Annotated in this window: 56 protein-coding genes; 8 read left to right on the plus strand and 48 right to left on the minus strand. The window is 51.2% G+C overall.

What is annotated here, in order from left to right:
* Window positions 1-771: 771 nt before the first annotated feature.
* Window positions 772-2403, minus strand: a complete 1632-nt coding sequence (groL, locus tag DEP07_RS22405) for a chaperonin GroEL (protein ID WP_063229481.1) — start codon at window positions 2401-2403, stop codon at window positions 772-774.
* Window positions 2404-2458: 55 nt separating this feature from the next.
* Entirely contained in the window at window positions 2459-2743 is a 285-nt protein-coding gene (groES, locus tag DEP07_RS22410) for a co-chaperone GroES (RefSeq protein ID WP_007721023.1), read from the minus strand.
* A 263-nt stretch (window positions 2744-3006) separates the two neighbouring features.
* Here groES and DEP07_RS22415 point away from each other — a divergent pair, with 263 nt between their 5' ends.
* Entirely contained in the window at window positions 3007-4350 is a 1344-nt protein-coding gene (locus DEP07_RS22415) for a CAP domain-containing protein (protein WP_173599854.1), read from the plus strand.
* Between the two features lie 7 nt (window positions 4351-4357).
* Here the strand turns inward: DEP07_RS22415 and DEP07_RS22420 are convergent, their stop codons facing one another.
* The 6 genes from DEP07_RS22420 to DEP07_RS22445 form a co-directional block, all read right to left on the minus strand.
* On the minus strand, window positions 4358-4768 hold the full coding sequence (locus DEP07_RS22420; protein WP_122966558.1) for a hypothetical protein: 411 nt from the start codon (window positions 4766-4768) through the stop codon (window positions 4358-4360).
* A 129-nt stretch (window positions 4769-4897) separates the two neighbouring features.
* Entirely contained in the window at window positions 4898-5674 is a 777-nt protein-coding gene (gene tatC, locus DEP07_RS22425; protein ID WP_173598110.1) for a twin-arginine translocase subunit TatC, read from the minus strand.
* 18 nt (window positions 5675-5692) lie between these two features.
* Window positions 5693-6052, minus strand: coding sequence for a twin-arginine translocase TatA/TatE family subunit (gene tatA, locus DEP07_RS22430; RefSeq protein ID WP_063229477.1), 360 nt, complete (start codon window positions 6050-6052; stop codon window positions 5693-5695).
* Between the two features lie 41 nt (window positions 6053-6093).
* Window positions 6094-7095: a molybdopterin-binding protein gene (locus tag DEP07_RS22435; RefSeq protein ID WP_274874796.1), complete on the minus strand. Its 1002-nt coding sequence runs from the start codon at window positions 7093-7095 to the stop codon at window positions 6094-6096.
* Window positions 7089-7604 (minus strand): MogA/MoaB family molybdenum cofactor biosynthesis protein, encoded by a 516-nt coding sequence (locus DEP07_RS22440; protein ID WP_122966561.1) that lies wholly within the window; start codon window positions 7602-7604, stop codon window positions 7089-7091. Before DEP07_RS22440 ends, DEP07_RS22435 begins: the two co-directional genes overlap by 7 nt.
* Window positions 7605-7703: 99 nt before the next feature.
* Complete coding sequence (locus DEP07_RS22445) at window positions 7704-8282, minus strand: 5-formyltetrahydrofolate cyclo-ligase (RefSeq protein WP_173599856.1); 579 nt, start codon at window positions 8280-8282, stop codon at window positions 7704-7706.
* A 105-nt stretch (window positions 8283-8387) separates the two neighbouring features.
* On the opposite strand from DEP07_RS22445, the gene DEP07_RS22450 reads away from it, so the two are divergent.
* Window positions 8388-10322 (plus strand): ABC-F family ATP-binding cassette domain-containing protein, encoded by a 1935-nt coding sequence (locus DEP07_RS22450; RefSeq protein ID WP_122966563.1) that lies wholly within the window; start codon window positions 8388-8390, stop codon window positions 10320-10322.
* Window positions 10323-10340: 18 nt separating this feature from the next.
* On the opposite strand, the gene DEP07_RS22455 is transcribed toward DEP07_RS22450, so the two are convergent.
* The 7 genes from DEP07_RS22455 to DEP07_RS22485 form a co-directional block, all read right to left on the minus strand.
* A complete protein-coding gene (locus tag DEP07_RS22455) occupies window positions 10341-12575 on the minus strand; it encodes a hypothetical protein (RefSeq protein ID WP_287103030.1) in 2235 nt (744 codons plus the stop codon).
* Between the two features lie 239 nt (window positions 12576-12814).
* Entirely contained in the window at window positions 12815-13903 is a 1089-nt protein-coding gene (tsaD, locus tag DEP07_RS22460; protein WP_122966565.1) for a tRNA (adenosine(37)-N6)-threonylcarbamoyltransferase complex transferase subunit TsaD, read from the minus strand.
* Entirely contained in the window at window positions 13903-14358 is a 456-nt protein-coding gene (gene rimI, locus DEP07_RS22465) for a ribosomal protein S18-alanine N-acetyltransferase (RefSeq protein WP_122966566.1), read from the minus strand. The genes tsaD and rimI overlap by 1 nt, the downstream gene beginning before the upstream one ends.
* A gap of 4 nt (window positions 14359-14362) precedes the next feature.
* On the minus strand, window positions 14363-15085 hold the full coding sequence (gene tsaB, locus DEP07_RS22470) for a tRNA (adenosine(37)-N6)-threonylcarbamoyltransferase complex dimerization subunit type 1 TsaB (protein WP_122966567.1): 723 nt from the start codon (window positions 15083-15085) through the stop codon (window positions 14363-14365).
* A complete protein-coding gene (gene tsaE, locus DEP07_RS22475) occupies window positions 15066-15536 on the minus strand; it encodes a tRNA (adenosine(37)-N6)-threonylcarbamoyltransferase complex ATPase subunit type 1 TsaE (RefSeq protein WP_122966568.1) in 471 nt (156 codons plus the stop codon). The genes tsaB and tsaE overlap by 20 nt, the downstream gene beginning before the upstream one ends.
* Before the next feature lie 16 nt (window positions 15537-15552).
* Window positions 15553-16584: a thiamine-phosphate kinase gene (thiL, locus tag DEP07_RS22480; protein ID WP_173598106.1), complete on the minus strand. Its 1032-nt coding sequence runs from the start codon at window positions 16582-16584 to the stop codon at window positions 15553-15555.
* Between the two features lie 80 nt (window positions 16585-16664).
* Complete coding sequence (locus tag DEP07_RS22485) at window positions 16665-17123, minus strand: SprT family protein (protein WP_122966570.1); 459 nt, start codon at window positions 17121-17123, stop codon at window positions 16665-16667.
* A gap of 110 nt (window positions 17124-17233) precedes the next feature.
* On the opposite strand from DEP07_RS22485, the gene DEP07_RS22490 reads away from it, so the two are divergent.
* Window positions 17234-17569, plus strand: coding sequence for a hydrolase/acyltransferase (locus tag DEP07_RS22490; protein WP_122966571.1), 336 nt, complete (start codon window positions 17234-17236; stop codon window positions 17567-17569).
* Window positions 17570-17648: 79 nt separating this feature from the next.
* Complete coding sequence (gene cmpA, locus DEP07_RS22495) at window positions 17649-17771, plus strand: cortex morphogenetic protein CmpA (RefSeq protein ID WP_122966572.1); 123 nt, start codon at window positions 17649-17651, stop codon at window positions 17769-17771.
* A 21-nt stretch (window positions 17772-17792) separates the two neighbouring features.
* On the opposite strand, the gene DEP07_RS22500 is transcribed toward cmpA, so the two are convergent.
* From DEP07_RS22500 to DEP07_RS22565, 14 genes are all read right to left on the minus strand, one after another.
* The gene (locus tag DEP07_RS22500) at window positions 17793-19955 is read right to left on the minus strand and encodes a Tex family protein (protein WP_122966573.1); all 2163 of its coding nucleotides are present in this window, start codon (window positions 19953-19955) and stop codon (window positions 17793-17795) included.
* A gap of 111 nt (window positions 19956-20066) precedes the next feature.
* Window positions 20067-20864, minus strand: coding sequence for an RNA polymerase sigma factor SigB (gene sigB, locus DEP07_RS22505; RefSeq protein WP_122966574.1), 798 nt, complete (start codon window positions 20862-20864; stop codon window positions 20067-20069).
* Window positions 20833-21327: an anti-sigma B factor RsbW gene (gene rsbW / locus DEP07_RS22510; protein WP_122966575.1), complete on the minus strand. Its 495-nt coding sequence runs from the start codon at window positions 21325-21327 to the stop codon at window positions 20833-20835. Before rsbW ends, sigB begins: the two co-directional genes overlap by 32 nt.
* Window positions 21327-21653, minus strand: coding sequence for an anti-sigma factor antagonist (locus DEP07_RS22515; protein ID WP_063229461.1), 327 nt, complete (start codon window positions 21651-21653; stop codon window positions 21327-21329). Before DEP07_RS22515 ends, rsbW begins: the two co-directional genes overlap by 1 nt.
* 25 nt (window positions 21654-21678) lie before the next feature.
* Window positions 21679-22680 carry a PP2C family protein-serine/threonine phosphatase gene (locus tag DEP07_RS22520; RefSeq protein WP_122966576.1) on the minus strand — a complete coding sequence of 334 codons (1002 nt, stop codon included), beginning with the start codon at window positions 22678-22680 and terminating at the stop codon, window positions 21679-21681.
* Window positions 22674-23111, minus strand: coding sequence for an anti-sigma regulatory factor (locus DEP07_RS22525; RefSeq protein ID WP_122966577.1), 438 nt, complete (start codon window positions 23109-23111; stop codon window positions 22674-22676). The genes DEP07_RS22520 and DEP07_RS22525 overlap by 7 nt, the downstream gene beginning before the upstream one ends.
* Window positions 23112-23335: 224 nt before the next feature.
* Window positions 23336-23686 carry a type II toxin-antitoxin system PemK/MazF family toxin gene (locus DEP07_RS22530; RefSeq protein ID WP_005830205.1) on the minus strand — a complete coding sequence of 117 codons (351 nt, stop codon included), beginning with the start codon at window positions 23684-23686 and terminating at the stop codon, window positions 23336-23338.
* A gap of 3 nt (window positions 23687-23689) precedes the next feature.
* On the minus strand, window positions 23690-23989 hold the full coding sequence (locus DEP07_RS22535; RefSeq protein WP_025845698.1) for a CopG family ribbon-helix-helix protein: 300 nt from the start codon (window positions 23987-23989) through the stop codon (window positions 23690-23692).
* 178 nt (window positions 23990-24167) lie between these two features.
* On the minus strand, window positions 24168-25370 hold the full coding sequence (alr, locus tag DEP07_RS22540; RefSeq protein ID WP_287103031.1) for an alanine racemase: 1203 nt from the start codon (window positions 25368-25370) through the stop codon (window positions 24168-24170).
* Window positions 25371-25372: 2 nt separating this feature from the next.
* The gene (locus tag DEP07_RS22545; RefSeq protein WP_122966579.1) at window positions 25373-25813 is read right to left on the minus strand and encodes a hypothetical protein; all 441 of its coding nucleotides are present in this window, start codon (window positions 25811-25813) and stop codon (window positions 25373-25375) included.
* 221 nt (window positions 25814-26034) lie between these two features.
* Window positions 26035-26424: a hypothetical protein gene (locus DEP07_RS22550; RefSeq protein WP_287103032.1), complete on the minus strand. Its 390-nt coding sequence runs from the start codon at window positions 26422-26424 to the stop codon at window positions 26035-26037.
* Window positions 26425-27040: 616 nt separating this feature from the next.
* The gene (locus tag DEP07_RS22555) at window positions 27041-28078 is read right to left on the minus strand and encodes an outer membrane lipoprotein-sorting protein (protein ID WP_122966581.1); all 1038 of its coding nucleotides are present in this window, start codon (window positions 28076-28078) and stop codon (window positions 27041-27043) included.
* A 242-nt stretch (window positions 28079-28320) separates the two neighbouring features.
* Window positions 28321-28707 (minus strand): holo-ACP synthase, encoded by a 387-nt coding sequence (gene acpS, locus DEP07_RS22560; RefSeq protein WP_173599861.1) that lies wholly within the window; start codon window positions 28705-28707, stop codon window positions 28321-28323.
* A gap of 116 nt (window positions 28708-28823) precedes the next feature.
* Complete coding sequence (locus DEP07_RS22565) at window positions 28824-28991, minus strand: gamma-type small acid-soluble spore protein (RefSeq protein ID WP_063229453.1); 168 nt, start codon at window positions 28989-28991, stop codon at window positions 28824-28826.
* A gap of 217 nt (window positions 28992-29208) precedes the next feature.
* On the opposite strand from DEP07_RS22565, the gene DEP07_RS22570 reads away from it, so the two are divergent.
* Window positions 29209-29460, plus strand: coding sequence for a glutaredoxin family protein (locus DEP07_RS22570; protein ID WP_122966583.1), 252 nt, complete (start codon window positions 29209-29211; stop codon window positions 29458-29460).
* A 21-nt stretch (window positions 29461-29481) separates the two neighbouring features.
* Here DEP07_RS22570 and DEP07_RS22575 read toward each other — a convergent pair whose 3' ends face one another.
* The 6 genes from DEP07_RS22575 to pstB (DEP07_RS22600) form a co-directional block, all read right to left on the minus strand.
* The gene (locus DEP07_RS22575) at window positions 29482-29814 is read right to left on the minus strand and encodes an ArsR/SmtB family transcription factor (RefSeq protein WP_063229451.1); all 333 of its coding nucleotides are present in this window, start codon (window positions 29812-29814) and stop codon (window positions 29482-29484) included.
* Between the two features lie 95 nt (window positions 29815-29909).
* On the minus strand, window positions 29910-31547 hold the full coding sequence (locus DEP07_RS22580) for a GMC family oxidoreductase (RefSeq protein WP_287103033.1): 1638 nt from the start codon (window positions 31545-31547) through the stop codon (window positions 29910-29912).
* A complete protein-coding gene (locus DEP07_RS22585) occupies window positions 31537-32136 on the minus strand; it encodes a gluconate 2-dehydrogenase subunit 3 family protein (protein ID WP_287103034.1) in 600 nt (199 codons plus the stop codon). The genes DEP07_RS22580 and DEP07_RS22585 overlap by 11 nt, the downstream gene beginning before the upstream one ends.
* A 6-nt stretch (window positions 32137-32142) precedes the next feature.
* A complete protein-coding gene (locus DEP07_RS22590) occupies window positions 32143-32535 on the minus strand; it encodes a hypothetical protein (RefSeq protein WP_063229449.1) in 393 nt (130 codons plus the stop codon).
* Window positions 32536-32696: 161 nt separating this feature from the next.
* Window positions 32697-33983: an arsenic transporter gene (locus tag DEP07_RS22595; protein WP_287103036.1), complete on the minus strand. Its 1287-nt coding sequence runs from the start codon at window positions 33981-33983 to the stop codon at window positions 32697-32699.
* Window positions 33984-34059: 76 nt separating this feature from the next.
* Entirely contained in the window at window positions 34060-34812 is a 753-nt protein-coding gene (gene pstB / locus DEP07_RS22600) for a phosphate ABC transporter ATP-binding protein PstB (protein WP_122966586.1), read from the minus strand.
* A gap of 211 nt (window positions 34813-35023) precedes the next feature.
* Between pstB (DEP07_RS22600) and DEP07_RS22605 the strand changes: the two genes are divergently transcribed.
* Window positions 35024-37051, plus strand: coding sequence for a methyl-accepting chemotaxis protein (locus DEP07_RS22605; RefSeq protein WP_122966587.1), 2028 nt, complete (start codon window positions 35024-35026; stop codon window positions 37049-37051).
* A gap of 230 nt (window positions 37052-37281) precedes the next feature.
* Here DEP07_RS22605 and pstB (DEP07_RS22610) read toward each other — a convergent pair whose 3' ends face one another.
* The 13 genes from pstB (DEP07_RS22610) to DEP07_RS22670 form a co-directional block, all read right to left on the minus strand.
* On the minus strand, window positions 37282-38055 hold the full coding sequence (pstB, locus tag DEP07_RS22610; protein ID WP_063229446.1) for a phosphate ABC transporter ATP-binding protein PstB: 774 nt from the start codon (window positions 38053-38055) through the stop codon (window positions 37282-37284).
* Between the two features lie 15 nt (window positions 38056-38070).
* Window positions 38071-38961: a phosphate ABC transporter permease PstA gene (gene pstA / locus DEP07_RS22615; RefSeq protein WP_122966588.1), complete on the minus strand. Its 891-nt coding sequence runs from the start codon at window positions 38959-38961 to the stop codon at window positions 38071-38073.
* On the minus strand, window positions 38962-39909 hold the full coding sequence (gene pstC, locus DEP07_RS22620; RefSeq protein WP_122966589.1) for a phosphate ABC transporter permease subunit PstC: 948 nt from the start codon (window positions 39907-39909) through the stop codon (window positions 38962-38964).
* Between the two features lie 94 nt (window positions 39910-40003).
* Window positions 40004-40957, minus strand: coding sequence for a phosphate ABC transporter substrate-binding protein (locus DEP07_RS22625; RefSeq protein ID WP_173598098.1), 954 nt, complete (start codon window positions 40955-40957; stop codon window positions 40004-40006).
* A 188-nt stretch (window positions 40958-41145) separates the two neighbouring features.
* Entirely contained in the window at window positions 41146-41694 is a 549-nt protein-coding gene (locus DEP07_RS22630; RefSeq protein WP_280649130.1) for a GerMN domain-containing protein, read from the minus strand.
* A gap of 14 nt (window positions 41695-41708) precedes the next feature.
* On the minus strand, window positions 41709-43388 hold the full coding sequence (locus tag DEP07_RS22635; protein ID WP_242772914.1) for an N-acetylmuramoyl-L-alanine amidase: 1680 nt from the start codon (window positions 43386-43388) through the stop codon (window positions 41709-41711).
* Between the two features lie 186 nt (window positions 43389-43574).
* A complete protein-coding gene (locus tag DEP07_RS22640; RefSeq protein WP_229049802.1) occupies window positions 43575-43955 on the minus strand; it encodes a hypothetical protein in 381 nt (126 codons plus the stop codon).
* Window positions 43956-44103: 148 nt separating this feature from the next.
* Window positions 44104-44361 carry a hypothetical protein gene (locus DEP07_RS22645; protein WP_063229439.1) on the minus strand — a complete coding sequence of 86 codons (258 nt, stop codon included), beginning with the start codon at window positions 44359-44361 and terminating at the stop codon, window positions 44104-44106.
* Window positions 44362-44472: 111 nt separating this feature from the next.
* Window positions 44473-46062: a peptide ABC transporter substrate-binding protein gene (locus DEP07_RS22650; protein ID WP_274874785.1), complete on the minus strand. Its 1590-nt coding sequence runs from the start codon at window positions 46060-46062 to the stop codon at window positions 44473-44475.
* A gap of 181 nt (window positions 46063-46243) precedes the next feature.
* Window positions 46244-47890, minus strand: coding sequence for a peptide ABC transporter substrate-binding protein (locus tag DEP07_RS22655; RefSeq protein ID WP_122966594.1), 1647 nt, complete (start codon window positions 47888-47890; stop codon window positions 46244-46246).
* A 433-nt stretch (window positions 47891-48323) separates the two neighbouring features.
* Window positions 48324-49949 (minus strand): peptide ABC transporter substrate-binding protein, encoded by a 1626-nt coding sequence (locus DEP07_RS22660; protein ID WP_287103037.1) that lies wholly within the window; start codon window positions 49947-49949, stop codon window positions 48324-48326.
* 281 nt (window positions 49950-50230) lie between these two features.
* Window positions 50231-50992, minus strand: coding sequence for a helix-turn-helix transcriptional regulator (locus DEP07_RS22665; RefSeq protein ID WP_287103038.1), 762 nt, complete (start codon window positions 50990-50992; stop codon window positions 50231-50233).
* A 58-nt stretch (window positions 50993-51050) separates the two neighbouring features.
* Window positions 51051-51164 (minus strand): putative holin-like toxin, encoded by a 114-nt coding sequence (locus DEP07_RS22670; protein ID WP_242772921.1) that lies wholly within the window; start codon window positions 51162-51164, stop codon window positions 51051-51053.
* A 150-nt stretch (window positions 51165-51314) separates the two neighbouring features.
* On the opposite strand from DEP07_RS22670, the gene DEP07_RS22675 reads away from it, so the two are divergent.
* Both DEP07_RS22675 and DEP07_RS22680 read left to right on the plus strand, forming a co-directional pair.
* The gene (locus tag DEP07_RS22675; protein ID WP_242772923.1) at window positions 51315-51473 is read left to right on the plus strand and encodes a hypothetical protein; all 159 of its coding nucleotides are present in this window, start codon (window positions 51315-51317) and stop codon (window positions 51471-51473) included.
* Window positions 51474-51739: 266 nt separating this feature from the next.
* On the plus strand, window positions 51740-52702 hold the full coding sequence (locus DEP07_RS22680) for a DUF4367 domain-containing protein (RefSeq protein ID WP_242772925.1): 963 nt from the start codon (window positions 51740-51742) through the stop codon (window positions 52700-52702).
* The last annotated feature ends 72 nt before the right edge of the window (window positions 52703-52774 follow it).

The raw sequence follows: 52774 nt of genomic DNA on the forward strand, positions 1-52774 counted from the left end.
TTCAGTTTTCAAAGAGCATTTTGTTCTTCTTTTTGTTATCAGCACCTCGTGGTGCCGACCTTTTAAACTATATCATGTCTTCTTTTTAAAATCAAGGGTTATTTTTAGAAGTTCGTGTTTTTTTCACTCTGTTTAAAAACCCTTTCAAAAGCGACAAGAGTTATCTTATCAAGTTCACGATTAAAACGCAAGTATAAAATCTCTGGAATTTTAACCCATAAATCCACTGCGGAAAACCATGCGCAGCTTCTCCGCAAAACGGCTACAGCAGAAGATAGAAACGGTTCCAATCGTTCTTGCATTTGCAATGGCTGATCTATAGAAGATTGCTCCCGCACCTGCACTCGACCAGACAACAGCTGAAATGTCTTCTAATTGGGCTACTAAGTGCCCGTACAGCTATGAGTGATATTCTTCCGTAACCCCCTAGCAGCCATCACAAGGGCCTTAAAACGCATAGAAGTCATACTCTGGCTTCTCCCCCTCAAAAGCTTCACAAGCTCTCCTTGCTTCAGCAGATGAACCGGGGTGCAATACATAATGCCTTTTTACAGGCGACTCGCTATTCAAGCTCGCCACAGCACCGAGCGAGCAGCAACAGACAGATGAAGCATCACCGCAAATGTATGCTTTCAGCGCAAACAGTTATATCGCAACACTCCGGCAAGAAGCGGAACAACAGTTGCCGACACGAGCAAAGAGAGCCTTTCCAATAAAAAAAGAGACAGACATATGTCTGCCTCTTCTTGCAGAAAACGGCGAGCCGCTTTCTTACATCATGCCCATACCGCCCATGCCACCCATATCTGGCATGCCCATAGGAGCTTTGTTTTCTTCTGGTTTGTCAGCAATTACTGCTTCTGTAGTCAGGAACATAGCCGCTACAGATGCAGCGTTGGACAGTGCGGAGCGAGTTACTTTCGCTGCGTCAACGATACCAGCTTCGAGCATGTTCACATACTCTTCGCTCGCTGCGTTGAAACCAATGCCAACTGCTTCTTTTTTCAGACGCTCTACGATTACAGAACCTTCCAGCCCTGCGTTCGCAGCGATTTGACGAACTGGCTCTTCCAGGGAACGGAGTACGATTTGTACACCTACAGCCTCTTCGCCGTCTACTTTGATCGCTTCAACCGCTTTGATTGCGTTGATCAGAGTAGTACCACCGCCAGGTACGATACCTTCTTCTACTGCTGCGCGAGTAGAGTTCAGAGCGTCCTCGATGCGGAGTTTTTTCTCTTTCAATTCGGTTTCAGTAGCTGCACCGACTTTGATAACTGCTACGCCGCCAGCCAGTTTAGCCAGACGCTCTTGCAGTTTTTCGCGATCGAAATCGGAAGTAGTATCTTCGATTTGTTGACGGATTTGCGCTACGCGGCTTTCGATAGCTGCCTTGTCGCCAGCACCTTCAACAACAGTTGTGTTTTCTTTGGTAACCACGATTTTGCCAGCGCGGCCCAGTTGCTCCAGCTTGGTGGATTTCAGATCCAGACCGAGCTCTTCTGTAATCACTTCGCCACCAGTCAAAGCAGCGATGTCTTGCAGCATAGCTTTGCGGCGATCGCCGAAGCCAGGAGCTTTTACCGCTACAGCTGTGAAGGTACCACGCAGTTTGTTCACTACGAGAGTAGCCAGCGCTTCGCCTTCCACATCTTCAGCGATGATCAGGAGTGGTTTGCCGCTTTGTACTACTTGCTCCAGTACAGGCAGAACTTCCTGGATGTTGGAGATTTTTTTGTCAGTGATCAGGATGTAAGGGTTGTTCAGAACCGCTTCCATCTTGTCAGTGTCAGTGATCATGTAAGGGGAAGCGTAGCCGCGGTCAAATTGCATACCTTCTACTACTTCCAGTTCCGTTACGAAACCTTTGGATTCTTCAACGGTGATTACGCCGTCTTTACCCACTTTTTCCATAGCTTCAGCGATCAGGTTACCAACTTCTTGATCGTCAGCGGAAATCGCAGCTACTTGTGCGATAGAAGATTTGTTTTCAACTGGTTTCGCGATGGATTTGATTTCTTCCACAGCAGCGCGAACAGCTTTTTCCATACCGCGACGGATTACCATCGGGTTAGCGCCAGCTGTTACGTTTTTCAAACCTTCACGGATCATAGCTGCAGCCAGAACAGTTGCAGTGGTTGTACCGTCACCCGCGATGTCGTTTGTTTTGGTAGCAACTTCTTTAACCAGTTGCGCACCCATGTTTTCGTAAGCGTCTTCCAGCTCGATTTCTTTCGCGATGGTTACGCCGTCGTTTGTAATGAGTGGAGAACCGAATTTTTTCTCCAGAACCACGTTACGGCCTTTTGGACCGAGGGTTACTTTAACCGCATTTGCCAAAGTTTCCACACCGCGGAGCATGGAGCGGCGAGCGTCTTCAGAGAATTTGACTTGTTTTGCCATCTAATCTCTACCTCCTGATATGTGTTTTGTCGTTCGACTTCCTATGTCAAGAGCCTTAACCGATGATCGCGAGGATATCGGATTCGCGCAGCACGAGGTATTCTTTATTGTCTACCTTAACTTCAGTACCAGCGTATTTGGAGAAGATTACTTTATCGCCTTCTTTTACTTCCAGAGCGATGCGCTCGCCGTTGTCAGCAACACGGCCAGAACCAACTGCGATTACTCGGCCTTCTTGCGGTTTTTCCTTTGCAGAATCAGGCAAAACGATACCGCTTGCAGTCGTTTCGTCTTTGGAGATAGCTTCGATTACCACACGGTCACCCAATGGCTTAAGCACTAAAAACACCCTCCTCAAAAAATGTAGGTAAACAAAGTTTCTGTTGTTAGCACTCATAACAGTTGAGTGCTAACACCCAATTCCTATAATAATGAATCGCTATGTACTTTGCAAGTAGTTTCCCTCATTTTTTCCCAACCGCTCGTCTCGATTTGCCGTTCTTCTACTAGATGACTTTTTCTAGCAGACGGTTCTAGCAATCAGTCTGTCTCATATAAATCAAACATACGATCAGACAAGCCTGCCAAGGAGGGAAATGTTCCATGCAAAAATGGCTCTGGATCGGCTTGATTGCCCTCGGTGTGCTGGGGATCAGCCGTTTGTTCTCATCGGACACCACTTCCTTTATACGGGTAAATATCTACCCTGCCGACATCTACTGGGACGGACGCAAAATCGCCACAGGCAATGCGCAAGGGTATTATGTAGAGAGAGGCCAGGAGTTGCCCGCTTCCCTGGAATATCGCGGAACGCTTTACGTCCCTCTTTCCATGATCGGGCGGCATCTCAACAAACCTGTCGGCTGGGACGAATCCTCGCATTTTGCCTGGGTTGGTCAGCCTCCGACAGTCCCGACCGAGCTGTCGTCAGAAGTCAGCGGCTCCCCTGCTCCATCGTCTCCCAAAGCGGAGGACGCCATACCCGCTACCGCGCCAGCTCAAAACGCTCCGGCAAAAACGGCCGATTCGGGAGATGCTTCAATGAAATCATCTGCTACGCTTTTTGGCATGACAATCGGCATGTCCTCCGATGAGGTCAAAAAGCTGTTGGGCGAACCGGCTCGCAAAGACCCGAGCAGTCTCGGCTATGAATGGTGGGTGTACAATCGCGATCCGGCCAAGTTCGTGCAGGTGGGCATCGCAAGCGGCAAAGTCGTCGATCTCTACTCTCTCGCCCCGGATGCAGCACTCGGCAACATCGGCGTGGGCAGCAGCCTGCAAGCATTGGAGCGCCAGTACCCTCTGCAAAATACAATCACCTTTTCCTATATGGGAGCGAACATCCAGATCACCAATCAAAAGCAGCAGCGCCCGCTCGTCATGAAAGACGGAGTCCCGCACATTTTTTATTTGGACAAGCAAAATGGCAACAAAGTGACCGGGTTGCGCATGATCGACACGCAAATGCTTTTGCGCGGCGGATTTTACGAGACGAAATGGTCCTACCAAGGGCAAGCGCCTGACTTCGATCCTCCAGTCCTGAATGTAGGCCAACGGGAACAAGTCAACCTCGCCAACGAACGGCAGACCATCGATCTCGTCAACGTCACCCGCTACCGCTACAAGCTGCCTCCCCTGCAATGGAACGAGGAAGCTGCCCAGGTTGCCAGAGGGCACAGCCTAGACATGGAAACAAACGATTACTTCGACCACATCTCCCCGACGACCGGAAGCAGTCCTTTTGACCGTCTGAAGCAAGCGAATATCACCTACAGCATGGCGGGGGAAAATATTGCGGCAGGTTACCCCGACGCCATTGAAGCGCACGAAAGCTGGATGAACAGTCCCGGGCACAGGAAAAACATCCTGGAAAAGGACTTCACCCAGCTAGGTGTCGGGGTCATCACTGATTATTTCACCCAAGCGTTCCTTACTCCCAACAAGTGATCCTTCCTCAGCGCAATTGAACGTTCGCCCGCAACTGATCCACCGCGCCTGTAAACTCGACCACGACCGTCTCGTACTCTTTCGTGTGCAAAATCAGCCAGGGACGTCTTCCGCCTTTTTTGGGCATGATGACGAACATCTCGGCAATGTCGGTATCCAAACTAGCCGAGGCAAGCTTCAACCGCTTGGGAGGAGCCAACGGTATTTTCACAATCATCACATGGTCCAAAGACGGGTTCAGTTCCTGCACTCGCCCACTCACTGTCGCAAGCAGCTGCTCCGCTTCTTTTTGAAACACGTCTGAATTGGCAAACGTGGCGACAACCTGCTGCTTGTCGGAATCGAACAACTCTACCTGCTCTGCACCAACTGCGGAACCGGACGAAAAGAACAGAGTCAAACATAAAATCAGCCACATGGTTTGCAAGCACCTCCCTTATTAACTTTTCTAGTATCTCCCACCTGTTTGCAAAGTCATGCCAACCGCTTGGCAATAAAAAAGACCCGCTGCTATCCATTCCATAGCACGGGTCTTCTTTCGTATAAGTTATCGTACCAGCTCGTCCGTTTCGTAGCTGCCGTATTCTTTTTCCCACTCGGCTTCTTCGCGCAGCTGCTTGCGGTACACGATGCGCGACAGCCAAATGCTCATCTCGTACAGCAGCAAAAGCGGAATCGTCACCATGATGTCGCTGACAATCTCAGGTGGCGTCAGCGTAATCCCGACTACAGCCAGTCCGAAATAGGCGAACCGCCTTACTTTTGCCAACCTCATCGGGTTGAGGATGCGCAGACGGGTGAGGAACATCACGATGATCGGCAGTTGGAACAAAATGCCGAACGGGATGACCATGTTGAACAGGAAGCCAAAATACTCGGCGATTCCGTAATTGGGGTCAGCCCCGATCGTCGCAGTCATGCCGGTCATGAACTGCATGATCATCGGAAATACGACGTAATAACCAAACAAAATGCCTACGATAAAAAGCAAACAGGCCGCCGGAATAAAGTAAAGCGAACCGCGTCGCTCACGTTCCTCCAAACCTGGCGAAACGAAGCGCCAAAGATGGAACAAGGCGACAGGCAGCGCCGCCACCGCACCAATCAAAAAGGCAAACTGCATGTACACGCGAAGAGCATCGGATGGATGCAGGGAAATAATCGGCACTCCATCGGCAATCGGCTCTTGCTTCAAGTATTCAATCAACGGACCGGCAAAGTAAAAACCGGCTATCAGCGCGACGACAAACACCGCCAGCACCCATATGATGCGCCTGCGCAACTCCGTCAGGTGTTCAACCACTGTCATTTCACGATCTCTCATGGCAACCACCTTACCTGATTATGCCTTCTGCTGCTCTTTCTCCATCTGAAGGCGTTCCAATTCCAGCTTTTCACGAATTTCCTTTTCCAAGCGCTCGCGCTCCAGACGTTCGCGAACTTCACGCTCGATTTTTTCACGATCAAAAGCGTCCTTCTCGGTCACGACTGCCGCTTTCGCCGGAGCTTCTTTGGCAGCCAGCTCCTTTTTCTTCGCTTCGTCGTCCTCATCGTCATCGCTAGTCAAACTGCGCGTAGCGTTTTTAAACTCTTTCAGCGTGTGTCCCACGGCGCGTCCAAGCTCCGGGAGTTTTTTCGGGCCGAACAGCACCAACGCCAACACGAGAATCAGAATCAATCCAGGAATCCCAATCGAACTCATTTTCTTCACTCCTTTTTCCTGTTATTTGCCAGTCTAACCAGCTAACACTTCCGTAAACCGCCATAACCGAGTCTCGTCATGTCAGAAGCAACAATTCGTTCTCCTGCAAGAATCCGCGGCAAAAACACATCAAATGAAGTGAACGGCTCATGCATCACAGCTCCAGGAAGGCCGAGAATCGGAACTTCCCCTTTATAGGCAACCATCAGCATGGAGCCAGGCAGCATCGGCGTTCCGTATCGAACCACTTCCGCTCCTACACCTGCGATCGCTCCCGGCGTCCTGTCATCCGGATCGACGGACATACCGCCCGTGACGAGCACCAGATCGACGCCTTCGTCGAGGAACGAGTGAATTTGCTGTTCAATCGCTTCCTTGTCGTCAGGAGCAAAACGTTGGTCCACAACAGTAGAGCCGAGCGCTTCCACTTTGTTCCGAATCACCGGGCCGAACTTGTCCGCAATTCTGCCGGAAAATACTTCCCCTCCGGTCGTAACGAGACCGACTCGCTTCTCCTCAAACGACTTCACCTGAATAATCGGGCCGTCAAACTGCTTGACCAACTGTTCCAGTTCAATGATGCGCGCCTCCTCGATGATCAGGGGAATAATTCTCGTGGCAGCCAAAGTATGCCCCGGATGCACGATTTGATCACCGTACATGGTGGAAAAGGCAATTCCCTCCAGCGTGTTCAAGGCATGCACCGCTTCTTCGTTGATCTTGGCAAGGCCAGTCCGCGATGCTTTCATCGATACTTTGCCCTCGTACGGCGGCGTCAGCGTCAAGCCTTGCCCGGATACGGCCTTGGCAATCCGAATGCCTGCCTCTTCTTCATGAATGAAGCCCTCAGGCATTTCCAGCACGTAAATGTGCTCCTTGCCGATGGACAAAAGCGGCTCAATATCCGCTTCGGTCACGACATGTCCTTTTTTAAACAGGCGGCCTTTAAACTCGCCAGGCAAAATTTGCGTCATGTCGTGCGGCAGCATCATGCCGATGGCTTCCCGCACTGGAACTTCCCGCATTTTCGGTTTTTCTACCAACCCAATCCTCCCCAATCTTCGTTGGCTTCCCCTGTTCCTTGCAAAATGTGCAAAGCGTCCGCGAGCATGTCGCCGATCGCATTAAAACAGATTTCGACCCCTTTAGGGTTTCCAGGGAGGTTAATGATGAGCGAGTTGCCGCGCGTACCCGCAACAGCGCGCGTCAGCATCGCACGGCGGGATTGCTGCAAGCCGGCACGGCGCATTTCTTCCGCCAGCCCCGGTACAGGCCGGTCGATGACCCATTCTGTCACTTCCGGCGTAACATCGCGCGGGCTGAGCCCTGTCCCGCCAGTGACGATCAGCAGGTCGCATTTTTCACGATCCACCAGCTCAATCATATGCTCCTGCAAGTCTTCCATATCATCAGTAACGGCACGGTAGACAGCAACATCTACGTCCAGCCAATCCCTTGTCAGATTGCGGATGATGGGAATCCGATCATCTGCCCGATCTCCTCTGGCAATCGAATCACTCGCCGAGATAACGCCTACCTTCCATTTACCCACAGTTCATTCCTCCGTTTTCTCATTCGTTCATATTGTACACTTTTTTGTCCATAGTGTAGAGAGAATAGCGCGAAAAAGGAAGCGCCTGACACAAAACCTTCACGATTGAAAATAGCCTTTTTCCGTTACAATCCCGTCAAGCCGGATGTCGTGAGGCTCCAGCGGGACATGCTCCACGACCTGCATGGAGAAGCCAACCCCTACTAAAAACGGCAGTCTGTCCAGTCCAGCCAAAAAGCGATCGTAAAACCCGCCGCCGTAGCCCATTCTGCCGCCATGCCTGTCAAAAGCGACACCTGGCACAACTACGGCCTCCAACAGTGACACATCCGCTTCCTCTGCCTTTTCCGGGTCCGGCTCCATAATTCCGTACACGCCCTGCTTCAACATGTGTTCTCCGGTAAATCGGTAAGGGATTAATCGGCGCTGCTCGATCAAAGCAAGCGGCAGCCAAACTTCCTGGCCTCTGTTCATCGCTTCCCGAATGAAAGGCAAGATGTCTACTTCGTCGCCAAACGGATGAAAGGCAAAAATCGCCCTGGCACTGGCAATCCGCTCATTCTCCAGAAGGTGACGGCATATGTGCGCAGAATACTGCTCTCGCTCACTTGCCGGAAGCGCTTTTCGCCTCTCCAAAATATGGCTTCGCAGCTGCTTTTTATTCGTTTTTTGGTCCATGGCGGCTTGTCCCCTCTCCTTTCGCACAAGGACCGCGTCCTGAAGGCTTGTCCCGTGCGCTCTCTCTAGGCTACACTTGCATTACTATATAAAGAGGTGAATCAGATGATTTTGCTACAGGCTGAACATATAGAAAAAACGTATGGCATCGAAACCATTCTACAGGACATCTCTCTGCAAATACAAACAGGAGAACGGGTCGGACTGGTCGGCGTAAACGGCGCGGGCAAATCTACCCTGATGAAAATACTTGCGGGCGAGTTGAGCTATGACAGCGGGCTGGTTCGCATCCCGAAAGACGTAACGGTCGGTTACCTGGCCCAAAATGGCGGCCTCGAATCGGAACGATGTATTTGGGATGAGCTGCTGAGCGTGTTCGACCACTTGCGGGCGGAGGAAAAAGAATTGCGCGAGCTGGAAGCCAAAATGGGCGACCCGGCCGTGCTGGCAGATGAAAAACGATACCAGCAAATTTTGGAGAACTACTCGCTGCGCTCGGAAGCTTTCAAGGAAAAAGGCGGTTACAGCTACGAAGGGGCCATTCGCGGCGTCCTGCACGGCTTGCGCTTCGCGGACATGGACTACCAGACTCCGATCAAGACATTGAGCGGCGGGCAGAAAACGCGGCTGGCGCTTGCCAAGCTGCTGCTGCAATCTCCGACGATTTTGCTATTGGACGAGCCGACCAACTACCTCGATATCGAGACGCTCACCTGGCTGGAAACGTACTTGCAAAACTATCAGGGAGCGATCCTGGTCGTATCCCATGACCGCTACTTCCTCGACAAGCTGGTGACTGTCGTCTACGAAATCGAACGGACTCGCGCTACGCGCTATGTCGGCAACTACAGCCGCTTCCTCGATGAAAAGGCTGCCCGGCTGGAGCAGGATTTGAAGCGGTTCGAGAAGCAGCAGGAGGAAATCGCCAAGCTGGAAGATTTCATCGCCCGCAACATCGCTCGCGCCACGACAACCAAACGGGCGCAGAGCAGACGCAAAACATTGGAGAAAATGGACCGTCTGGACAAGCCAATCATGAACAACAAGTCGGTGAATTTTTCCTTTGAAGTAGCCAAAATGAGCGGAACCATCGTCATGAAAGCGAGCAACCTGTCTGTCGGCTACCCGGATGCCGTTCTCTCCCGCGGCTTGACTTTTGAAATCGAGCGCGAGGAACGCGTCGCACTGGTCGGGCCAAACGGGATCGGCAAATCTACTTTGCTGAAAACGATTGTCGGACAGTTGCAAGCTCTTGCCGGAGACGTACACTTCGGAAGCAACGTCACAATCGGCTACTACGACCAGGAACACCGCAACCTGAACGAGCGCAACACTGTGCTGGGGGAAATCTGGGACGAGTATCCGAACATGCTGGAAAAAGACGTGCGGACGCTGCTCGGCAATTTCTTGTTCAGCGGCGACGATGTCCAAAAGAAAATCAGCGATCTGTCAGGCGGCGAGCGCGCGCGTGTCTCCCTGGCCAAACTGATGCTGAAGCAAGCCAACTTCCTCATTTTCGACGAGCCGACGAACCATCTGGACATTTTCAGCAAAGAAGTGCTGGAAAACGCGCTCTACGACTATCCGGGCACTATTTTGTTCGTCTCCCATGACCGCTACTTCCTGAACAAAATCGCCAGCCGCGTGCTGGAGCTGACAGGCAATGGCGTGACAAGCTATCTGGGCAACTACGACTACTACGTGGAAAAGAAGCAGGAACTGGAGGAGCTGGCCGCCGAGCAAGCCGCGCAGCCAGCGAAAAAGCAGGGAACGACTACAGCCGCCCAGGCGGAAAAATCGTCCTACGAGCTGGACAAAGAAGCAAAACGGCGCGAGCGTCAGCGCCAGCGCCGTCTGGAAGAGATCGAGGCAACGATCCAAAAGCGGGAAGCCGATATCGTCAAGTGGGAGGAAGAACTGTGCCTCCCGGAAATCTACAGCGATCATATGCAGGCCAAAGAGCGCAACGATCTGATCCAGGCCGCCAAACAGGAGCTGGAGCAGCTATATGATGAATGGAGCTCGCTGTCCGAGGAATAAGCGAGGCAGACGCTCTGTCTACGTGGAGCAGCGCTTTTGCTCAGGCTCCTCCAAAGCCGCGTAAAGCGCGGGAACGATCAGAAACGAAATGCAGGTCGCAGCCGTCACGATCCCGGAGTCGTTCAGCGCAAGACCTGCGAGCGATCCGGCGATGACTCCGGCGAAGCCTTTTACCAAATAGGGCGTGTCTTGCGCCAGATGCCGGAGAAAGCGGTCATTTTTCAAAGAGAGCACGCCCAGTGCAATGAGCGAGACGGCAAAGACTTTGCTCCAGATCGAGACGCGAATCAGCCGCACGTTCATCGCCAGCTTTCGCTCGATCATCTGTCCGACCTCGCCCCATTCACCTGCGAGTATTTGCTGCGAGACTCTCCCTACATGGGTGAGCGGCTGGTCGGACAACAGACTCGTCGCCATCAACCCGATTACCCCGAGAACGAGGCCGCCTGTTAACAGCAGGAGGCCTTTTTTGCCGATTCGCAGGTTATGCAGCCGGGCAAACGCGACAAAAAGCCCGATCAAGCCTGCCAGAAAGCCGCCCGCATCTGTCCCCAGGTTCGGCGCGACCATGTAGTAGAGCACAACCGCACAGACGAGCAAGGAACCGCCGGGCAGTGCCAGGCCAGCCACAGGGAGCACTCTCGTCCGCTCCCGATACAGCTGGTACAAGGAAGCGACAAGCATGACCGTTCCTCCGATGATCACTCCCTCGTATTCATTGCCCAATCCATAAAACCGCGCCCCGATCACCGGATCATAGCCGAGAAAAGACTGCCGCATCAACGTTGCTCCCGTCCACCCGTCGAGACATACAGCTGTCACCGTGACCGCACTGACACCCAGCGTTATTTTTGCGAGCGATTGATTCTCCTGCCAAAAGGCAATCGCCAGAGCAGCCATGATCAGCACTCCCAGTATCAGCGAGCCGTGCACCTTCCAATCCAGCGCCGCTTCCAGCAAAAGCAACGCAGGGAACCAGAGCAACGCCAGAAGCGCCAGGCGAACTCCTCTGCGCACGCGCGACAGCCCCACTCCTTCTCTTCTTCTCCCCCACATCCACAGCAGCGCTGCGCAGCCTACCGTCACAATTTGCAGCATCACGTAAGTGTACAGGACAGACGGCCGTGTCGCGTACGTATGATGAATCTGTTCCACTTGGCTGAGCAGTTGCGACAGGTCGCCTTCTGTCCGGTAAATGGAATGACCCGTCAACCCTTTAGGGACAGGCACGTCCAGCCAGGTCAGCACTGTCGGCAACACATCCAGCCCGCTCACGAGACCGTTCTGGCGCGTCGTTGCAGAAGTCAGCAGCCCGGAAGACTGATCCGACCACAGCAAAAGCGGCGAGAGCAGCGCCTTGTCTTTTGCCGCCACGGAATTGACGGCGGGCGATACCAGCATGATCATCTGGTTAGCTCTGCGCTCGGCAAGCAACTGGTCGAGAAACTGCGCCAAATCGTTCTGGACGCGCTGATATTGTCTCGCAAACTGCCCCGGCTCCATGTCCGGCCCCAGCTGATACAGGCGGGACAAATCAGAAAGCTGTACCGCAATCAACCCGGATGAACGGTCTGCGCGAATCCGATCGAGCAAGTAGGCCGTATTCGTTTTCACTCCGTACGGGTATCCTCTGACAGACAGCGAGTTTGCTTCCGATACGTCTCCGGCAGGAACTCTCCCTTCCTGATCCATGGCGAAAAGCACAGCCTGCCTTTGCCTGGTTTCCTCAAAGTCTCCATTGCCGTAGGAGGCGATCCGAATCTTGTATGCTGCCAGTGTCGTGCCCAACAGTCCAAGGCGGGAAGTATACGGCTTGTCGCGGTTGTCCTCATGCAGACGGAATATACCGGGAAAAAGGATCGCTGAGCGCGCCAAGTCGTGCGCCCGATAGCCTCCCAACTCCTGCATCCGCTCTCCTGCCGTCTCGCGCGGCGAAAAAATTTCCGCAGAGTGATAGGCTGTGCCGCTTCGCTCTGTGTACAGAGCCTGTCCTCCGCTCCCCATCAGCAAGTAGCCATTCGCAGCCGTTCGCGGCCCTGGCGTGCGCAAAGAAAGAGCTGCTGCCCCCGCTTGGCTGATCCACTTATCCACAAGCGGCAAGCTTTTGAGCTTTTCCAGATCGGCAAAAGACATCCCTTCCACAAACAACAGGATGACTTGCGGTTTTTCTTGAACTGCCAGCGTTTTTCCGGGATTTGTATGCGCAAACAATATCAGGATGAGCAAAAAGAGCAGCACGATTTTGGACTTCATCGGGTTCCTCCTGTTGATAACCGGAAATTTTTATCCACATATTCCACAAAATAATCCACAGGCTATACGTGAATTTCCCGGTCATTTTCTCGTGTTATCACCAGTATTCACAGGGGGCTGTGAGAACAACCCGGAAAGTTATCCTGAACTTGTGGATAATGTCGAAAAAGCTCGATTTCTGGGAGTACGAGGGACGAAAAAAGCCCATTCCCGGGAATGGACTTTTCGTTTTAAATCGTTTACTGTTCGTTTTCATTCAGCGACAAACCAGGGACGCCGTTCAGATCGAGAGCGGCAAACTGCCCTTTTTCATACTTGATATAGCCTGCTGCCGCGATCATGGCAGCGTTGTCCGTGCAAAGCGAGAGAGGCGGGATGACAAGCGGGATTCCCTCAGACTCGCAACGTGCCTGCAAACGTTCCCGCAGGCCGCGGTTCGCAGCTACGCCGCCTGCCAAAAGCACTTGCTTCGCCTGGCAAGCGCGGACGGCGCGAATCGTTTTTTCCACCAGCACTTCGGTCACCGAGTCCTGGAAGCTCGCGGCCAAATTCGCGGGTTCAATCGTCTCTCCCCGTTGCGCTGCGTTGTGCAACGTGTTGAGCACGGCTGATTTCAGACCGCTAAAGCTGAAATCGTAGGAGTCCGGTTCCAGCCAGGAACGCGGCAACGGGACGTTCGGTTCCCCTTCATGCGCGAGTCGGTCAATGTGCGGTCCACCCGGATACGGCATGTTCAGCGCCCGCGCTACCTTGTCATACGCCTCTCCGGCAGCGTCGTCTCGCGTCTCGCCCAAAATTTCAAACTGTCCGTGCCCCTTCATCCAGACAAGCTCCGTATGACCGCCGGAAACAACGAGAGCGATCAACGGAAAGTCCATCTCCTCGACAAGCCGGTTGGCGTAAATATGTCCTGCGATATGATGGACACCGATAAGCGGGATTCCCCTTGCCAGCGAAATGGCTTTTGCCGCCGCTACCCCGACCAGCAGGGCGCCTACAAGACCGGGTCCATACGTTACCGCAATGGCGGAAATGTCCTCCAGCTTCTTGTCTGCCTCAGCCAAAGCTTGCTCAATGGTCAGCGTAATGTTCTCCACATGTCTGCGGGATGCGACCTCCGGCACCACGCCACCAAAGCGTTTGTGAATGTCTGCTTGTGAAGCGATGACATTGGACAGCACCTCGCGGCCATCGCGCACGACAGATGCCGATGTCTCGTCGCAGCTAGTCTCGATTCCTAAAATATACACGGGCGCGCCAGACTTTTTATGCGCCTCATATGCTTCTCGTACGCGCATCTCGTAGCGCGATGTAGTCGTCTTGTTCATTACAAAGTCACCCACATAATGATTGCGTCCTCATTGTTATCTGAATAGTATCTTTTGCGCACGCCATGCTCGCGAAAACCGAGCTTGGTGTACATGTTCCGCGCCACAAGGTTGGATGGACGGACTTCCAGCGTCATGCTTTTCGCGCCAAACATCCTCGCGACTCCCATCATTTTGATCATGAGACCCAGCCCGATTTTTTTCCCGCGGAACAATGGATGGACGGCCACATTGGTAATATGGGCCTCGTCGAGCACGATCCACATGCCGCAGTAAGCGACGATCCGGTTCTGGTGGACAACGACGACATAACGGGCGTTCGGGTTCTTCGTCAGCTCATTGACGAATGCGTCGTGCGGCCAAGGAGTGGAAAACGACAGTCGCTCCAATTCAGCCACAGCCCCGACATCCTGCATCGTCATGAAACGATATTCCAAATCGATTGGTTGGCTCATCCTTCTACTCCTTTACGGCCCCCGCCTGCTTTTGGGCAAGCCACTTCGCTTCGGCTTCCGCCAGTTGCAAATACTCGGGCACTAGCTCGTGCGCACTGCCCGCTTGCTGCAGTCGACGCAATGCCACGTATCCGATATGAGCGGCACGAGGGTGATTGGATGCGGGAGACGCAAAGCGGGCCTGCTCTCCCAGTTCTTGTGCAATCGCTTCCCGGTGAATCCGCACATCTTCGCCCAGAAAAAGAATCGGCTGTCCTTGAGCCATATCCCTGAGCTGGGGCAACCAGTCCTGGAGCAAGATGATTTTTTCATCCCCCTGCACGTCAACCGCGTCCAGACCGTTCGCGCGGTAGCAGCCTGTGTACACCTGTCCCCGGCGAGCGTCGAACAACGGTACGATCAACCCGGGAAAGCCCAAAGCATTCATAGCCACTACTTCCAGGCTGGAAACGCCGATGACTGGCACGTTCAACGACCATGCCATGCTTTTGGCCGTAGCCACTCCAATGCGCACTCCCGTATAGGAGCCTGGTCCATTCGCTACTCCAAAGCCGCCAAGCTGCTCAGGAGAGGTTCCGGTCGCATCCAGCAACTCGCTTACGCAGTCCATCAGCCGAATCGAATGGTTTTTTTGCTGATTCGTCGTCATTTCGGCAAGGACGCGTTCTTCCTCCACCACCGCTACACTTAACACCAGATTGGATGTATCAATCGCCAGTACGCGCATCAAAATCAAACTCCTCACACAATTTCACGTAACGCTCTCCCTTGGGACACAGCTCGATGCTTCGCTCATCCTCGCCAGATGTTCGCAGGAAAACCGTCAGCCGATCCGCCGGCAAGTAATCCTCAAGCAAGGAGGCCCACTCGACGACACAGACTCCCTCGCCAAAAAAGTAATCGTCCAGCCCAAGCGAATCAGGATCATCCCCTACCCGGTAGACGTCCATATGATAAAGCGGCAAGCGCCCCTGATATTCTTTTATGATCGTAAACGTCGGACTGTTCACTACTTGGCGAACGCCAAGCCCTCGTGCAAGCCCTTGGGTAAACGTCGTCTTTCCGGCCCCCAGATCGCCTTCCAGCGCCAAAAAGTCACTCGGGGCCAGACACTGTGCCAGTTGCTCTGCAAAACGCTGCGTTTCCTGCGCGCCTGCAAGCTTCCAGATATAGCCCATTTTATCCACTCCTCGCTTACTCGCGCCGCTTGAAATGATTGTAGCCTGCTTTCGGCAGAGCCGTTCGGCTTTCGCCAGTCCGCAGCGACAGCTTGGGTGCAGCAGTCTGCTCGGCTTCCACCGCACCGATTACAGAGAACAGGATGCCCGCTGCCGCAAAACGTTCGCGGACGGCATCAACCTCGCTCGCTTCGATTGTTCCGACGAGCTGGTAGTCCTCTCCGCCGTAAAATGCCCACTCCACCGGGTCTTTTCCGAACTGCAAGGCGCAGGCCCGCGCCTCTTCTTCGATCGGGATCAGGGCAGCGTCTACACAAATGCTGACCGAGCTTGCCTCCGCGATTTCCCACAACTCAGAAGCCAAGCCGTCACTGACATCGTTCAACGCCCCGCAGACACCGGATTCCAGGAGCAGACGCCCAGCTTTTACCTGAGCGACCGGGCGCTGGTGAGCTGCTATCAGTTTCGCCCAACGCCCTGACCATTCAGTCACAGACTGCTGTTCTTGCCGATCTTGTAGCAACACATGCAAACCGGCGGCAGAGCTGCCCACATGTCCTGTTACAAAAACAGCTTGCCCCGCGCGGGCGTGCGAACGCCGAATGGCGCGTCCTTTTTCCACCTCGCCAAGCACGGTGACAGACAAGTGCAACGCATCCGGTGCGGATACCGTATCCCCGCCGATGACTTTCACGCCGTACATGTCACATGCCGCGTAAATTCCATCGTATATGCCCTGGCACTCTTCCGGCGTCCAGTGCGGTGCCACTGCGATGCTGACCAACGCATAGCGGGCGTATCCGCCCATCGCCGCGACGTCGCTTACATTGCTCGTAACGGCTTTGTAGCCGATGTCACTCGGCCGCATCGTTTCTTTTAAAAAGTGAACGGTCTCGACCATCGCGTCACAGCAGGCCACAATTTCCATCTCTGGCGAAGGAGAAAAAACGGCGGCATCATCCCCCAGCCCGACAGTCAAGCCGTCTCCTTCCTGTCCGTCCGAACGGCTCGTCCATTGCCGGATCAGGGAAAATTCGTCATGTGCCACCTCAAGCGCTCCTTTTTTGCATAGTCAGTCCATTATACCTCTCGTGTCAAAATGCACGCAAGAAAGCCGCGTCTCGCTTGCTACTTCAGTTCTCTCAGCTGCAACGTTCCCCGGCATCGTCCGCAGCGGTAGCGGGAAGGGTCCATTCGCCGTTTTCGTTTATACGTCATCCCGCACGAATGGCAGGCAAGCTCGTAGCGATAAGGCATCACCGCTCGTCCGCTTCCTACCTGCTGGCAATACCGGCTGCCGCCGACCTGGGCAAGCAGTCTGCGAAAGTCTTGATCTATGTGGCGATAGCCTTTCTTCTCCAGATGCAAGTGATAGTGACACAGCTCATGCTTGATGATCGCAATCAGCTCGCCTTCTCCATGCTCCGCCAGATGTTTGGGATTCAATTCAATGTCGTGGGAGCGCAGCAAATACCGTCCGCCTGTCGTGCGCAATCTGCTGTTGAAGCGAGCCCGATGGCGAAATGGCTTGGCGAAAAATTGAGTGGAGATTTGCTCCACCAGCTCTTGCAATTCGGTATCGGTCATGTCCTCTCTAACGCTCCTCTCTCCTTTTCACCATAGCAGTTCCTGTTGAAAAGTGCCAGACAGATAGGCTACACTGGGTGGAAGAAAAGTAGATTGGTTTGGAGGAGCTTATGCGCTATTTGATCTTGCAGGAAAAAGACGGGTTGACGTTCGTTGCGCTGCCTGAAACGCATATGTATCAGCTTGTTGCCCTGTTCAAGCGACTGTACAAGGAAATCGACAAGCTGACCATCGAGGATCGGCCACAGCTGCCGACCGTGCTTGCGGAATGCGCTGACCTGGAGCTTTTGGGAAGCGGACTCGCCGTTGTGGATGGACTCGATTACGTCAGCAGTCTGGAAGAACGCTTTGCCGCACTCCCCGAGAGTCAGTATCCACTGATCTCCTTGTTGACCGAGATTCGCGCTTTACAGGCCCAACTTGAATTTTTGCGCGACGAAGAGTAAGTTTTTTGGAAAATAAGTACCTCCTGATCGTCTTTGTGCATACATTGCCAATAGGCGAATAATTCCAGGAGGTACCTACATGCCCCAATGGATGCGTAAGCAGTTGCAGCGTGCCTTCAACGGGAAGGACATTCGACAAATTCGTTTGCTGAACAGTTGCTGGTTCTTATATTGGGAAAAACATGGCGGCCGTCCCGAGTAGCAGGAGGCCGCCTTTTTATGTTTACGCTTCGCCCGGGGCGATCATGGTCAAGCCCACGCGCTGGCGCTTTTCATCGATTTCGACAACCCACACATCCACGATGTCTCCTACGGTCACAACGTCGAGCGGATGCTTGACGAAGCCTTTTTTCAGCCGGGAAATGTGAACAAGCCCATCGTTTTTCAGACCGATATCCACAAACGCCCCGAAGTCTACCACATTGCGAACCGTTCCTTGCAGCTTCATCCCTACTCCGAGATCTGACAGTTGCAGCACGTCGCTGCGCAAGAGCGGCTTCGGCAGCTCATCGCGGGGGTCGCGTCCCGGACGCAACAGACTCTCGACAATATCCGTGAGCGTCGGAACCCCGATGCCAAGCCGCTCGGCTGTCTTCTCGATATCGAGCGATTGCAGGCGCTCTTTGCAGCGCTCGCTGCCGATTTCGCTCGGCGCAATTTCGATCATCGCCAAAAGCTTGTGCGTAGCCGCGTACGATTCTGGGTGAATCGGGGTCTTGTCCAGCGGATCGCTTCCTCCTGTGATGCGCAAAAAGCCGATGCACTGCTCGTACGTCTTGGCTCCCAGTCGAGGAACTTCCTTCAACTGGCTGCGAGACGAGAACATGCCGATCTCTTCCCGCTTTTTCACGATGTTGCCCGCCACTTGCTTGCTGATTCCCGATACGTACTGCAACAGCGACGAGGATGCTGTGTTGACGTCCACCCCGACGTGGTTTACCGCCGATTCGACGACAAATTGCAAGCTGTCCGCCAATCTCGACTGGGACACGTCATGCTGGTATTGGCCCACGCCAACCGATTTCGGGTCGATTTTGACCAGTTCGGCAAGCGGGTCCTGCAAACGCCGGGCGATCGAGGCAGCACTGCGCTCCGCTACATCGAGGTCCGGAAACTCTTCTTTCGCCAAAGGTGAAGCTGAGTACACCGACGCTCCCGCTTCATTCACGATAATATACATGACCTGGCGCTTGAGTTCCTTGAGCAGATTGGCAATAAATTGCTCCGTCTCACGCGAGGCCGTACCGTTGCCGATCGCGATGACACTGACATCGTACGTCTCGATCAACTGGCGAACTTTTGCCGCTGCTTCTGCCACTTTGTTTACCGGAGGAGTAGGGTAGACGACCGCTACTTCCAATAGCTTGCCCGTCTCATCGACTACAGCTAATTTACAGCCAGTCCGGAATGCCGGGTCGACCCCGAGAACGACTTTGCCTTTTACCGGAGGCTGCAACAGCAGATTGCGCAAGTTCTCCGCGAAAATGTGGATGGCCCGCTCTTCTGCCGCCTCTGTCAGCTCGGCGCGTACCTCCCGCTCGATCGACGGCGCAATCAAGCGCTTGTACGCGTCCTCGACCGTCTGCTCCATGAGTGAGCGAACGACCGTCTCGCCGGGAACCATCCGCCTTTGCACCCAGGCCAAAATCTCGGCGACTGGCGCTTCTACGGTCACCTTCAGGATGCCTTCGCTCTCTCCCCGGTTGATGGCGAGCACACGATGGGGCACAACCTTTTTCAAAGGCTCGCTGTATGCGTAATACATCTGGTATACGTTTTTCTCGTCTGCTTCTTCTGCCTTTTGCTCGGTCACCAGCAGCCCTTTTTGCACGGTGCGCTGGCGAACCCACTGGCGGATGTCCGGATCGTCGGAAATGTGCTCGGCAACGATATCCATCGCCCCTTGCAAAGCTTGCTCGATCGTTTCCACGCCTTTTTCGGCATCCACGTATTTTTGTGCTTCCTCTTGCGGATCACCTTTTTTCGGCAGGCTCAACAAGTACGTGGCGAGCGGCTCCAATCCCTTTTCTTTGGCCATCGTCGCTCGCGTGCGGCGCTTTTGCCTGTACGGTCGGTAAAGGTCTTCCACTTCTTGCAGCTTCGTGGCCCGCTCAATTGCCGCCTTCAATTCATCCGTCAGCTTGCCCTGCTCCTCGATGAGCCGGACTACTTCTTCCTTGCGTACTGACAGGTTGCGCAAATAACGCACGCGTTCCTCGATCGCCCGAATTTGCGTTTCATCCAACTGCCCGGTCATTTCCTTTCGGTAGCGGGCAATGAAAGGAACGGTATTGCCTTCATCCAAAAGGGCAACCGTGCGTTCCACCTGATGAGGTTTGACGCCCGTATCCTGGGCGATTGTCTGGATCATCAATGTAAGCTCCATACATTCCTCCTGCGCTCGTACTTCGCCGTTTATTGTACCATATTTGCTAGCAACGTCTGGAAACGGGCAAAAAAAAAGAGGTGCACATGCCCCTCCTCCCAAGCTTCCCTGTTAGGTTGCTGTTCTCGCCGTTTCCAGCTGTTCTACTCGCAAAGCCTCTCTCAACTTGCCCAATGCACGACGCTGCAAGCGGGAAATATGCATCTGGGACATGCCCATGATGTCTCCGGCCTGCTTCTGGCTCAAATTTTGATAAAAGGTTAAATGAATGATTTCTTTTTCCCGCTTGTCCAGAACGTGCAGCGCCCGGTCGAGCATCAAGTTTTGTTCGACTTGTCCGTAGCCCACTTCTTGCTGGCCGACGAGATCCAGCAGTGTGATTGTGTTGCCGTCGTTGTCTGCTTCCAGCTCGCTGTCCATGGAAAGGGAATGGTAGCTCCGCCCCATTTCGAGCGTCTCCAATACGGCTTCTTCCGTTACGCCCAGGCAGTTCGCAATATCGGATATTTTCGGCGAACGTTGCAGCTTGGCTGTCAGCTCATCCACAACGCGCTTGATCTTCGGGCTCAATTCTTTTACACGGCGCGGCACGTGCACACTCCACGTCTTGTCCCGGATGTATCGCTTGATTTCTCCGACAATCGTCGGGATCGCAAAGCTTTCAAACGTTCTGTCAAAAGAAGGGTCAAATCGGCGCAGGGACGCAAGCAGCCCGATCATCCCCACCTGGACAAGGTCTTCGTACATGACTTGTCCACGCACAAACTTTTTGGCCAACGTTTCAACTAGCGGAGTATAGGCGGTCACCAACTGCTCCTGCAGGCTTTCGTCCCTTGTCTGCCCATACAGTTGAATGAGCTGCCGGAGCTCCTCCGGACTATACTTCCGTTTCCGAGATTGTCCAGTCATCGCCAGCCACCCCATCCCGCCGAACATACTTGGTCATGGAGACCATCACTCCTGATTCGGAGCGAATCACTACCTCGTCCATCAGTGTGTGGATGAGATAAAGGCCAAGACCTCCTTCATCCAGATCCTCAAGGTTTCTTCCTGCATAAATCGGTGTCAGTTGTTCTGGCAACAGCTCTTCGGCAAATCCTACGCCCTGATCGCTCACCTCGATGCACAGACGATCGGAGCAAACCTGACATTCTATATGGATAAAACCAGCTTCTTCTTTATCCTTGTACGCGTGTTTTACTGCATTCGTGCACGCTTCCCCTACTGCAAGCTTGATATCCTCAATCTCCTCATAGGAAAAACCCATGCGATTCGCTATCCCCGACACAGTAAGCCTCGCCACGCCCAGGTAATCCGTTTGATTTGGCAAAGTCAACCGAATCCTGTCAGCCAGAGGTTTTTGTTGAGCCATTACTCGCTCTCTCCTTTGCGGACGGCAATATGTTCGTACAAGCCTGTGATGCGAAACAGCCTTTCCACGCGTGGAGACAATTTTTGAACCTCAAACGCGCATCCGTTTTGCTTGCACGCTTTCATGGCCGCGATGAAAATTCCGATTCCTGTGCTGTCCATATACTCGACCGCTTCCAAATCGACCAAAATGCGGCTGGCGCCAGGCTGATTTGCGAGAGACATGAGTGTCTCCTTTACTTTTGGTCCTGTATGGGCGTCAATATCTCCCCCAAGGACCACCAGATGCTCTGCCTCCTGGCTAGTGGTGTTCATGAACAGATCCATCGCCATCTCCCTCCCTTGCATTGCTTCATGTTCTTCGAAGTACAATCATGGTGTAGTCATCCAGCAGTTCAAATTGGGAGAGCGTAAGCAGCCTGTTGTACAGGGCGTTCGCCATTTTTTGGGCATGGACGCCCACTTCGGCTTGCATGTGGAGAATTAACTCATCCCTTTGCAAATAGTATCGGTTTTTTTTGCATTCTGTTACACCATCTGTCAGAAGAATCAGAACATCTCCCGGTTCCAGGCGAACTTCCCGCACTTCGTATTCGCTACTCGGGCATAGCCCCAGTGCTGAGCCTTGTCCTTCCAAATCGGCAAACTTTTTTTCTGAAGCCCGATACAAAAAGCCAGGCTCATGCCCCGCCACAGCATAGCGGAATGAATGGAGCCGCGTATCGTACGCTCCGTAGAGCATCGTTACAAACATGCTCGGATCGATGTTTCGCCCGACGATCCGGTTGAGATGGTGCAGCATCTCGTCAGGACCAAGCGGCATCTCTCGCAAGCTGTCAATCGCGTACTTGAGCATGGACATGCACATCGCTGCGGAAATTCCTTTTCCCGTAATATCCGCAACGCTCAGGCAAAAGCGCTCTTCGTCCTGACAAATAAAGTCGTAATAGTCTCCGGACATTTGCTTCGCTGCTATGCTGACAAGGCCGATCTCCAAACCGGGATAAGCGGGGATTTCTCCAGGCAAAAGCGTCTGCTGCATCGCCTGGGCCACTGCCATCTCCGCTTCCAACTGTTGATGCCTGCTCCGCCAGCTATGTACGGACCGATGTTCGTTGCCGTATTCAATCATTACTTCGGTCAGGATGGAAAAGGACGCACGCACAAATTCCGGGACATCGCCCAGCTTTTCCAATGCCCGCCCATGCATATCTGTCAATTCTTCCGGCGAAATATTGCGGGCGAGCAGCCACTTGCCCATCTGCTGGGCTACGTACAGCTGATCCTCGCCAGGGCCGTTCAGGTAATCCCGAAGAAGCTTTACATACTCTTCCTCCAAGCTTCGGATTACCATTTGTCTCTCCCCTCCTCCAGCGGGCTGTTCCACTTCACGACGACCACTCGCGTTCCTTCTTCTCGGGAGCTGTGGATTTCAAATTCATCCATCATGCGCCTGACTCCTGGCAACCCTGCCCCGAGTGCGCCGGAAGTCGAATAGCCGTCTTCCAAAGCTTTGCGGATATCGGGGATTCCCGGTCCCGCATCTATTGCGGTCATTTGCAAGCCAATCACACCGTTTTTTTCAATCGGCTCAATCGTGATTGTCCCGCTACCTGCGTACAAATAAATGTTACGGGCCAATTCGGAGATGGACGTGGCGATTCGGGACTGCATGATTGTACCGAAGCCGAGCTGTCTCGACATATTTCGCCCCACTTGTCTCGCTGTTACGATGTCTGTTTCTTGTTTGATCTTGATTGTCTCAGGACTACAGCTCTGCCACAATCAAAAAACCCCTTCCGCCCTCACTTAATAGGTAGAAATAAATGAAAATGAATGCGATCGAAGTTTTTTCTCTACCTCGGAAGTAATAGCAAATCGTGTCACTTTTTGTCTACTATTCACAACAAACACATTCGCTACAGACATGGCAATTCCCTGCCCCCACAGCAAAAAAACCACTTGCTTCACCCAAGTGGCTTTTCCTCTCCCAGCGCTTGATTCATTTTTTAGAAATCAATGAGGCCCAAGCTGATTTGTAAAGACTCATTGACCCGATCCATCATCTCGTCATCGAGATGGGTAATCTTATCGGTCAGCCTTTGTTTGTCAATGGTTCGTATTTGTTCCAACAAAATGACGGAGTCACGATCAAATCCATATGTTTTTGCGTCAATTTCCACATGCGTAGGCAGCTTTGCCTTCTGAATTTGCGCCGTAATGGCTGCGACGATGACCGTCGGACTAAATCGATTTCCAATGTCGTTCTGAATGACTAAAACAGGCCGCACGCCTCCTTGCTCAGAGCCAACGACCGGTGACAGGTCCGCGAAAAACACATCGCCACGTTTGACAATCACAGGTCACACCCCGCTAACTAAGCGGACAAGAGTATGGTCAGCCTCTTCCTCAGCGCCAAAAGCCTCCGATGCCATTTTCAGATTAATCTTCGCCATCTCCATATACCCTTTTTGCATTGTCTCCCGGATCGTACGTTTTTTACGCTCCTTCAAATACAAATGCATCGCCTGACGAATAAACTCGCTGCGATTGGATTTCTCCTTTTGAATGACGCCATCCACTTCCTGTAGCAAGTGTTGCGGCAAACTGATCATGATGCGTTTCGTGTTTGACTTCGACAAGACAAATCCACCTCCAACCATGACCGTAACTTCCATCTACCATGCCAGTTCTTGAAAGAACAGCCAGTATGAACAATACCATTATGTCGAAACCATTGCAAAAATATACCTATCCGTAAGCGTTTCAGGCAAAAAAGCCCGCATTTGCGCTTAACTAATATTCGCGCTCCACTAGAAAACTCCTGCTGATTTTTGCTTGCTAGTTATTTACACTTTTTACAGGCACATGCTTCATCGCCAGCGGATGAAACACCTCAGTGATTTCCTTGTTGCGGACATAGACGCGCGGAATCCGGTAATTCAGCATGCAGGGGACTTCATAATTAATCGTTCCAAGCAACTGAGCAACCTCATCCAGAGAGATTTCCTCATCCCCCTGTTTGCCGTATAGAACGATTTCATCGCCGACCTGCCCAGCCTCCGGTTCCAGTCTGATCATGGTTTGATCCATGCAGACTCGCCCTACGATTGGATAGCGGGAACCATTGTACAACACTTCTCCCCGATTGGACAAGAGGCGGGAATACCCATCGGCGTATCCAATGGGCACAGTGGCGATTCGCTCACCTGGTTCTGCCGTATAAGTCGCGCCATAGCTGACCGTAAACGGCTCCACTGCTGTTTTTGCATGGGCAATTTTGGTTTTCAGGGAAAGGGCAGGGACAAGAGTCACGTCCGCACGCTCTTTCATGTACGGTGAAGGATACAATCCGTATAAACCTATGCCTAAACGGATCGTATCATACCCCCAATCGGGAAAAGCGATGGCGGCAGCTGTATTGCAGCAGTGTACTGTGGGCAACTGCTTTCCCGCTGCGCGCAGTGCTTGCAAAAAGGATTGAAACGTCTCGTGTTGTCGTCGCACATGGGTCGTGTCCGGTTCGTCCGCGCAGGCAAAGTGGGTGAAAATGCCTGTCCATTCCAGCTTGGGGCTGTCTTCGAGAGCGCCTACCACATCGAGCAACGCCTCTGTTGTCTGGACGCCCAAACGCCCCATGCCTGTGTCCGTTTTTACATGCACGCGGACGGGAGCGAGGCCCTTTTGTTCGAGCAGTCGGTTCGCTGCCCGAATCCAGTCTGTGCTGTATGTCGTCAGTTCAACATTCAGTCTGCTGGCACTTTCGAGCGAATCAGTCGGCGTATACCCGAGCACCAAAATCGGCGCTGCGATTCCTGCCTGTCGCAGAATAATCGCTTCATCGAGCATCGCCACCGCCAGAGTGTCGGCACCGCTCGCAAGCGCCTCCCTGGCTACGTGCACAGCGCCGTGTCCGTAACCGTCTGCCTTGACGACAGCCATAATGCCCGTGTTTTTCGGCAAATGGCCGCGGAACGTCTCAACATTGGTCCGGATGGCGTCCAAATCAACCTCAACCCAAGTGTCACGACAAAACGGTTTCATTCCTATCTCCTCTTGTTCCCTTTATTATAGTAACTCAAGCGCTCATTCAACTGATTGAGAAACTGCCTGGAAACCATCAACGATTCTTTTTTGCCTCCCAAGCGATAGAAATGGCGGCCTTCGTAAACCTGCTCCACTTCTGACAAAGGATAGCTCGTTTCTTTTCCGGAGATGCTGACGATCAGGTGAGTCTTCGTCAGCTTGTACACAGGACGCATAATCGACTTGTACAGGAATGGAGCAAGACCGACGACTGCTATGGCAATCGCAATAGCCAACACTTTGAAGGTCGCGTCATTCCTCGGAAAAATTTGTGCGAGAATCATCATCCCCAAAACGAAGGTGATGGTCTCGGCAATCCGCATGCTCCAGCTTTTGCGCAACAGCATGTCCTTGTAGGTCGACTCTTCCTGGTACAATACATCGGTAGACGATTTTTTCATCTTGCTGCATGCCACCTCATTACGGTATAAGTTACCTTGAATGTATCGTGTTTTCCCGGTGCGTGTCAATTCAGGGTTTGTCCTTTTACCTCATGCGTGCACGCAATTACCGCCGCCATGCGGCTAACTGCGGCCTATCCCAGTGTTGTTGGCGGACTGCTCGGCTACGGAAAAAAGCAGGCGAGAAGATTCGCCTGCTCTTTTGTGCGTTCGTTTGCGGACTATTGTTCGCCCGCTTTGTCCTGTTCTGCCTTTTTCTCGCCGTGTCCTCGGAATGCCCCTTTTGTGAAGCTGCCTTCCACCATTTTTTGCACGCGATCTGCTGCGTTTTCGTTCATTTTGTCAGCTTGTTCTTGCGTCAGCTTGCCTGCTGTGACCGCTTCTTTCAGCTTCGCTTCTTGTTGTTCAACCAGCAAAGATACGAGGTCGTCTACCGACACGCCTTGCGCTTCTGCTACTGCTGCCAGCGACTTGCCTGCTTTCAGTTCTTCGCCCAGCTTGTCTGCATCCAGTTTCAGCAAGGAGAGCAGTTCTTCGTTTTTGTCGAAGCCGCCGAAGCCGAAACCAAAGCCTTTGCCTGGTCCTCTGTCCTGATGCGTGTTTTGCACCATTTCTTTGANNTTTGTCAGCTTGTTCTTGCGTCAACTTGCCTGCTGTTACCGCTTCTTTCAGCTTCGCTTCTTGTTGCTCAACCAGCAAGGACACGAGATCGTCTACCGACACGCCTTGCGCTTCTGCTACTGCTGCCAGCGATTTGCCTGCTTTCAGTTCTTCAGCCAGCTTGTCTGCATCCAGCTTCAACAAGGAGAGCAGTTCTGTGTTTTCTTTGAAGGAGACGCCTTTGATGCCCCCGCCGTGATGATTCATTTTGCCGCCGAAAGCGAATTTCACCTCTGACGGTTTCTCCAATTTTTGCGCTTGCGCCTGTGTTTGTGTTGTATCTGCTGCAAAGGCGCTGCCCAAGCTCCCAATACTCAGAACTGCTGCCATCGTGCCCAAAAGCATTCCCAATTTTGCTTTGCTAAACATATTTGCTCAACCCTTTCACTCGGTGTAGTTATGTACCGCTTCTTCCGGGTACATGCTCAGTCTACACAGGCTATTTTAGATTCCCTTTTGAGAAAAATGGAAAAGTTGCGGGAAAGTAAAGGAGGATTGGTAAGAGACAAAGCTTCGTCTGGACACAACAAAAAGAGGACGGTCATAAGCCGTCCCCTCTCCCTATTTTTATTTCCCGCCGAGACCGTAAGTCGACTGAGCGACATTGACCATCTCTTCTTCTGGCAAATCTCCGGCGATTGTAAATTCGACACCGTCCAGCTCCCATGTGAGCAGTCGTGTTTTTTCACCCGTTTGTGCCAGCACCCCGACTGTGAAGCCGAGATTGACAGGCATGCCTTGTTCATAAGATACGGAAGCTTCTGTCGGACGGGCTTCGATCAGCTTGTAGTTATACGCCCCTTTGTAGTTGAGGATGACTGTCCGCACGCCATCACGCGTCACTGGCTCGATATCGCCCTGCTTGACTCCCTCAGGCACGTAAGTCGGCACGATCACACCGAACTGGCTGTTCGGAAGCTTGGCGACCTGTCCGTTTGCGCCTGCCATCGTTGGAATTGCTGGCAAAGAGCTTGTGCTCATGTTGCGATCTCTGTCAAACGCATCCTTGTCAAAGGTAGGGTTGAACGAAAATTCGGTAAAGTCGATTCGCACCAGTGGCTTCATGCTCGAATCCATAATCTCCGCATGAGTTGGCTTGAAGTCTTCTGTCAGCCAAATCTTTTGCTTGGTGAGCGAGCGATTGCCGCTGTAGTTTGCTTTCACTTCAAAGACGTACTGCTTTTCCTCCATCTTCATTTGACGCTCCGCATCGTCAATAATGCTCTTCGCCAGCGTCTCATACAAATAGAGTGGGCCATTGTTCTCCGGCCAACCGCTCTGGAAGCGGAAGCTTTTGTTCAGGTGTGGAGTCAGGACAAAAACTCCTTCGTTATTGCGCAGAATGATCTGGGTAATTCCACGCTGCTTGGAGGTGAGCGCCACCCGATAATTCGTGGGCTTCTCATACCAGACCTGGACGTCATACTCCATAGGTGTAGAGCCCGTCTGCATAGTCAAAACCGCCTGAGACTTGTATCCGCTCATTTTCCCCAGTGCTCCGTTCAGGTCACTCACCACATCTTCTGGTGTTTTCTGACCGAAGCAACCGCCGAGCATCAACGTAAAGACCAACAATAACACCAGTGGTAAAGCTGCCCTTTTCATTCAATGAACTCCTCCTTGTCAACTTTTTCGACAAAGAAGGGCACCCCTGTCTATTTCCTGGGAAATCTGTCAGTCTTTCGCCTCTTGCAGCGCTCATCGTGTCAAAAAGCTGTACGGGGTACAAAGGACGCGATATCGCTTGATCGGCTGAAGACTTACCCTTCCTGTGTCAGAGCAGGTAGTCCCTCCTGATCTACGCGATATAAATGTATGTCCATCCTCGTCCCAATATGCAGACAAGTTTACAGCTCTTCCACAACCACCTGTGCCATAGCGTGCGTCTGACTGTGCGAAATGCTTACGTGTACACGAATGCGCGCCGGTTCCAGCCCCAGTCGGGTCAGTACATCCGGATTGATCTGCATCAACGGCTTGCCCGTTTCGCTCGGAGTAATTGCCATATCGAGAAAGCTGAGTGCCTGTCCGATCCCCGTCCCGAGTGCTTTTGCCCCGGCTTCTTTTGCCGCGAACCTGCCAGCCACCATCTCCGCCTGCCTGTGCGCCGATTTTCCCGTCAGCAGCAGCTTTTCTTCATCGGTGAGAAAACGGTTGATCGCATTTTCCCTTCGCCCGATCAATGTTGCAACTCGTTCAATCTCTACTATATCCACGCCAATACCGACAATCATGGGCAAAAGCCCTCCCCAGCTTGTAGATTCTGCTGTCACAGTACCATCCTCTCCGCCCTTTTTGCAAGCCAAACGAAAAAACCCCCGCAAGATGCGAGGGTTGTTGTCTACAGCTACTACTCAGTAGCTTGACCTGCTTGTTGGCCGGATTTTTGAGCGGATTGTTGGTTTTGACGACGAACTTCCGCTACGTTTGTTTCGCTAGCAAATTCAGTAGCAGTGTTTTGCGCCTGAGCCGCTTGGTTAGCTTTGTTCATTCCTGCTTGCTTGTTTTGTTTAGGCATCGTTCCATTCACCTCCTCGACGTCACTGAATATAATTTGTACCGCCCCCCTCGCTCATATCCATCCTAATTTTTCCAGACCGTACAAACTCGCTCCGATTGCTTCTGTCCTGTTTTCACCAGCGAACCGGGGTATCCTATAAGTGCAATACCGCGCAGGAAATCCATAAGCAAGCGCGAATTAAGTGATCGACTACCACTTGAGAGGAGCGTTTTACATGGCTCAAACCGTTATTGTTTACACCCAGACGACATGCGGCCCTTGCCAGGAAGAAAAAATGTGGCTGACATCCCAAAACATCGCTTTTGAAGATAGAGATATCCGCAAAAACGACGCCTTTTTCCAGGAAGCCATCAACCTCGGAGCCAGCATGACTCCCGTTACTTTCATCGAAAAGGAAGGCGGCGAACAGTTTGTCATTCACGGCTTCGACAAGGAAGAATTAAAAAAAGCGCTGGATCTCATCTGATCCAACGCTTCCTAAGACTGATCAGCCGAACGAAGGTTCATCGGCTGATTTTTGTTTGACAATCGGTGACATATCTGGCAAGTGAGACAAAATTTGCTTAACGGCAGGAGAGCATTCTGTATTAACAGAGTAAAATACCCATGGTCCCTTGCGACGCTCTTTGACCAAACCATGTGTCTTTAGCTTAGCTAAGTGCTGGGAAACAGAGGGTTGGGAAGTTTGCAGAATCTCCACGAGATCACGGACACACAGTGATTGGACTTGCAAAAGAGCCATGATCGTCAAGCGCGTCTTGTCACCAAGCAGCTTGTAAACTTCGGATAAAAACAATACCTGCATCAAATCCGTTTCCATACGAACCCACCTTTGCCTTGCATATCTGTTTCCCAGTATACTATATGGCTTATATGATGGGGAAGATATGAACGTAAAAGTTCCTTGAACACTTCTTAAACATCTCGCTGCTGCATCGCTTCGATCAGCTTGTCCGCTGTGCGCGCAGCCAGCGCCATTACTGTGTTTGTCGGGTTGCTGCCACTCGATGTAACGAATGTGGAAGCACCCGCTATGAAAAGATTGGGAATGTCATGAGATTGCCCAAACTCGTTCACAACCGACTGCTCGGGGTTATTCCCCATTCGGCAGCCCCCCATCAAATGAGCGGTATCCGAGACGACATGCTCCGGCTTTCCGCCCATCGCTTCCATGATCCGGTTCATCTGCCCGATGGCATGCTGGTACAGCTTGCGGTCGTTTTCCTGATAGCTGAAAGTGACTTTCGGTATCGGCATCCCGTTTTCATCTTTTTCCCCGCTAAGCGTAACGGCATTGTCAGGATGAGGGAGCACTTCCCCTACCAGCGTAATTCGCGCATACATGTTGTAGTCAAGCATCGTTTCCCGCAGTTGTTTGCCCCACAAAAAGGTTTTGTCTTCCCGCTCCGTCGCGATTGCTCCCGCCATGCCGACTGGTCTTGATCCATGCGCACTCAGCGTGTACCCTCTGGCGAAGCCGCGCTCCCGCTCCGTCTCATAAAAGTGCTGGGTCAAGGCAAGCACTGGCGTTCCTTTGTACAGGCGCACTTCTTCCGGGAGCCGCCCGTAGACGTCATGACTTGAATGAGGCATGATCGCTTTGCCTACCCAGCCGCTGGAATTGGCCAATCCCTGGGGGAACCGCGATGTCGCCGAGTTCAACAGCAAGCGTGGCGTTTCCACAACAAAACCGGCGAGAATAACGACCCGCGCCATCTGCCGATGCATCAGCCCCTGATGGGAAAACAACACTCCGCTGACTCGGTCGCCTGCCATCAATATTTCCGTGACCGTGCAGTCAGACAATACTTCCGCTCCTTCTGCGATCGCCTTTGGAATATGATGAATCAGACCACTGTACTTGGCATTCGGCATACAGCCCTGGTTGCAAAAGCCGCGGTTGATACAGGGCGGACGTCCGTCAAACGGAGCCGATAAAATCGCGAGGGGGGCAACTACGCTTTCGATCCCCAGCTTGTCGCAGCCTTCCCGGAACAATTGGGCGTTGGCGCTGATCGGTTCGCGAACCGGGTAAGGATACGGCCCCTGAAAAGCTCCCCACGGAAAATGATGCGGGCCTGACACGGCAATTTCCCGCTCGATCTTGTCGTAATACGGAGCCAGGTCATGATAGGTGATCGGCCAGTCTTCCCCGACCCCATCTGCTGTCCGGGTCATAAAATCGCTTTCGTGAAATCGTAAAAATACCCCTGTAAAATGAACGGTGCCTCCGCCGATTCCCCGCCCGGAGTTGTTATGACCCAGCCGCAAAGGGTCGTTTCCCGCAATCAGCCTCGTCTCCTGCCAGGCAAGCCGCTGCATGCTCAACTCGTCGCTGGCAAAGTCGCGCTGCGGGTCCCAGAACGGCCCTGCTTCCAGCACGACCACGCGCAGTCCTGCTTTCGCCAATTCGTACGCCAGCACCCCTCCTGCCGCGCCTGCTCCGACGATGCATACATCTGCTTCTTCCGCGTATTTTCGTACCAGGCCGTCCTGGGAGGAGCGTGCCCGATCCGCTTCGTTGGGATGCCGCTTCTCGTCGTTATTCGCCATTTGCCTTCGCCTCCCATGGGTCTGTCAATCCTTTTTCCACCCGCACATAACCGCGGGGATAAGCTGGCCCGCCGTAACCGATATCCGACCAGACGAGCGGGTGCGAATAATAGGCTTGCACGGTATCGTGCAGCAGCTTTTTGAAAAAATCGACGGCCGCAGCATGCGTCCACGCCTCTTGCTCCTTCACGCTGCCGCCAGAAATCCGCTTCAACACCTGCTCCTGATCGCCAGCGGAGAGCGCGCCAAACTCGCACCCGAACTCTGCGTGACTCTCAGCTTCCACACCTGCCAGGCCGAGACGATACAGCTGTTTTTTCTCCGGAACACCGACCTTGCGCTGCGATTCTCCGACGGGACTCGCGAGCGACTCATCGATATGCGCCACGACAAAAGTCAGCACCTCCAGCCTGTGGTCGTCTACAAGCACACTCACAATCGCTTGCAGCAAAAGGGCCTCGGCAGGCAGCAAGTAGCTGTGGGCGACCTGCGGCATTTTCCTGGCTCCAACAATTTGTCGCGTGTGAACATCCCAATTGGCGTGCTCTTCCCACACATCATAGGCAGAGTAACGTCTGTGCTTTGCCATCTGCCCTCACCCCCAGAACAGGGCCAATAGCCCCAAAGCAGAAATCGCCGTAATGAGCAGAGGAAGAATAACCGGAGGGCCGACCAAAAAATTTTGCGATTGCGAAAATCCGCCTACGCGCTGTTTGACTCCTGCGGCGTGCAGATAAGCCCCGTACACGCCTCCCCCCATGCCGACGAACATCATCAAGGCAAACACCCACCTGAGCCATCCTGCATTCACGAACGACAACACAATAGCGGCAACCGCAAAAATCGGCAGTTCAATCACAGGCACCCACATCGCCCAATGCCGAAAGTTTTGTCTGGAATGAAACAGAGTGACTTGAACGGCAATCAAAATGAACGACAGTCCCGCAAACAAAATAAGCACACGCTCGATCGGCCAGCCCTGCCACATGGAAACATCCTCCTTTTGCTGTATGTTGCGCCTATTTTTCCCTTTGCTTCTGCTGTCCTATTCGAGTAAAAAAGCTATTTTCGGAAAACACCCCTCTTCGCGTCCATAAAAAAACAAGCCTGCTGGTCCAATCGTCAGCAGACTTGCTTTATCCGTTTCTTTTAAAGGATCAGTGTCAGGTACAACCCGAGCAAAGTAATGATGAGAGTTGGCACCGTCAGCACAACCCCTGTGCGAAAATATTGACCCCACGTAATTTTCACGCCTTTGCGGCCCAGTACGTGCAGCCACAGCAAAGTGGCGAGCGAGCCAATCGGCGTTATTTTGGGTCCGAGATCGCTCCCGATGACGTTGGCGTAGATCATCGCTTCGCGGAAGACGCCTTCTGCTTGCGTGCTGCCAATCGCCAAAGCGTTGAACATGACGGTCGGCAAGTTGTTCATGATCGAAGACAAAATGGCGGAAATCAGCCCTGTGCCTAGCGTGGTTGCAAACAATCCGCAATCCATGAGCGCTACGAGCGCCGCTTTCACCAAATCCGTAAGCTGCGCATTGTGCAGCCCCCAGACCACTACATACATGCCGATGGAAAAAATGACGACCACCCACGGCGCTTCCTTCATGATCCTGCCCATGGCAATCGCCTTGCTTTTTCGCGAGACGAGGCAAAACACGAGGGCGGCGAGCGCGATGATGAACGAAACAGGCACATGGATCGACTCGCTTAGAAAAAAGCCGAGCAACAGCACGCCGAGAATCGGCCACGCCAGGCGAAACAGTCGCTGATCGCGAATAGCCTCTCCCGGCCGCCGAAGCTGGGACAAATCTACGTGACGCGGGATGCTTTTGCGATAGTACAGAAACAAAACCAACAGGCTGCCGCCGACAGAAAACAAGGTGGGCAAAACCATTTTCAGCGCGTATTCGGCAAAGCCGATGTCGAAATAGTCAGCGGAAACGATGTTGACCAGGTTGCTGACCACAAAAGGCAAGGAACTCGTATCAGCGATGAAGCCGCTCGCCATGACAAATGCCAAAACCATCCTGCCGTCGAGCTTCAGTGCGCGAACCTGGGCGAGTACGATCGGCGTCAGGATCAGCGCTGTTCCGTCATTCGTAAACAAAGCAGACACCAGCGTCCCGAGCAAAATGACGTAGGTGAACATCAAGCGTCCATTTCCTTTTGCCAATCGCGCCATATGCAGGGCGGCCCATTCAAAAAAGCCGATCTCATCCAAAATGAGCGAAATGATGATAATGCCAACCAGGGCAAACGTGGCATTCCAGACGATCGACGTCACTTCCGCCACATCAGCGAGTGACACTACCCCTGTCACAAGAGCCAACACAGCTCCCCCTACCGCCGGATAGCCGATCGACAAACCTTTTGGCTGCCAAATAACCAATGTCAGCGTAACGATAAAAATCAACAATGAAATCCAGACCACCGCGTATGTCTCCCCTCCACGCCAAAAAGAGCGAACCCGCAATCGGTCCGCTCCTCTACCTTACTACAAACTTGCTTTATCCGAAACGGCCAGTAATGTAGTCCTCTGTCCGTTTGTCGCGCGGGTTTTGGAAAATCGTTGGCGTCTGGTCAAATTCCACAAGCTCCCCGTTGAGGAAGAACGCCGTTTTGTCAGAAATACGCGCTGCTTGCTGCATGTTATGCGTCACGATGACGATCGTATACGTATCTTTCAGCTCTTCCAGCAGCTCCTCGATTTTCGCCGTGGAGATCGGGTCCAGCGCAGAAGTAGGCTCATCCATCAAAATGACTTGCGGCTGGACAGCCAGCGCGCGTGCAATACAGAGACGTTGCTGTTGTCCGCCAGACAGTCCGGTAGCAGGCTTTTTCAACACGTCCTTGACTTCGTCCCACAAAGCAGCGGCCTTGAGACTGTTCTCCACGATCTCGTCGAGCTTGTGGCGATCCATCATGCCGTGAAGTCTCGGTCCGTAAGTGACATTGTCGTAAATGCTTTTCGGAAACGGATTCGGATGCTGGAACACCATTCCGATATTTTTACGCAACCGCTCGACTTCCACGCTGGAACTGTAAATGTCTTCATCAAACACCTTTACAACTCCGGTGATTTTGGTGTTCGGAACAGAGTCGTTCATCCGGTTCAACGTGCGCAAAAACGTAGACTTCCCGCAGCCGGACGGCCCGATCAAAGCTGTAATGGAATTTGGCTCAACATCAAGATTTATATGATAGAGGGCTTGTTTGTTACCGTAGAAGAGATTTAACTCTCTTACCGAAATAACACTCATGCTTTCCTTCGCTCCTTCGCGGTTGTAGCATCTGATTACTCAACCACTATAGCTCGCCAATGTTATGCTTTGATGAGGACTATATTAAGTTTCCATAAAGTTTTAAAGCTAGGTAAAGTTATGGTAAATGTTTCTTGCAAACCATATACGCCCCCAATAGTACACCCTACAATAAAGCTGAACGTTTTGTCGAATAAGGGGAGAGCATGTAATGCCGAGAAAAAAACGTATATTGGGCAACGCGTCGTTTCATTACCGATCGATTTTTACCAGATTGTTTTTCGGGATTTTGACTATGGTAGTCAGCATGATGGCCATTGCCGCATTCTTTATCAGTTATCAATCGGAAAGCACACTCAATGAAAAAACGAAGCAGCAGCTCTTCGATGCATCCGGGTCTGCCTTGCAGGAAGTGAACAGCCGCGTACAGTCAATCATCACCGCTCTTTCCTCCTATGCTTCTACTTACAAAAACAGCAAAATCACAAACAGTCAGAGCTTCGGCATCTTTACCGACATGGTTAACAGCAATCCGACGATTTCGGAAATTCAGGTCGTTACAGCAGATGGGCGTTACTTGACCTTCCCAGGCTCCCCGCTGGACAGCTCTTATGATCCGCGGGCAGCAGACTGGTACAAAGGAGCGTGGGACAAGCCAACCGCTTTTGTTTCGGACGTGTTTCAATTTTCCGCAACCGAGTTTCCCAAAATCGCCGTGTCGATGGCTTTGCGCAACGACGAGGAAGAACCTGTCGGGGTAGTCGTAGCGTTCGTCTCCGTGCCAAAGCTCAGCGAGTCGATTGGACAAATCAAGCTGGGAAATACCGGGTACGCGATGATTGTCGATCAGCAAGGGAAGCTGCTCGCTCACCCGGATAAAACGTACGCCTTGCAGCGCCCCCTGCTCACGGAGCTGCCCGTCGTCTCCAATGTGATCGCAGGCAAGTCAGGCTTTGATTCGTTCCATATAAACGGCATGGATGCGTTCGCTGCCTACAAGTTCGACCCGGCGCTCAAATGGGGAATGATCGTCGTTCAATCCGTATCAGAGGTCAAGCAGGAGGTCCGCCGCTTGCAACTGACGATTCTGGTCATCTCGCTCGTCGGTCTGATTTCACTGGCTTTGCTGCTCTATTTGTACGTTCGCAAAATTATCAAGCCCGTCAAAGAAGTCCAGCAAAAAATGACGGCTTTCAGCGAAGGCGACTTGTTCCAGACGATGCACGTCCAAACCAATGATGAAATCAGACAGCTCGCCGACAGCTTCAACCGGATGAGCGGACAGATCAGAACGATCATCGGCAAAATCCAGTACGTCATTTCCGATGTCAAACAGGTGGCCGAGCATGTCGGAACAGGCTCGCGACACTCCCACGCCATGCAGACAGAGGTCGTCTCCGTCACGGAGCGACTCGCCCTGGAAATGGACAACCAGCAAGCCCAAATCGATGATATTCACCAAACTATGGCAGACATCACGCAAGAGTTGGGCCGCGTCACCCAATCGATGGAAACAGCGATCATGCAAAATCAGAAATCGCGGGAACAAAGCGCCAAAGCCGCAACCTCAATCGCCCTGTTAAAAGACAACATGCAAAAAATCTCGACGGATATGAAAGCATCCCTTCAGGCGATGGGTTCGATGCGAGAAAGCATGGATGACATTCGGGACATTCTCGGCTGGATTTCCTCCATCTCGCAGCGCACCAGACTGTTGTCTTTCAACGCCCGGATTGAAGCATCGCGAGCTGGTCAGGCTGGACTCGGCTTCGGCATCGTGGCTGACGAAATCCGCCTGTTGTCGGAGCAAACCGAGGAGGCCACTACTCGCATCCAACACGTCATCACGTCCGGCGAGAACCGGATGGAGCGCGTAGAAGCTTGTCTGGCAACTACCGATCACGCGACCGTCGACGGGATTCACACATTGCATCAGGCGACAGATATTTTCCAGCAGACGATCTCGATCAGCGAAGTTTTGACGACGCAGTTTGAAGCGATCAGGCAGTTGGCCGAAACGATCTCCAGTCAAAGCCAGGTCATTTTCCGGCGCGTCGACAGCCTCGCGGATTCCGCTCAGGAAGTGGTTGCCGGCACCCAGCAAGCCGTCGCCGCCAATCAGGAAAGTCTCTCGCTGTCTGAGCAGTTCCTGCACGATTCAGAGCGACTGGCTGGCATCGTAGAAGATTTGGAGCACGAAATCCGGTTTTTCCGGGCAGTAGAAAAGCCTTCTGCATAGAAGGCTTTTTTTGTTGCTTGTTTTGCTGTCTAGCGGACTCGTCGCACGGCGCAGCAGTCATCATCAACGCTTGGGGAGTCATGCTGCATTTCGTGGCCGTGGCTCTGGCTCCGGCGTTGTCCTTGCCCTTGCCCTTGCCCTTGCCCCGAGACTGTACAAGAAAAGGCCCTCCTGCGCAAGCATGCTGCCAGGAGAGCCTTTTCCTTTTCCTTTTCCTTTTCCTTCGCGATTCAGCCAAAGCGACCGCTGATGTACGCCTCTGTCTTGTCGTTTTCTGGCGAGGTGAAAATTTTTCCCGTTTCATCCATCTCGACCAGTTCGCCGAGCAAAAAGAACGCCGTCTTATCCGAGATGCGCGCCGCCTGGTGCAAGTTGTGCGTCACGATCACAATTGTGTATTCTTCCTTCAGTTGCATGACCAGCTCTTCGATTTTCATCGTAGAAATCGGGTCGAGTGCAGAAGCCGGCTCATCCAGCAGCAAAATGGTCGGCTGCATGGCAATGGCGCGTGCGATGCACAGACGCTGCTGCTGTCCGCCTGACAGAGACAGGGCGGAATCGCGCAGACGGTCTTTTACTTCGTCCCACAAAGCCGCTTTGCGCAAGCTCGTCTCCACCAATTCGTCCAGCTTGCGACGATCCGTCAATCCGTGAAAACGCGGGGCGAACGCGATATTTTCATAGATCGATTTGAAAAAAGGGTTGGCCCTCTGGAACACCATTCCGACGACCTGGCGCAAGCTCTCGATGTTGACTTCCTCACTGTTGATGTTGATTCCATCCACGACAATCGAGCCTGTCACGCGGCACGAAGGAACGAGATCGTTCATCCTGTTCAGGCTGCGCAAAAGCGTCGATTTTCCACAGCCGGACGGCCCGATAAAAGCCGTCACCGAGTTGCGCTCGACTTCCATCGAGATATTTTTGACGGCTTGCTTCTCGCCGTAATAAACCGAGACATTGTTTGTCGAAATAATCGTATCCTGCATGGTGAGTATGGACATCCCCGTCATCTCTCCTTAGTTGGACCCTGAAGTCATCTTTTTGTATACCCAAGTACCAAACCAACGGGCCGAGAGGTTAAAGAGCAACACAGCAATGATCAGAACAGCTGCCGCACCGTCTGCCACATCGCGAGCGTCTGGCGTCAGCCCCTCGCTGTTTACTTTCCAAATATGCACGGCCAATGTTTCAGCCGGGCGGAACGGATTCAGCGGAGAGGTCGGGCTGTTCAAGGAGAAATCAGCAAAGTTCAGGTTCGGCGAAGACATCCCTGCCGTAAACAAAAGCGCAGCCGCTTCCCCGAAGACGCGGCCGGAAGCGAGGATCGCCCCGGTGAGAATGCCCGGGAGCGCTGCCGGAAGAATGACGGAAACGATCGTCCGCCATTTGGTGATGCCAAGCGCCAGGCTTGCTTCTTTTTGACTGCGCGGCACGTTGCGCAGCGCATCCTCTGTTACGCGTACGAGCAACGGAAGGTTGAAAACGGTCAAAGCCAGGGCACCGGAGAACAAGGTATACCCCCAGCCCGTCATGTTTACGAAGACGAGCAAACCAAACAGGCCAACAACGATAGACGGCAACGAAGAAAGCACTTCTATACTCATGCGGATAAACTGTGTGAACTTGTTATCCGGCGCATATTCAGCCATATAAATTCCTGCTCCGATGCCAAGCGGCAAAGCAATCAGCATGGTCAGAACCAGCAAGTAAAACGAGTTGAACAGTTGCGGTCCGATCCCGCCTCCTGCGTTGACGATATCAGGCGGAGAAGTCAAAAAGTCCAGGTTCAGCTTATGCCAGCCTTGCGTCAAAATGAAGCCGAGCAAGCCGATAAGCGTACCGATAATCAGAGCGGCAATCAGAGTCAGCACAACAGTCGCAATACGGTCCATCAATCTCGCTCTCATTTACTTCACCAGCCTTTTTCTGCCCAAAAAGCGCAAGATCATAATGAAAACGAACGACATCAGAAGCAGCAGAAGAGCCATGGACCAGAGCGCATTGTTGTAAGGCGTTCCCTGAATCGTATTTCCCATGTTAAGCGTAATTCCGCTCGTCAGCGTGCTGATTGGATCAAGCAAGCTGCCTGGAAGCTTCGTCGTGTTACCGATCACCATTTGTACCGCAAGCGCTTCGCCAAATGCGCGCGCCATCCCCAATACGACCGCCGTCAAGCAACCCGGCAGGGAAGAATGCAGCACGACATTCCAAATCGTCTGCCAACGCGTCGCACCCAGAGCAAGCGATGCGTTCCGCAAATCTTGAGGCACAGCCTCGATCGCATCTGTCGCCACACTGGTGATCGTAGGCAAAATCATCAAAGCGAGTACGAGTCCCCCAGCCAACAGACTGAAGCCCAACACATCGAACTGTTCGCGAATAAACGGAACCAATAAAGTAAGACCTACATATCCGTATACAACGGATGGAATCCCAACCAAAAGCTCAATAACTGGTTTCAACACTTTTTTCCCGAAGCCCGGGAATATTTCCGTCATGAAAATCGCTGCGCCAATTCCGAGCGGTGCCGCGATCAATGCAGCGAGAGCCGTTACCAAAAACGATCCGAGGATGAAAGGAAACACACCGTAGAGTGCAGGCTCGCCCTCTGGGTCCCATTTCACCTGAGTCAAAAATTCACTGATACTGACACCGTCAACAAAAAAGGTGGACAACCCTTTGGAAGCGATGAAGTACGTAATCGACAAGACGACGATGACCAGCAAAGCCGCACATACCATGGCGATTGTTCGCCCGGTCATATTCTCTGTAAATTGGCGTTTATTGTATGTCAGCATTTTTCGCGCAATCAGTGATTGGCGATTTGTCCCTACCCCTTCAATACGATGGTTCATGTTCTCCCTCCTAGAAAGAAAACGGCTTTCGAGCAAGCAAAATGAGGGGTAAGGCCCCCCCACCCCTCTATTTTGCTGTTGACCCGTGAGTGTCTTATTTTTGCGTTACTTTGCCTTCTGCATCACGTTCTACTTTCATATCTGTGATTGGCAGGAAGCCCAGTTCAGTAATAGTTTTCTTTTGTACTTCTTCAGACAGGATGAACTCCAGGAAAGCTTTTGCGTTGCCAGTTGGCTCGCCTTTTGTATACATGTGCTCATATGCCCACACTGGGTATTTGTTCGATGCAATGTTTTCTGCGTTTGCTTCTACACCGTCGAGTTTCAATGCTTTTACGGAGTCATTGAAGTAGGACAGAGCCAGGTAGCCGATTGCGCCAGGAGTTTCCGCGATGATTTTGCGAACGGTACCCGAGGAATCCTCTGTGATGCCTTCTGCTTCTTCTTTTCCGTCCAGTGCGAATTTGCTGAATGTTGCACGGGTTCCGGAAGACTTTGGACGGTTTACCAGCGTGATCTTCATATCGTCGCCGCCAACATCTTTCCAGTTGGTGATTTTGCCAGTGAAGATGTCGATCAGTTGTTGCTTGGTCAGGTTGTCTACTTTTACTTTCGGGCTAACCGCTGCTGCCATACCAACAACTGCTACTCTATGGTCAACCAGTTCGTTTGCCGGAATGCCTTTTTTCTCTTCTGCGAAGATGTCGGAGTTACCGATTGTTGCTGCGCCGCTTGCTACTTGGCTCAGACCTGTACCGCTTCCTCCGCCTTGAACTTGAATTTGCACACCTTGATTTTTTGCCATAAAGTCTTTGGCCGTTTGCTCGACCAGAGGCTGCAAAGCGGTAGAACCAACTGCAGTGATCGGTTCACCCGATGTAGTTGTTGTCGAACCAGAGTTGTTTTGTTCCGGAGCCGGAGTAGCTGGTTGCTGCGCCGGTTGTTGCGCTGGTTGCTGTGGTGCTGGAGCCGCATTGTTGCTTCCACAACCTGCGAGCAATGCTCCTACAAATGTCAGCGCCATTAACATTTTGCTGAGTTTTTTCATTGGATGAAAATCCTCCTTAAAAGGTTCGGTTTGTTTTTTTCTCTCTTACAAGTACAAACTATACAGGTCGAATGTTGTAGGATTGTGATGCCATTGTTAAGCTTTTTTAAAGATGGTCGGGCAAATGTATAAAAGGCGGCACATCCTGTTCAATCAGGTTGTGCCGCCTTTCGCTTGCGGTTAACTATTTATTTGTCGCGGGTCAAAGGCTGCGATATATCGACATGCCCCATCAACGATTCCGTTTTCTTGCCGTCTTCCAGGATGACGATTTGTTTTACTTCCGGGAATTGAAAAAAGGTTTCTTTCAGCGAGTCCACTGCCATTCCTTCGCCGCTGGAACCGAGGTTGTACTGGTTTTTGCTATCCGCATCAATCGTCAACGTGCCGTCAGCAAACGTCAACGAATGGTACTGGAAGTCTTTCCAGAGCGGAAAGTGAGCATCTGCCTTCACTGGCTTCCCAAGCAGCGCGAGTGTTTTCTTGTACTTCTCGATGTCTTCTGCAAACGAGATTTCCTGTTCTTCTTTTTGCAGTTCCATCAGATCGCTGTCGGAGTAGTAGACGGTCACGAGCTGTTTTTTCAGTGTCGGCTCTGTAGTCGATGGGTCTGTTTTATTGCCGGATGGCTGTTCAACAGGTGTTGTCGGCTGCGGTGCAGGCGTTGCATTTTGTCCGCAACCAGCCAGAAGCAACACAGCAAAAGCTGCCACCCCGATCATCAGACTTTTTTTCATCGTGAAAGCCTCCCTTACTGATAAGACTGATAGTATTCACGAATAGCCGCAGCAAGGGCTTTCGCGATTTTGTCCTGAAATTCCGATGAGGTAAGCAACGCATTCTCTTGCGGGTTGGACAGGAAGCCTGTCTCTGTCAGGACAGCCGGCATTTTGGTGTTTTTGATGACGTAAAAGCCGCTTGCCTTGACGCCCCGATCCGGGAACTGCGTAGCACCTTGCAAATACTTGTGAACGACTTGCGCAAATGTTTTGCTGTTTGCATTGTAATAGAACGTTTCCGTTCCGCCTGTCGTCGGTTTCGGGAATGCGTTGGCGTGGATGGACAGGAACAAATCCGCATCCATCTCGTTGGCAATCGCCACCCGCTCTGACAGCTCATAGAATACATCTGTCGTACGCACCGGAACTACCTGAAACTCCGGATATTGTTTCAACAAGGCTATTAGCTTGTTTGCGACAGCCAGATTGTAATCTTTTTCGTGGTTGCCTGCCACGCCCAACGTTCCAGGGTCTTTTCCCCCATGACCAGCATCGACTACGATGAGGTAGCCTGTCTTTTTAGGTTTTGGGGTAAGCTTCACTTCGATACCGTCTTTCGTATACGCCAGATTATACGCGCTCTTCTGGTTCAACTCAATGACGACGCGAACCGTCTCGGGAGAAGCACTGTACTGGCTGTAGCGAAGGCTGGCGATGAGCGGCTCTTCCTCCGGCACACTCGCGGCTGCCTGCTGCTCATCGTTATAAGAATCGGAGTCTTCTGCACTCTGTTCGTCCTCGTCATCTGCGGAAGCAGCCTGCTGGCGATCCTCAGATGCTCCCGTGCTCGCTGCTTGTTCCTTTTGCTTCAACTCTTCCACCAAATCATCTGTCAAAGCCGTTTGGGGAAGATCCAGCACAATGCGATGGGGGCCTGTCAGTACAAAAGCGTTCGCCTGTACAGGCAGCTTCATATTAATATGTACGCGATCCCCATCTTGCTCAACACCTGTCAGATGATTAAGTCTTTCAATCTCGACCAAGTTCTTTTTCTGGTTCCAGTCAATCGACCCGCCCAGTTCGTCTTCCACTTGCTTCAACGGGAGAACCAGCTGGCTGTCGATCGTCATGCCGCGCTCTGGGCGACTCCAGGCAAAGCCTTTTTGCCCGACTTGTTCTGCCACTGCATCGGCAGCCACATACATCGTGTCAGACACCTGGTACAGCTTGATCGCTTTTTCAGGAGCGCGTCCGTTCAATGTCACTTGCGGCGTCTCATTGGCAATGACGGTACGGGAACTGCTGTCCCAACCTACTGTGATTCCAAGCGATTCCCCGACAAATCGCAAAGGCAGCAGCATGCGTTTCTGGGAAATGACAGGGGCTGTATCCAACTTGACCTGTTTTCCGTTCAGTTGCGCTGTACGCGAGTCCAGCGTGAGGGAAAGCTGCTGAGATCCCTTCGTAATAACAGCTGTCCGGGTCGCTTCATTCCAGGCGACATCTGCGCCCAGACCTTCTGCGATGACACGGACAGGAACCAATGTCCGCCCGCTTTTGATCAATGGCGGTACATCCGGGGTAACTGCTTGTCCACCAATCATTAAGCTGACGGTCTCCTCAGTTGCACTACTTGCCGCAGCCGCCCAACCGGGGATAAGCAGCAGGACCAGCAGCAGCGCCAGAAGCAGAGGGTAAAATCGTCTTTTCATCCTGACCTCCTCCGTGATGTCTGATTTGTTATGTGGCGTTAGCCCATTGTGCAACGTTCACCATTCTATTAGACGCTAGTGAATCTGTAAAGTTTATAGTCTTTTCGTACCAAAAAGACAAAAGACTGCTCTTTTTTGACAAAGAGGCAGTCTTTTGAGAGAGAATCGTGTCTGATCCTGCTTGTTCTATCGAAGGAAGCGCGACAAGCCGCGCCTTTCTCTTCTGCTTACTTCCTGAACGGGTCCCTGCCCTTTCAGCATATTCAAGCCCCCGCTGGCAATAAACTGCTGAATCATGGACATGACAGCCGGATTTGACAGGACTTTGATTGAATCCGCTACTTTCGGGTTCTTCAGTTGGGGAATAGCCCCGCTCAAGTGCGGCAATAACGGCAGCAAATCTTCAATCGAGATCGCAGGCTTCGGTTTCTCCGGGGCGGACTGTACAGGAACCGGACGCTGGCGTCCACCGAACAAGATGCTGCGCCGCGGTCCCAGACTGGGCGTAGCCTTCAGTCTTCCAAGCGTGTCCTTCATATCCTGCAACTCTTGCTTCATCTGGTTCATCTCGCGCATCACCTGGGCATTGCTCACATCATGCGCATCAGCCAGCCTGTGCATCGTCTCTAACAGTTGGCCCTGGGAGACGGCCTGCTTCTTTTTCCTTCGGGTCTTGGCAGCGATAATCCCACCTCCCTCCTAGATAAGCCCCCCTTTATTTAAAGCGCTTTTTCAGGTTGTCGATGTCTTTGGAATTAACGCCTTTTTTGGACAGCTTATTCAGCAGGCTCCCGACGTTTTCGGTCTTGGACATTTGCCGAAACTGCGCCACATATCCGTTCAGTTCCTTGTCTGAGAAGTTTTTGCCCGCTTTTTTGCCCAAATCGCGAATGACCTCTTTCAAGCCTGCGTCCGTTTTCAGCTTGTCTTTGGGAATTGACCTTACAATGCTGAGCAATTTGCCAATATCCACAGCGATCCCCCCTGGTTGCAGTTTGTTCCTTTTTACTCTATGTAGCCAGGAGCACAATGGATTGGTCATTTGTCCATGCGTTGGAAAAAAAGAAAGAAGGGCATCCGCAGATTAAGGCTTGATATCTGCGTATTTGAAGTCGATCATTCCCAAGCCGTCCATAACCACTCCATCGACCTTTTTGCTTTGCAGCCAATTTTGTGAATAATAATAGATCGGCATGATCGGCATTTCGTCCATGAGGATTTGCTCGGCCTTGGCGAGAATCGCTTTGCGTTTTTGCGGGTCCTGCTCTTTTGCCGACTGGTTCAGCAGTTCTTTATACTGCGGATTTTCCCAACCAGTGTCATTGTTCCCGCCGTCTTTGTCCTTGAACATCTCCAAAAAGTTGATCGGATCGTTGAAGTCGGCGAGCCAGCCAAAGCGGGATATTTGATATTTGCTTTGGTGGACATCTTCCAGAAATTTTTTCCATTCGGTGTTTTCCAACTTCACCTCTACGCCAAGATTGTTTTTCCATTGATATTGGATCACTTCTGCAATTTTTTTATGACTTTGGGATGTGTTGTAGGAAATGGTGATGGGAGGGAGTTTGCTGATTCCTGCTTCTTTCATTCCTTCTTGGAGAAGCTGTTTCGCTGTTTCTATGTCATTGTCTTTGAAGTAACCCTCAGCTTTAAGCCCCATGCTCGACGGCACATAACCTGTGGCGGGAAGGACATTCATCCACATTGCTTCTATCAACCCCTGCCGATCCAGCGCATAAGCAAAAGCTTTACGGATTTTGACATTATTAAAAGGAGCTTGCTTGGTGTTGAAGCGATAAAAATAAGTGCCTGCTATCGCTTGAGTGTTAAGTATCGGAGGTGATCCCAAATCCAACTCGAGATCAAGTGGGATTTGGGACAAAGGAGCTCCTGCCCAATCTAGATCTCCGTTGCGAAACATCGTCAGCTCTACCAGTTCGTCTTCTATCATGGAAAAATGAATCTTGTCCAATTTTACGTTCCCTTTATCCCAGTAGTTCTGGTTTTTCGCCAGAATCATCTGGTGCTGGGGCTTCCAAGTCTCGATTTGAAAAGGGCCGTTCCCTACAATCGTTTTGGGGTCAAGCGCCCATCGTGCGTTTGCTTCCACTACTTTTTTATTTACGGGGTAATAGGTGTAGAAAGTTGTCAGTTCCGTGAAGAACGGGGCTGGAGCGGTTAGCTCCACGGCCAAGGTTGTCGCATCTATGGCTTTGACTCCTACTTCCTCCGCTTTTCCGTTACCTTGATTGTAAGCTTCCGCGCCTTTCAAATAGTATAGCTGGTAAGCATAATTCGATGCTGTCTCAGGGTTCAGCGCGCGTTTCCAAGCATATTCGAAGTCATGAGCAGTTACCGGATCGCCATTGCTCCACTTAGATGGACGGATTTTAAATGTATAGGTTTTGCCGTCAGCAGAAATGGTATAACTCTCCGCTGCTGCTTCATGAATTTTTCCATCTTCGCCTACACGGGTCAATCCCTCGAAAATTGCCCTGGTTACTGCTCCTGACGTTGAATCTTCCGCGATCCCCGGGTCCACAGTCGGCGGGTTCGAGTTCATATTCATCCTGAGCACCTTCGGCTCCGCCGCTTGTCCGGCATCCGCATACCCTGCCAAGCTTCCCCCAACAATCAGCATTGCGCTTGTAACTGCTACTACGCTTTTTTTCACGATCAAAACTCCTTATTTTTTTATATGGACTTCTACCATCAGTATACAAGCGAGAGGGATTTTTTGGGTGATTTTTCTAATAAAAGGATTGCGCCATGCTCGCCGACTGCTTGCCGCAAAAAAAAGAAGAGAAGCGTTAAAAACGCCTCTCTTCCTTATATCAGTTGCATCTCTTCAATGATTACTTGATGTCAGCGTATTTGTAATCAACAGCACCCAGACCGTCGATGATTACGCCGTCAACCTTGTCGTTTTTAACCCAAGATTGAGTGTAGTAGTAGATTGGCATGATTGGCATTTCATCCATCAGGATTTGCTCAGCTTCTGCCAAGATTGCTTTACGTTTTTCTGGATCTTGTTCCAGAGCGGATTGGTTCAGCAGCTCTTTGTACTTCGGATTTTCCCAACGAGTATCGTTGTTTCCGCCGTCTTTTTCTTTGAACATTTCCAGGAAGTTGATTGGATCGTTGAAGTCACCCAGCCAACCAGCGCGAGCTACTTGGTATTTACCTTGGTGTACATCATCCAGGTATACTTTCCACTCTTTGTTTTCGAGTTTCACGTCTACGCCGAGGTTTTTCTTCCATTGGTCTTGAATCGCTTCTGCGATCTTTTTGTGACCTTCGGAAGTGTTGTAGGAAAGTGTCAGGGTTGGCAGTTTGCTGATGCCTGCTTCCTTCATACCTTCTTCCAGCAATTTTTTCGCTGCATCGAGGTCTTTGTCCTTGAAGTAGCCGTCTTTGTTCAGAGCCATGCTCGGTGGCACATAGCCTGTTGCTGGCAATTGACCAGCTTGCAGGATGTTGTCGATCAGGCTTTGACGATCGATCGCGTAAGCAAACGCTTTACGGATTTTCACGTTGTTGAAAGGTGCTTTTTCTGTGTTGAAACGGTAGAAATAAGTACCTGCGATCGGTTGAGTTGTCATTTTTCCGGAATCTTTCAGAGCCGGAATTGCGTCTGTTGGCAATGCGGAAGTTGGAGCACCTGCCCAATCCAGTTCGCCATTTTCATACATGGACAGCTCAGTGTTCTCATCTTCTACCATGGAGAACTCGATTTTGTCCAGTTTTACGTTGTCTTTATCCCAGTAGTTGTCGTTTTTCACAACAACCAGTTTGCTCTTATGTTCCCAAGTTTCCATTTTGAATGGACCGTTACCAACGATTGTTTTCGCGTCAGTAGCCCATTTGTCGTTGCCTTCAACTGTTTTTTGGTGAACTGGGAAGTATGTTTTGAACGCTACCAGTTCCAGGAAGAATGGAGTTGGGTTAGTCAGTTCAACTTCCAGTGTTTTGTCATCAATTGCTTTTACGCCTACATCTTCTACTTTACCAGTACCTTTGTTGAAGGCTTCAGCACCCTTCACATAGTACAGTTGGTAAGCGTAGTTGGAAGCTGTTTTCGGATCGAGCGCGCGTTTCCAAGCAAATTCGAAGTCTTTTGCGGATACGGCATCGCCGTTGCTCCATTTAGCATCGCGGATTTTGAATGTATATTTTTTACCGTCTGGAGAAATTTCAATTTTTTCAGCTGCTGCTTCATGTACTTTGTTATCTTTACCTACACGAGTCAAACCTTCAAAAGTAGCTGTGATGATCGTGCTGGAAGTTGTATCTTCCGCAATACCAGGGTCAGCTGTTGGCGGCTCGGAGTGCAGGTTCAATTTCAGTACTTTTGGTCCAGCTGCTGGAGCAGGAGTTTCCGTTTTGTTACCTGCTGCTGCATTATTATCTGCTGGCGCTGCTTGGTTACCGCCACCGCATCCTGCAAGTGCCGCACCAAGAACGAGGATAGAACTCATTGCTACGAAAACATTCTTTTTCATACAAGTAATCCCCCTTTTCTAAATCTTTTATCAATATACATGGTTTTATATTATTTTTAAATATGTTTTAGAATGATTTAATAAATTTTTATTTATTTATAAAGATGTTTAATCTTTTATAAAAAATAATTTATTGGAAAAATATAATAGCAAATGCTCGACGTCTTTATTCTCCTCTGGAAAACGTTGATTTGGCGCGGTTTTGTCGCACTTCTTCTCGCAACACTCTTGGCAATCCTGCCCAAAATGGCTTATTGATGCGTGTCGCTCTCAAACTCATTTTTTATTTGGAATTTTACAAATATTTATTCTTCTCATTGCCCTCTATTCTGTTTTCTTTATGGATGAATAAACTCGACAAGCTTTGACGGCGATTTCCCTCCGCATTCAACAAAAAAAGAGGAGCTGATCGCTCCTCTTTCATTCTTTGCTATTATTGAATGTCTGCCCATTTCCAGTCTACGAAGCCCAGACCGTCCAGAACAACACCTTTTACCTTGTCGCTCTTCACGTAGGAATGAGTGTAGTAGTAGATTGGCGCAGCTGGCATTTCGTCCATGAACAATGCTTCTGCTTCTGCCAAGATTTGTTTGCGCTTCTCAGGGTCTTTTTCAACCGCAGATTTGTTCAGCAGCTCTTGATACTTCGGACTTTCCCAGTTGGTATCGTTGTTGCTGCCTTTTTTCAGCTTGAACAGATCCAGGAATGTGTACGGATCGTTGTAGTCGCCAGTCCAGCTGGAACGAGCGATTTGGAATTTACCTTGGTGCAGGTCATCCAGGAATACTTTCCACTCTTTGTTCTCCAGCTTCACTTCTACGCCAAGAGCTTTTTTCCATTGGTCCTGGATTGCTTCGGCAATTTTCTTGTGACCTTCGGATGTATTATAGGAAAGAGTCAGAGTTGGCAGCTTGGTGATGCCTTCCTCTTTCATACCTTCTTCCAGCAATTTTTTCGCTGTTTCTACATCGTTATCTTTGAAGTACGGGCTAGATGCTACTGCCATCGTTGGAGGCACCAGACCCATTGCCGGTTCTTGGTTTGCTTGTGTTACGTTGTCGATGATTGTTTGACGGTCGATCGCATAAGCGAACGCTTTACGGATTTTCGCATTGTTGAACGGCGGTTTCTCTGTATTGAATTTGTACAGGTACGTGCCCGCAATCGCATGCGTTTGCATTTTTCCGGAGTCTTTCAGAGCCGGAATCGCGTCTGTTGGCAGTGCGGAAGTTGGAGCACCTGCCCAATCCAGATCGCCGTTGTCAAACATGGACAGCTCCGTGTTTTCATCCTCAACCATGGAGAAATCGATCTTGTCCAGTTTTACAGCATCTTTATCCCAGTAGTTCTCGTTTTTCGCGAGAATCAGCTTGCTTTTGTGCTCCCAAGTATCGATCTTGAACGGACCGTTACCTACGTGAGTTTTCGCGTCGCCTGCCCAGTTTTGCGTTCCTTCAACCACTTTTTGGTTCACTGGGAAGTACGTGTAGAAAGCTGTCAGCTCCAGGAAGAACGGAGTCGGGTTTTTCAAAGTAACAACAAGTGTTTTGTCGTCACTTGCTTTTACGCCCACGTCTTCAGCTTTCGCTTTGCCTGTGTTGTACTCTTCCGCGTTTTTCAGGTAGTACAGTTGGTAAGCGTAGGTAGAACCGAGTTTCGGATCGAGCGCTCGCTTCCAAGCGTATTCAAAGTCTTTTGCTGTAACAGCATCGCCGTTGCTCCATTTGCTGTCACGCAGGTGGAATGTATAAGTAAGTCCATCTTCAGAAACGTCAATTTTTTCCGCTATGGATTCATGTGGTTTGCCATCTTCACCAATACGAGTCAAACCGTCAAAGGTCGCACGCAAAACAGCACCGGAAGTGGAATCCTCAGCCAAGCCAGGGTCAGCCGTTGGTGGCTCACTCTTCATGTTCATGCGCAGAACTTTTGGACCGCTTGTTTTTTCACTATTAGCAGAATTTCCTTGCTCTGCTGCTTTCTCGCCGCCGCCACAGCCAGCCAGCGCCGCACTCAGAACCAGGATGGAACTCATCGCTGCGAATACGCTTTTTTTCATTGGTGTTGACCCCCTTTTGTATGTGTAACACTCATGGAAAAGCTACTTCAACAAATATACTGCATTTTTAGTAATATTGAAGACATTTTAAGCAAGTTTAATTATGTTTTATTCAAAGATCAAATTGTATTAACGGAAATAAATTCACATTCTTCATTAAATGAAGTATGCCTCGCGACGGAAAAACTATGCGAACCGCGGAATTTTCGCCATTCTTCCCATGCAAAAACAAAGAAGCCTTCCCGTCTTGGCAAACGACGCCGGGAAGGCTTTCTTCAAAATTATAAACTTTGGATTTGTCGATATTGTTGTGGAGATACTCCGACAATGGAACGGAAGTCCCGGATGAAATGCGAGTGGTCGTAATAGCCAAGCGCTATGGACATCTCCAACCAGTCGCTCACTACTCCCTGATCAATCAGTTGCGCCGCTTCGTGCAGCCGATACCGCTGAATCACTGATTTCGGGCTGACGCCAACATAACGGTCAAACAGTCGCTGCATCGTCCGCAACGTCATGTCGGACAGTCGAACAGCATCCTCTACCTTCAGCACATTCCGATCCGCCTGAATCCTTGTGACCAGCTGAGAAATTTTTTCTACATTCGGATCTTGCTGGGGCAGCCGTTCAATCAGAAACTGCTCGAATCGGTCAACCATTGCCTGATCGTCCGGCAACTGGAGTATTTCTGCTTCCAGTGCGGCCGTGTCCACCTGGAACACTTCTTCTATAGTAGTAGATGTACCGTATAGCTCCGAAACAGGTTTTTGCCAAAACGGAAAGAATCCCCCTGGCTTGAATTTTACACCGAATACATGACCTTGACCCGCAAGCATATGGGAGGACGTGGACGGAGCGACTCCGAAAATTCCCGATGCCCCCTGTTCAAAAACGAGATTGACGTTGGGGTGGGCCAACACTGTTTGCGAATAAGGAGCTTGTCCGCGCAAATCCCATCTGACTACCCAATAGTGCTGAACAAAGTATCCGATTTCCTTGCTTGGCTCATACCGTTGCAGCGAAAACTTTTTGCCGCCGAGCACGGCATGCAGCACGCCTTTTGGCAGAAGTGACCGCCAGAGCTACCAACTCACAGGGCGGTCACTTCTTTTTTGGGGTCAAGGCAATGACGATTGTGACGACGAGACTCAGCGAAGTGACAATAAATCCACCAAACTGAATCAAAAAGGTCAGTGTTTCGTGCGTAATTGCCATATTCTCACCTCCCCCTGTTTGCGACATGGGAAGATGAGCAGACCACCCTGAGAGAAGCCGTGTCATGTACTTGTCCAATATTTTACTATGCTTCCGATCAGACTGTCCATTTAAAGTAATTGATAAAATCGCTTGGAGGCGGGAACGAACATGAAAACCAGAGAGATAACCCTGGGAGTCACGAACAATGTGCGTCTGGTTGTTTACATCGAACGAGTAGGGAAAGCCGATCTCGTCGCTATTCCAGAATTAGAGTGGGAGTACAATCATTCCAGACGAGGAAGGCGCGAACAGCTCAGCAGAGCTTGAAGCGCTGGATGGAAAGGCTACGCAAATCGCTGGAACGTCCGCTGGTTTACGGTGACGCGGAGGGACTCACAGACAAGATCATAGAGTGGATTACAGAGCTTCCTGAGCGTCCTGAATAGGATGTTGGTTGGGTCCCCTTCAAACTATTATACCATTTTCGCCCAAAATTTTGGTAATTTTTAGGTCTTATGGACAGTTCCATCCATAAGGGATTGCGATATTATATTACTAGATTGGAAAAATATTTAATAAGGGAGTTGTAATTCTTGAAACACTTTAAAAAGACTATTTTTACTTTGCTCACTCTTTCGTTAGCAGGAGGTACATCAGCGTTTGCTGATTCAGTTGAGCATACCCTTTCTGGTATTGCTGGAACCTCTACTACTTACCATAGTACGGTGAGTGACAGCAGCTATGCTGCAGATTACAGCTACATGCATAGTGATAAAATTTATGAATACGGATCTAATAAGATTAAATTTGAAAGGGCAGAAGCTTATGCTGGTTCCTCCAGTCCATCTGGTTCTGAATTTTATAACTACCAAGTCGTTGATGTTTATGGAAACGGAGCAGGCACAAAGACTCAATATCTTGGAAAGTCAGTAGCATCTGGTTTTACCTTGACAACAGGCGTAACTCTTTATTCTACCCCTACAAAAGCAGCTATGACTCGTGCTCTAGTATGTGCAGACCCTAGTGGATGTGCTGGAGGGCAAAATAATTATGTGTATGATACGTGGATCTATAAAGCCCCCTCAACTCTATCCAAATCAAAATCTTCCTCGGACGAATCTCAGACATATGAAGTAATAGAAGAACATACAAAAGCAAAAAAAGTGAATATGAAAGAAGTCAAAAAAAGCATAAACTATGCTGAACCTCAATATGTCCCAGAGTTTATGACCGTTAGCGATGATGTAATAATGATTGAGCCACCATCAGTCATCGAAGATGAAAAATTAAAAGATAAACTTAACCAATGGGAAATTAGATATAAAAGTACAGTTGATGACTCGTTTATTAATTTGATGATTACCAAAGGTGGTAATGGAATATTGGGAGAAAGCGAAGAAATCGAAATCAACGGTAGAAAAGGTGAAATTCAGGAAAGTGATGAGTACATTACCTTGTCCTGGAAAGCCAATAAAGTTAGTTACTGGATGGTAGCTAAAACTACTGACAAATTAACAAAAGAAGAGGTATTGAAGTTTGCTGAATCTATTAATTAAATTTAAGAAGCCCCTTATAGGGGCTTCTTAAATTTAATACTGTTGGTTATGAGAGCGTAAAAAGTTTTGTGT

It is taken from the genome of Brevibacillus sp. (assembly GCF_003521185.1).
Classification (GTDB): Bacteria; Bacillota; Bacilli; order Brevibacillales; family Brevibacillaceae; genus Brevibacillus; species Brevibacillus parabrevis.

Coding starts and splice junctions, on each gene's coding strand:
- groL (WP_063229481.1), bottom strand. CDS start 2,403: ATGGCAAAACAAGTCAAATTCTCTGAAGACGCTCGCCGCTCCATGCTC.
- DEP07_RS22415 (WP_173599854.1), top strand. CDS start 3,007: ATGCAAAAATGGCTCTGGATCGGCTTGATTGCCCTCGGTGTGCTGGGG.
- DEP07_RS22420 (WP_122966558.1), bottom strand. CDS start 4,768: ATGTGGCTGATTTTATGTTTGACTCTGTTCTTTTCGTCCGGTTCCGCA.
- tatC (WP_173598110.1), bottom strand. CDS start 5,674: ATGAGAGATCGTGAAATGACAGTGGTTGAACACCTGACGGAGTTGCGC.
- tatA (WP_063229477.1), bottom strand. CDS start 6,052: ATGAGTTCGATTGGGATTCCTGGATTGATTCTGATTCTCGTGTTGGCG.
- DEP07_RS22445 (WP_173599856.1), bottom strand. CDS start 8,282: ATGGACCAAAAAACGAATAAAAAGCAGCTGCGAAGCCATATTTTGGAG.
- DEP07_RS22450 (WP_122966563.1), top strand. CDS start 8,388: ATGATTTTGCTACAGGCTGAACATATAGAAAAAACGTATGGCATCGAA.
- DEP07_RS22455 (WP_287103030.1), bottom strand. CDS start 12,575: ATGAAGTCCAAAATCGTGCTGCTCTTTTTGCTCATCCTGATATTGTTT.
- tsaD (WP_122966565.1), bottom strand. CDS start 13,903: ATGAACAAGACGACTACATCGCGCTACGAGATGCGCGTACGAGAAGCA.
- rimI (WP_122966566.1), bottom strand. CDS start 14,358: ATGAGCCAACCAATCGATTTGGAATATCGTTTCATGACGATGCAGGAT.
- tsaB (WP_122966567.1), bottom strand. CDS start 15,085: ATGCGCGTACTGGCGATTGATACATCCAATCTGGTGTTAAGTGTAGCG.
- tsaE (WP_122966568.1), bottom strand. CDS start 15,536: ATGGGCTATATCTGGAAGCTTGCAGGCGCGCAGGAAACGCAGCGTTTT.
- DEP07_RS22485 (WP_122966570.1), bottom strand. CDS start 17,123: ATGACCGATACCGAATTGCAAGAGCTGGTGGAGCAAATCTCCACTCAA.
- DEP07_RS22490 (WP_122966571.1), top strand. CDS start 17,234: ATGCGCTATTTGATCTTGCAGGAAAAAGACGGGTTGACGTTCGTTGCG.
- cmpA (WP_122966572.1), top strand. CDS start 17,649: ATGCCCCAATGGATGCGTAAGCAGTTGCAGCGTGCCTTCAACGGGAAG.
- DEP07_RS22500 (WP_122966573.1), bottom strand. CDS start 19,955: ATGGAGCTTACATTGATGATCCAGACAATCGCCCAGGATACGGGCGTC.
- sigB (WP_122966574.1), bottom strand. CDS start 20,864: ATGACTGGACAATCTCGGAAACGGAAGTATAGTCCGGAGGAGCTCCGG.
- rsbW (WP_122966575.1), bottom strand. CDS start 21,327: ATGGCTCAACAAAAACCTCTGGCTGACAGGATTCGGTTGACTTTGCCA.
- DEP07_RS22515 (WP_063229461.1), bottom strand. CDS start 21,653: ATGGATCTGTTCATGAACACCACTAGCCAGGAGGCAGAGCATCTGGTG.
- DEP07_RS22520 (WP_122966576.1), bottom strand. CDS start 22,680: ATGGTAATCCGAAGCTTGGAGGAAGAGTATGTAAAGCTTCTTCGGGAT.
- DEP07_RS22535 (WP_025845698.1), bottom strand. CDS start 23,989: ATGGTTGGAGGTGGATTTGTCTTGTCGAAGTCAAACACGAAACGCATC.
- alr (WP_287103031.1), bottom strand. CDS start 25,370: ATGAAACCGTTTTGTCGTGACACTTGGGTTGAGGTTGATTTGGACGCC.
- DEP07_RS22545 (WP_122966579.1), bottom strand. CDS start 25,813: ATGAAAAAATCGTCTACCGATGTATTGTACCAGGAAGAGTCGACCTAC.
- DEP07_RS22550 (WP_287103032.1), bottom strand. CDS start 26,424: ATGGTGCAAAACACGCATCAGGACAGAGGACCAGGCAAAGGCTTTGGT.
- DEP07_RS22555 (WP_122966581.1), bottom strand. CDS start 28,078: ATGAAAAGGGCAGCTTTACCACTGGTGTTATTGTTGGTCTTTACGTTG.
- acpS (WP_173599861.1), bottom strand. CDS start 28,707: ATGATTGTCGGTATTGGCGTGGATATAGTAGAGATTGAACGAGTTGCA.
- DEP07_RS22565 (WP_063229453.1), bottom strand. CDS start 28,991: ATGCCTAAACAAAACAAGCAAGCAGGAATGAACAAAGCTAACCAAGCG.
- DEP07_RS22570 (WP_122966583.1), top strand. CDS start 29,209: ATGGCTCAAACCGTTATTGTTTACACCCAGACGACATGCGGCCCTTGC.
- DEP07_RS22575 (WP_063229451.1), bottom strand. CDS start 29,814: ATGGAAACGGATTTGATGCAGGTATTGTTTTTATCCGAAGTTTACAAG.
- DEP07_RS22580 (WP_287103033.1), bottom strand. CDS start 31,547: ATGGCGAATAACGACGAGAAGCGGCATCCCAACGAAGCGGATCGGGCA.
- DEP07_RS22585 (WP_287103034.1), bottom strand. CDS start 32,136: ATGGCAAAGCACAGACGTTACTCTGCCTATGATGTGTGGGAAGAGCAC.
- DEP07_RS22590 (WP_063229449.1), bottom strand. CDS start 32,535: ATGTGGCAGGGCTGGCCGATCGAGCGTGTGCTTATTTTGTTTGCGGGA.
- pstB (WP_122966586.1), bottom strand. CDS start 34,812: ATGAGTGTTATTTCGGTAAGAGAGTTAAATCTCTTCTACGGTAACAAA.
- DEP07_RS22605 (WP_122966587.1), top strand. CDS start 35,024: ATGCCGAGAAAAAAACGTATATTGGGCAACGCGTCGTTTCATTACCGA.
- pstB (WP_063229446.1), bottom strand. CDS start 38,055: ATGTCCATACTCACCATGCAGGATACGATTATTTCGACAAACAATGTC.
- pstA (WP_122966588.1), bottom strand. CDS start 38,961: ATGAGAGCGAGATTGATGGACCGTATTGCGACTGTTGTGCTGACTCTG.
- pstC (WP_122966589.1), bottom strand. CDS start 39,909: ATGAACCATCGTATTGAAGGGGTAGGGACAAATCGCCAATCACTGATT.
- DEP07_RS22625 (WP_173598098.1), bottom strand. CDS start 40,957: ATGAAAAAACTCAGCAAAATGTTAATGGCGCTGACATTTGTAGGAGCA.
- DEP07_RS22630 (WP_280649130.1), bottom strand. CDS start 41,694: ATGAAAAAAAGTCTGATGATCGGGGTGGCAGCTTTTGCTGTGTTGCTT.
- DEP07_RS22635 (WP_242772914.1), bottom strand. CDS start 43,388: ATGAAAAGACGATTTTACCCTCTGCTTCTGGCGCTGCTGCTGGTCCTG.
- DEP07_RS22640 (WP_229049802.1), bottom strand. CDS start 43,955: ATGAACCAGATGAAGCAAGAGTTGCAGGATATGAAGGACACGCTTGGA.
- DEP07_RS22655 (WP_122966594.1), bottom strand. CDS start 47,890: ATGAAAAAGAATGTTTTCGTAGCAATGAGTTCTATCCTCGTTCTTGGT.
- DEP07_RS22660 (WP_287103037.1), bottom strand. CDS start 49,949: ATGAAAAAAAGCGTATTCGCAGCGATGAGTTCCATCCTGGTTCTGAGT.
- DEP07_RS22670 (WP_242772921.1), bottom strand. CDS start 51,164: ATGGCAATTACGCACGAAACACTGACCTTTTTGATTCAGTTTGGTGGA.
- DEP07_RS22675 (WP_242772923.1), top strand. CDS start 51,315: ATGAAAACCAGAGAGATAACCCTGGGAGTCACGAACAATGTGCGTCTG.